The organism is Amycolatopsis halotolerans (assembly GCF_042647905.1).
Classification (GTDB): domain Bacteria; phylum Actinomycetota; class Actinomycetes; order Mycobacteriales; family Pseudonocardiaceae; genus Amycolatopsis; species Amycolatopsis halotolerans.
This window is the reverse complement of the sequence record NZ_JBHRWI010000022.1, coordinates 286504-344174: the sequence shown is the minus strand read 5'-3', so window position 1 is coordinate 344174 and position 57671 is coordinate 286504. Positions and strand designations below refer to the sequence as shown.

The 57671-nt window shown below is 67.2% G+C and carries 50 protein-coding genes, 1 tRNA gene and 3 pseudogenes (2 of these 54 only partly in view); 33 read left to right on the top strand and 21 right to left on the bottom strand.

The genetic code is table 11. The annotated features are described in order from the left end of the window. On the bottom strand, window positions 1-28 hold the beginning of the coding sequence (locus tag ACFORO_RS20115) for a phosphotransacetylase (RefSeq protein WP_377871669.1). It extends 962 nt beyond the left edge of the window; 28 of the gene's 990 nt are visible here — the first part of the coding sequence; the start codon lies at window positions 26-28; its stop codon lies beyond the left edge, outside the window. Between the two features lie 204 nt (window positions 29-232). On the opposite strand from ACFORO_RS20115, the gene ald reads away from it, so the two are divergent. The 5 genes from ald to ACFORO_RS20090 all read left to right on the top strand — a co-directional run bounded on the left by ald (window position 233) and on the right by ACFORO_RS20090 (window position 6449). Beyond that, window positions 233-1348, top strand: a complete 1116-nt coding sequence (ald, locus tag ACFORO_RS20110; protein ID WP_354742086.1) for an alanine dehydrogenase — start codon at window positions 233-235, stop codon at window positions 1346-1348. A gap of 93 nt (window positions 1349-1441) precedes the next feature. Further along, window positions 1442-2905 (top strand): MocR-like pyridoxine biosynthesis transcription factor PdxR, encoded by a 1464-nt coding sequence (gene pdxR, locus ACFORO_RS20105; protein WP_377871671.1) that lies wholly within the window; start codon window positions 1442-1444, stop codon window positions 2903-2905. A 210-nt stretch (window positions 2906-3115) separates the two neighbouring features. Next, a complete protein-coding gene (locus tag ACFORO_RS20100) occupies window positions 3116-4780 on the top strand; it encodes an amidohydrolase (RefSeq protein WP_377871672.1) in 1665 nt (554 codons plus the stop codon). Next, window positions 4777-5010: a DUF3311 domain-containing protein gene (locus ACFORO_RS20095; RefSeq protein ID WP_377871673.1), complete on the top strand. Its 234-nt coding sequence runs from the start codon at window positions 4777-4779 to the stop codon at window positions 5008-5010. Before ACFORO_RS20100 ends, ACFORO_RS20095 begins: the two co-directional genes overlap by 4 nt. Beyond that, a complete protein-coding gene (locus tag ACFORO_RS20090) occupies window positions 5010-6449 on the top strand; it encodes a sodium:solute symporter family protein (protein WP_377871674.1) in 1440 nt (479 codons plus the stop codon). The genes ACFORO_RS20095 and ACFORO_RS20090 overlap by 1 nt, the downstream gene beginning before the upstream one ends. On the opposite strand, the gene ACFORO_RS20085 is transcribed toward ACFORO_RS20090, so the two are convergent. From ACFORO_RS20085 to ACFORO_RS20075, 3 genes are read right to left on the bottom strand one after another with little or no spacing between them, the layout of a single operon-like run. After that, window positions 6446-8125 carry a cobaltochelatase CobT-related protein gene (locus tag ACFORO_RS20085; RefSeq protein WP_377871675.1) on the bottom strand — a complete coding sequence of 560 codons (1680 nt, stop codon included), beginning with the start codon at window positions 8123-8125 and terminating at the stop codon, window positions 6446-6448. The genes ACFORO_RS20090 and ACFORO_RS20085 overlap by 4 nt on opposite strands. Next, window positions 8122-9066 carry an AAA family ATPase gene (locus ACFORO_RS20080; RefSeq protein WP_377871676.1) on the bottom strand — a complete coding sequence of 315 codons (945 nt, stop codon included), beginning with the start codon at window positions 9064-9066 and terminating at the stop codon, window positions 8122-8124. Before ACFORO_RS20080 ends, ACFORO_RS20085 begins: the two co-directional genes overlap by 4 nt. A 13-nt stretch (window positions 9067-9079) precedes the next feature. After that, window positions 9080-9925 (bottom strand): IclR family transcriptional regulator, encoded by an 846-nt coding sequence (locus ACFORO_RS20075; RefSeq protein ID WP_344273801.1) that lies wholly within the window; start codon window positions 9923-9925, stop codon window positions 9080-9082. A gap of 145 nt (window positions 9926-10070) precedes the next feature. Here ACFORO_RS20075 and xsc point away from each other — a divergent pair, with 145 nt between their 5' ends. The 7 genes from xsc to ACFORO_RS20040 all read left to right on the top strand — a co-directional run bounded on the left by xsc (window position 10071) and on the right by ACFORO_RS20040 (window position 20797). Then, window positions 10071-11879, top strand: a complete 1809-nt coding sequence (gene xsc / locus ACFORO_RS20070; RefSeq protein ID WP_377871678.1) for a sulfoacetaldehyde acetyltransferase — start codon at window positions 10071-10073, stop codon at window positions 11877-11879. Window positions 11880-12051: 172 nt separating this feature from the next. After that, the gene (locus tag ACFORO_RS20065; protein WP_354742105.1) at window positions 12052-13416 is read left to right on the top strand and encodes an aspartate aminotransferase family protein; all 1365 of its coding nucleotides are present in this window, start codon (window positions 12052-12054) and stop codon (window positions 13414-13416) included. A gap of 295 nt (window positions 13417-13711) precedes the next feature. Beyond that, window positions 13712-15076, top strand: a complete 1365-nt coding sequence (locus tag ACFORO_RS20060) for an amino acid permease (RefSeq protein WP_377871767.1) — start codon at window positions 13712-13714, stop codon at window positions 15074-15076. Window positions 15077-15432: 356 nt separating this feature from the next. Beyond that, window positions 15433-16179 carry a sulfite exporter TauE/SafE family protein gene (locus ACFORO_RS20055; RefSeq protein ID WP_377871679.1) on the top strand — a complete coding sequence of 249 codons (747 nt, stop codon included), beginning with the start codon at window positions 15433-15435 and terminating at the stop codon, window positions 16177-16179. 205 nt (window positions 16180-16384) lie between these two features. Next, window positions 16385-17104 carry a sulfite exporter TauE/SafE family protein gene (locus ACFORO_RS20050; RefSeq protein WP_377871680.1) on the top strand — a complete coding sequence of 240 codons (720 nt, stop codon included), beginning with the start codon at window positions 16385-16387 and terminating at the stop codon, window positions 17102-17104. Window positions 17105-17775: 671 nt separating this feature from the next. Further along, window positions 17776-18192: a hypothetical protein gene (locus tag ACFORO_RS20045; RefSeq protein ID WP_377871681.1), complete on the top strand. Its 417-nt coding sequence runs from the start codon at window positions 17776-17778 to the stop codon at window positions 18190-18192. 10 nt (window positions 18193-18202) lie between these two features. Continuing rightward, entirely contained in the window at window positions 18203-20797 is a 2595-nt protein-coding gene (locus tag ACFORO_RS20040) for a tetratricopeptide repeat protein (protein ID WP_377871683.1), read from the top strand. A gap of 232 nt (window positions 20798-21029) precedes the next feature. Here ACFORO_RS20040 and ACFORO_RS20035 read toward each other — a convergent pair whose 3' ends face one another. Beyond that, a complete protein-coding gene (locus ACFORO_RS20035) occupies window positions 21030-21389 on the bottom strand; it encodes a signal peptidase I (RefSeq protein WP_377871684.1) in 360 nt (119 codons plus the stop codon). A gap of 437 nt (window positions 21390-21826) precedes the next feature. On the opposite strand from ACFORO_RS20035, the gene ACFORO_RS20030 reads away from it, so the two are divergent. The 3 genes from ACFORO_RS20030 (at window position 21827) to ACFORO_RS20020 (ending at window position 24579) form a co-directional block, all read left to right on the top strand. After that, window positions 21827-22042 (top strand): hypothetical protein, encoded by a 216-nt coding sequence (locus ACFORO_RS20030; RefSeq protein WP_377871685.1) that lies wholly within the window; start codon window positions 21827-21829, stop codon window positions 22040-22042. Between the two features lie 785 nt (window positions 22043-22827). Next, complete coding sequence (locus ACFORO_RS20025; RefSeq protein WP_377871686.1) at window positions 22828-23988, top strand: hypothetical protein; 1161 nt, start codon at window positions 22828-22830, stop codon at window positions 23986-23988. Window positions 23989-24030: 42 nt separating this feature from the next. Next, complete coding sequence (locus ACFORO_RS20020) at window positions 24031-24579, top strand: NUDIX hydrolase (RefSeq protein WP_377871687.1); 549 nt, start codon at window positions 24031-24033, stop codon at window positions 24577-24579. Here ACFORO_RS20020 and ACFORO_RS20015 read toward each other — a convergent pair. Both ACFORO_RS20015 and ACFORO_RS20010 read right to left on the bottom strand, forming a co-directional pair. After that, entirely contained in the window at window positions 24565-25701 is a 1137-nt protein-coding gene (locus ACFORO_RS20015; RefSeq protein ID WP_377871688.1) for a tetratricopeptide repeat protein, read from the bottom strand. The two genes, ACFORO_RS20020 and ACFORO_RS20015, sit on opposite strands and share 15 nt — an antisense overlap. A 174-nt stretch (window positions 25702-25875) precedes the next feature. Then, window positions 25876-26250, bottom strand: a complete 375-nt coding sequence (locus ACFORO_RS20010) for a helix-turn-helix domain-containing protein (protein WP_377871689.1) — start codon at window positions 26248-26250, stop codon at window positions 25876-25878. Between the two features lie 166 nt (window positions 26251-26416). Between ACFORO_RS20010 and ACFORO_RS20005 the strand changes: the two genes are divergently transcribed. The 7 genes and pseudogenes from ACFORO_RS20005 to ACFORO_RS19975 all read left to right on the top strand — a co-directional run bounded on the left by ACFORO_RS20005 (window position 26417) and on the right by ACFORO_RS19975 (window position 32062). Beyond that, window positions 26417-26611, top strand: coding sequence for a helix-turn-helix domain-containing protein (locus tag ACFORO_RS20005; protein ID WP_377871690.1), 195 nt, complete (start codon window positions 26417-26419; stop codon window positions 26609-26611). Further along, the gene (locus ACFORO_RS20000; RefSeq protein WP_377871692.1) at window positions 26608-26940 is read left to right on the top strand and encodes a WhiB family transcriptional regulator; all 333 of its coding nucleotides are present in this window, start codon (window positions 26608-26610) and stop codon (window positions 26938-26940) included. Before ACFORO_RS20005 ends, ACFORO_RS20000 begins: the two co-directional genes overlap by 4 nt. Further along, window positions 26937-27266, top strand: a complete 330-nt coding sequence (locus tag ACFORO_RS19995) for a hypothetical protein (protein WP_377871694.1) — start codon at window positions 26937-26939, stop codon at window positions 27264-27266. Before ACFORO_RS20000 ends, ACFORO_RS19995 begins: the two co-directional genes overlap by 4 nt. After that, on the top strand, window positions 27263-28012 hold the full coding sequence (locus tag ACFORO_RS19990; protein WP_377871695.1) for a hypothetical protein: 750 nt from the start codon (window positions 27263-27265) through the stop codon (window positions 28010-28012). Before ACFORO_RS19995 ends, ACFORO_RS19990 begins: the two co-directional genes overlap by 4 nt. Further along, window positions 28002-30166: pseudogene (locus tag ACFORO_RS19985) on the top strand (cell division protein FtsK). The gene ACFORO_RS19990 and the pseudogene ACFORO_RS19985 overlap by 11 nt, the downstream one beginning before the upstream one ends. Further along, entirely contained in the window at window positions 30163-30324 is a 162-nt protein-coding gene (locus tag ACFORO_RS19980) for a hypothetical protein (RefSeq protein WP_377871696.1), read from the top strand. Before ACFORO_RS19985 ends, ACFORO_RS19980 begins: the two are co-directional and overlap by 4 nt. Further along, window positions 30314-32062 carry a recombinase family protein gene (locus ACFORO_RS19975; protein WP_377871697.1) on the top strand — a complete coding sequence of 583 codons (1749 nt, stop codon included), beginning with the start codon at window positions 30314-30316 and terminating at the stop codon, window positions 32060-32062. The genes ACFORO_RS19980 and ACFORO_RS19975 overlap by 11 nt, the downstream gene beginning before the upstream one ends. Here the strand turns inward: ACFORO_RS19975 and ACFORO_RS19970 are convergent. The 5 genes from ACFORO_RS19970 to ACFORO_RS19950 all read right to left on the bottom strand — a co-directional run bounded on the left by ACFORO_RS19970 (window position 32044) and on the right by ACFORO_RS19950 (window position 34947). Beyond that, window positions 32044-32127, bottom strand: a tRNA-Leu gene (locus ACFORO_RS19970). The genes ACFORO_RS19975 and ACFORO_RS19970 overlap by 19 nt on opposite strands. A 431-nt stretch (window positions 32128-32558) precedes the next feature. Continuing rightward, window positions 32559-32837, bottom strand: coding sequence for a hypothetical protein (locus ACFORO_RS19965; RefSeq protein WP_377871698.1), 279 nt, complete (start codon window positions 32835-32837; stop codon window positions 32559-32561). Between the two features lie 34 nt (window positions 32838-32871). Continuing rightward, entirely contained in the window at window positions 32872-33267 is a 396-nt protein-coding gene (locus ACFORO_RS19960) for a hypothetical protein (protein ID WP_377871699.1), read from the bottom strand. After that, complete coding sequence (locus tag ACFORO_RS19955; RefSeq protein WP_377871700.1) at window positions 33264-34346, bottom strand: hypothetical protein; 1083 nt, start codon at window positions 34344-34346, stop codon at window positions 33264-33266. Before ACFORO_RS19955 ends, ACFORO_RS19960 begins: the two co-directional genes overlap by 4 nt. 220 nt (window positions 34347-34566) lie before the next feature. Continuing rightward, entirely contained in the window at window positions 34567-34947 is a 381-nt protein-coding gene (locus ACFORO_RS19950; RefSeq protein ID WP_377871701.1) for a hypothetical protein, read from the bottom strand. Between the two features lie 192 nt (window positions 34948-35139). On the opposite strand from ACFORO_RS19950, the pseudogene ACFORO_RS19945 reads away from it, so the two are divergent. Then, window positions 35140-35403 (top strand): annotated as a pseudogene (locus ACFORO_RS19945) (hypothetical protein). Window positions 35404-35665: 262 nt separating this feature from the next. Further along, window positions 35666-36805 carry a DICT sensory domain-containing protein gene (locus ACFORO_RS19940; protein ID WP_377871702.1) on the top strand — a complete coding sequence of 380 codons (1140 nt, stop codon included), beginning with the start codon at window positions 35666-35668 and terminating at the stop codon, window positions 36803-36805. A gap of 1719 nt (window positions 36806-38524) precedes the next feature. On the opposite strand, the gene ACFORO_RS19935 is transcribed toward ACFORO_RS19940, so the two are convergent. After that, window positions 38525-39331 carry an SDR family NAD(P)-dependent oxidoreductase gene (locus ACFORO_RS19935; RefSeq protein ID WP_377871703.1) on the bottom strand — a complete coding sequence of 269 codons (807 nt, stop codon included), beginning with the start codon at window positions 39329-39331 and terminating at the stop codon, window positions 38525-38527. A 65-nt stretch (window positions 39332-39396) separates the two neighbouring features. Next, the gene (locus ACFORO_RS19930; RefSeq protein ID WP_377871704.1) at window positions 39397-39540 is read right to left on the bottom strand and encodes a hypothetical protein; all 144 of its coding nucleotides are present in this window, start codon (window positions 39538-39540) and stop codon (window positions 39397-39399) included. A gap of 137 nt (window positions 39541-39677) precedes the next feature. Here ACFORO_RS19930 and ACFORO_RS19925 point away from each other — a divergent pair. Further along, a pseudogene (locus ACFORO_RS19925) lies at window positions 39678-40298 on the top strand (TetR/AcrR family transcriptional regulator); the annotation flags it as partial. 53 nt (window positions 40299-40351) lie between these two features. On the opposite strand, the gene ACFORO_RS19920 reads toward ACFORO_RS19925, so the two are convergent. Beyond that, window positions 40352-41191 carry a helix-turn-helix domain-containing protein gene (locus ACFORO_RS19920; protein WP_377871705.1) on the bottom strand — a complete coding sequence of 280 codons (840 nt, stop codon included), beginning with the start codon at window positions 41189-41191 and terminating at the stop codon, window positions 40352-40354. A 173-nt stretch (window positions 41192-41364) separates the two neighbouring features. Between ACFORO_RS19920 and ACFORO_RS19915 the strand changes: the two genes are divergently transcribed. The 3 genes from ACFORO_RS19915 to ACFORO_RS19905 all read left to right on the top strand — a co-directional run bounded on the left by ACFORO_RS19915 (window position 41365) and on the right by ACFORO_RS19905 (window position 43010). Continuing rightward, window positions 41365-41847, top strand: a complete 483-nt coding sequence (locus ACFORO_RS19915; RefSeq protein WP_377871706.1) for a nuclear transport factor 2 family protein — start codon at window positions 41365-41367, stop codon at window positions 41845-41847. Next, window positions 41844-42245, top strand: coding sequence for a nuclear transport factor 2 family protein (locus tag ACFORO_RS19910; RefSeq protein ID WP_377871707.1), 402 nt, complete (start codon window positions 41844-41846; stop codon window positions 42243-42245). The genes ACFORO_RS19915 and ACFORO_RS19910 overlap by 4 nt, the downstream gene beginning before the upstream one ends. A 150-nt stretch (window positions 42246-42395) precedes the next feature. Beyond that, complete coding sequence (locus tag ACFORO_RS19905; RefSeq protein WP_377871709.1) at window positions 42396-43010, top strand: NAD(P)-dependent oxidoreductase; 615 nt, start codon at window positions 42396-42398, stop codon at window positions 43008-43010. 324 nt (window positions 43011-43334) lie between these two features. On the opposite strand, the gene ACFORO_RS19900 is transcribed toward ACFORO_RS19905, so the two are convergent. After that, on the bottom strand, window positions 43335-43628 hold the full coding sequence (locus tag ACFORO_RS19900) for a hypothetical protein (RefSeq protein WP_377871710.1): 294 nt from the start codon (window positions 43626-43628) through the stop codon (window positions 43335-43337). Window positions 43629-43977: 349 nt separating this feature from the next. Continuing rightward, a complete protein-coding gene (locus ACFORO_RS19895) occupies window positions 43978-45642 on the bottom strand; it encodes a DUF6461 domain-containing protein (protein WP_377871711.1) in 1665 nt (554 codons plus the stop codon). Between the two features lie 966 nt (window positions 45643-46608). Here ACFORO_RS19895 and ACFORO_RS19890 point away from each other — a divergent pair. Then, window positions 46609-47016: a hypothetical protein gene (locus tag ACFORO_RS19890; protein WP_377871712.1), complete on the top strand. Its 408-nt coding sequence runs from the start codon at window positions 46609-46611 to the stop codon at window positions 47014-47016. 152 nt (window positions 47017-47168) lie between these two features. Here ACFORO_RS19890 and ACFORO_RS19885 read toward each other — a convergent pair whose 3' ends face one another. The 4 genes from ACFORO_RS19885 to ACFORO_RS19870 all read right to left on the bottom strand — a co-directional run bounded on the left by ACFORO_RS19885 (window position 47169) and on the right by ACFORO_RS19870 (window position 49408). Beyond that, a complete protein-coding gene (locus tag ACFORO_RS19885) occupies window positions 47169-47648 on the bottom strand; it encodes a hypothetical protein (protein ID WP_377871713.1) in 480 nt (159 codons plus the stop codon). After that, complete coding sequence (locus ACFORO_RS19880) at window positions 47641-48369, bottom strand: hypothetical protein (protein WP_377871714.1); 729 nt, start codon at window positions 48367-48369, stop codon at window positions 47641-47643. Before ACFORO_RS19880 ends, ACFORO_RS19885 begins: the two co-directional genes overlap by 8 nt. An 87-nt stretch (window positions 48370-48456) precedes the next feature. Further along, window positions 48457-48876 carry an MmcQ/YjbR family DNA-binding protein gene (locus tag ACFORO_RS19875; RefSeq protein WP_377871715.1) on the bottom strand — a complete coding sequence of 140 codons (420 nt, stop codon included), beginning with the start codon at window positions 48874-48876 and terminating at the stop codon, window positions 48457-48459. 361 nt (window positions 48877-49237) lie between these two features. Beyond that, window positions 49238-49408, bottom strand: coding sequence for a hypothetical protein (locus ACFORO_RS19870; RefSeq protein ID WP_377871716.1), 171 nt, complete (start codon window positions 49406-49408; stop codon window positions 49238-49240). A 295-nt stretch (window positions 49409-49703) separates the two neighbouring features. Between ACFORO_RS19870 and ACFORO_RS19865 the strand changes: the two genes are divergently transcribed. The 4 genes from ACFORO_RS19865 to ACFORO_RS19850 form a co-directional block, all read left to right on the top strand. Continuing rightward, window positions 49704-50945, top strand: coding sequence for an MFS transporter (locus ACFORO_RS19865; RefSeq protein WP_377871717.1), 1242 nt, complete (start codon window positions 49704-49706; stop codon window positions 50943-50945). An 830-nt stretch (window positions 50946-51775) separates the two neighbouring features. Beyond that, window positions 51776-52207, top strand: a complete 432-nt coding sequence (locus tag ACFORO_RS19860; RefSeq protein WP_377871718.1) for a nitroreductase family deazaflavin-dependent oxidoreductase — start codon at window positions 51776-51778, stop codon at window positions 52205-52207. Between the two features lie 331 nt (window positions 52208-52538). Then, on the top strand, window positions 52539-52997 hold the full coding sequence (locus tag ACFORO_RS19855; protein WP_377871719.1) for a DUF2690 domain-containing protein: 459 nt from the start codon (window positions 52539-52541) through the stop codon (window positions 52995-52997). A gap of 613 nt (window positions 52998-53610) precedes the next feature. Next, window positions 53611-57671, top strand: partial view of a golvesin C-terminal-like domain-containing protein gene (locus ACFORO_RS19850; RefSeq protein ID WP_377871720.1) — the 5' portion only. The gene runs 367 nt beyond the window's last position; only the first 4061 of its 4428 coding nucleotides appear in the window; the start codon lies at window positions 53611-53613; its stop codon lies off the right edge, out of view.

The window sequence follows — 57671 nt, the reverse complement described above, 5'->3', positions numbered from 1 at the left end:
AGGTTTCGGCCAGAGGGGCCATGGTCATCTCGCAAACTCCCTCGCGGACGGCAGTGCTCCCCGAGCAGGATCGCGGCCCCTGGCCCCAAGCGACAGAGCCAGAACAGTGCCCGTTGACAGGTCCAGAAGGCCCCGTGACTGGACCCGTCGACCGAGCGGTTTCTGGCACTTTCGCGGTGGCCAGCCGTCCCGCACTCTCGGTCGGACCACACACAGCAGATGGGAGCAGGCGATGAAGATCGGTGTGCCTCGCGAGGTCAAGAACCACGAATACCGGGTGGCGGCGACGCCTGCCGGAGTACACGAGTTCACCTCGGCGGGCCACGAGGTCTTCGTGGAGCGCGGCGCGGGCGAGGGCTCGTCCATCCGCGACGAGGACTACACGGCCGCCGGCGCGAAGCTGCTCGACCACGCGGACGACGTGTGGGGCACCGCGGACATGGTGCTGAAGGTCAAGGAGCCGGTCGCCGAGGAGTACCACCGGCTGCGTTCCGACCAGCTGCTCTTCACCTACCTGCACCTCGCCGCGAGCGAGCCCTGCACGAAGGCCCTGCTCGACGCGGGCACGACCTCGGTGGCCTACGAAACGGTCCAGCTGCCCAACGGCTCCCTTCCGCTGCTCTTCCCGATGAGCGAGGTAGCCGGACGGCTGGCCCCGCAGGTCGGCGCGCAGACGCTGATGCGCGTCAACGGCGGGCGCGGCGTGCTGATCGGCGGCGTCTCCGGAGTGCCGCCGGCCCGCGTGGTCGTGCTGGGCGCGGGCGTCGCCGGGATGAACGCGGTCGCCGTCGCGGCCGGGACCTGGGGCGACGTCGTGCTGTTCGACAAGAACGTCGACAAGCTCCGCGCCGCCGACCGGATGTACCAGGGCCGCATCCGCACCGCCGCCGCGAACTCGTACGCGATCGAGCAGGCGGTGCTCGAGGCCGACCTGGTGATCGGCGCGGTGCTCGTCCCGGGCGCGAAGGCCCCGAGCCTGGTGTCCAACGAGACGGTCTCCCGGATGAAGCCGGGCAGCGTGCTGGTGGACATCTCGATCGACCAGGGCGGCTGCTTCGAGGACTCGCGCCCGACGACCCACGCCGACCCGACCTTCCGGGTCCACGAGTCGGTCTTCTACTGCGTGGCCAACATGCCGGGCGCGGTCCCGCACACCTCCACGCACGCGCTCACCAACGTCACGCTCCCCTACGCGCTGGAGATCGCGAACAAGGGCCTCCGCACCGCAGTGCGGGACACGCCGGAACTCCGCGGCGGCGTGAACACGGTGGCCGGGGCGCTGACCTACGAGCCGGTCGCGCTCGCGCACGGCCTGCCCGTCACCGACGTCGCCGACGCGCTGGCCTGAGCCCGGTCGGCGTGGCGCGGGGTGGGAAAACCGGCCACTGCGAGTTACGTTTCAGCCCGCCCCGCTCCACGCCGGCCACTTGGGAGAGCGCACTTGCCACGCACGTTGATCGAGATCGACCGCTCGTCGGACGAACCGCTGTACCGCCAGGTCCGGCGGGCGATCGAGCACGGGATCGCCATCGGCACGTTCGACCCGGCCCGCCGGCTGCCGAGCTCGCGGGAACTGGCCGTCGAACTGGGCGTTTCCCGCAACACGATCAACCTCGCCTACCAGGAGCTGGTCGCCGAGGGGTACGTGGAAAGCCGCGAGCGCAGCGGACTGTTCGTCAACGGCGAGATGCGCCCGCACTGCGCGGTGGAGGAACGGGACACCGAATCGCGCATCGACTGGGCGGCGCGGGTGCGCCGGTTCCCGGACGCTGACATACCGCACATCGAGAAACGCACCGACTGGGCGAGTTATCCGTACCCGTTCCTCGCTGGACAGGTCGACATCACCGCATTCCCGGCCCGATCCTGGACGCGCTGCCTACGCGACGCCCTCTACCGGCCGCACGTCTTCCACAGCCTGCAGGACAGCGTCGGCTCCGACGACCCGATGCTCGTCGAGATGGTGTGCCGCCAGCTGCTGACCACCCGAGGCATCGAGGCCGACCCCGACGAAGTCCTGATCACCGTCGGCTCGCAGCAGGGCCTCGACCTCCTCGGCCGGGTCCTGCTGGGACCGGATCAGGTCGTAGCCATCGAAAACCCGGGCTACCTCGACGCACGGCACATCTTCCTCCGCACCGGCGCCCGCGTGACCGGAATCGACGTCGACGCCCGCGGCCTCCAACCGCCGGAGTCCCTCGACGGCGTCGACCTTCTCTACCTCACCCCCAGCCACCAGCACCCGACCAACGCGACCCTCAGCATCGGCCGCCGGCGCCAGCTCCTCGCCCAGGCCGCCGCGTCCGGCACGGTCGTCGTCGAAGACGACTACGACAGCGAATTCCGCTACCAGGGCAGCCCCACCCCGGCGTTGAAGGCGCTCGACAACACCGGCGACGCCGTCTACCTCGGCACCTTCTCCAAATTCCTCTCCCCCGGGCTCCGCCTCGGTTACCTGGTCGGCCCCCGCGAGCTGGTGCGCGCACTGCGCGAGGCCCGCCGGTACGTCCTGCGCCACCCGCCCGGCCAGCTGCAACGGGCACTGGCGCTGCTGATAGAAAGCGGCGAGTACCACCGTTCCCTGCGCCGCTACCGCACGAAACTGATGCGCAAATGGACCGCCACCTGTGCCGCGGTCACCGAGTACCTGCCGTGGGCGCAAGGCCCGTACCCGCCCGGCGGCGTCAGCCTCTGGATGACCGGACCGTCCGAACTGGACTGCCGCCTCCTCGTGGAACGCGCGGAAGAACTGGGCATCCTCATCGAACCCGGCGACATCTTCTTCCTCGGCGACGACCCGCCGCGCAACCACTTCCGCATCGGCTTCTCCGCCACCCCGCCGGCGGCGATCGACCCCGGGATCCGGCTGCTCGGCGACCTCTGCCGGGAGCTGCTCGACAGCTGACCCGCCCCGGCCGCCGGACGGTACGTGAGGGCCACCCTGGGGGAATCAGATTCCCTCAGGGTTCCCCTCACGTACCGTCGACGTGCCACGAGACAACCCCGGCAGGCGCGCTGACTGGCACCATGCGCGGGTCGCTTTCTGGACCTGTTCGCGGGCCGGCTCCCCCGGCACTGTCGTGGGGGCAGGACACGTGGACAAGGAGGTCCCATCGTGGGCGAACCCGCTGTATCCGCTCGTCCGGCTCCCGACCTGGTGGTGCTCGGGGGCACGGTGCTGACCCTGGACCGGGGCGGGACGCGGGCGTCCGCGCTCGCCGCCCGCGACGGCCGGATCACCGAAATCGGCGACGACCGCTCGATCGCCGCCCTCGCCGGTCCCGGAACGACAGTGCTCGACCTGGCCGGGCGCACCGTCGTCCCGGGTTTCGTGGAGTCGCACAACCATCCGTCGTTCTTCGGCATGACACTGGCCGCCCCGGTCGACGCCGGAAGCCCGCCCAACGACCGGATCAGCGACATCGCCGGCCGCGTCCGGCAGGCGGCGCGCGACTTCGGCCCCGGCGAATGGATCAAGGGTTTCCGTTACGACGACACGCTCCTAGCCGACAACCGGCATCCCACCCGGCACGACCTGGACCCGGCTTCGCCGCGCAACCCGGTCCTGCTCACCCACGTGACCGGCCACTTCAGCGTGGCGAATTCCGCCGCCCTGAACGCCGTCGGCATCACCGCGGCCACTCCCGACCCGCCTGGCGGGGTCATCGCCCGCGACGAACGCGGCGAACCGACCGGACTCCTCATCGAGACCGCGGCGTTTCTCGTCAACTCAGCGATGCCCTCGCAAGGCCTCGACGAACTGGCCGAAGCACTTCAGCTGGCCGACGCCGAGTACCTGCGGAACGGCGTCACTTCGGTGCACGACACCGGGGTCGGCCTGATCGGCGGCGGGCAAGAATTCGCCGCGTACCGGATGCTGACCCGCGCCGGAAAGCTGCACACCCGCATCCACGGCTACCTCTTCCACACCATCCTGCCCGGCCTCGCCGAAGGCACTCCCGAACCGCCGGACAAGTCCCATCCTGACGGATTCACCATGAACGGCGTCAAGATCGTCGCGGACGGTTCGATCCAGGGCCGCACCGGCTGCCTGGCCGAGGGCTACACCTGCGCCCCCGACGAGCACGGCATGATGCTGCTCGAACCGGACGACCTGTCCCGCCGCATCGCCGCGCTCGACGCCGCGGGCTGGCAGGTCGCCGTGCACGGCAACGGCGACGCGGCGATCGACGCCATCATCGACGGTTACGCCCGCCTCGGCGCGCCTGAAGGCACCGGCCGTCGGCATCGGATCGAACACTGCCAAACCGCCCGCGAAGACCAGCTCGACCGGATGGCCGAAAACGGCATCGCCGCGTCCTTCTTCATCAAGCACGTCTACTACTGGGGCGACCGGCATCGGGACGTTTTCCTCGGCCCGGAACGCGCCCGCCGGATCAGCCCGCTCGCGTCGGCCCGCTCGCGCGGAATCCACTTCGGACTCCACTCCGACACCCCGGTCACGCCGGTGCCGCCGCTGGAAGGCATCTGGTGCGCCGTCGCCCGGCAGACCAGCAGCGGCCAGCTGCTAGGCCCGGAACAGGCGATCGACGTCGAGGCCGCCCTGCGCGGCTACACGATCGACGCCGCCTATCTGGCTGGCGAGGAAGAGCTCAAGGGCAGCCTCGAAATCGGCAAGCTCGCCGATCTCATCGTGCTGTCCGAGGATCCGACCACAGTGGACCCGAGCCGGATCCGGGACCTGACCGTCGACGCCACGGTGATCGGCGGCCAGCTGGTCTGGCAACGCGATCCGATCCCGACGGGGGATGCCCGATGATCCGCAGCTGGCCGAGCCTGTGCATCGGGCTCGGTTTCCCCGCGGTAGCGATCCTCGGCGGAATCCCGCTGGTGGCGGGCTCGCCCGCGACGGTCGCCGGGTTCCCGCTGGTGTTCTTCTGGATGTTCCTCTGCTTCCCGCTGACCACCCTGTGCCTGTGGATCAGCTGGCGGTTCTTCGACCGTCGGCACTACCCGGCCGACAAGCCCGCGGCGAAGGAGGACCAGTAATGCTGATTCTCATTGTCGCCGTCGTCATGGGACTGTCGATCCTGCTCGCGCTCTGGGCGGGCCGCTCCTCGCGCGGCGGCGGGATCTCCGAATTCCTGGTCGGCGGCCGCTCGTTCCCGCCGTGGCTGCTGTACTTCCTGGCCGTCGGCGAGGTGTACAGCATCGGCACGATGATCGGCTTCCCGAGCGGGATCTACGCCCACGGCGCGAGCTACGGAATCTGGTTCCTCGGCTACATCCTGCTCGCTTATTCGCTGGGCTATTTCCTCGCCCCGCTGGTCTGGCGCGCGGCGCGCAAGCACGACGCGATGACCGTCCCGGACGTCTTCGGCCGCCACTACGGCAGCCGGACCCTGGAGCTGATCACCTGCGTCACGATGCTGATCGCGCTCGTTCCGTGGGGCCAGTACCAGTTCATCGGCCTGCAGGTGGTGCTGAGCAACCTCGGGCTGAAACTCACGCCCGTGCAGTGCGTCCTGCTGGCCGGGATCATCGCGTTCGCCTACATCGCCGTGTCCGGCATCCGCTCCCCCGCGTTCGTGTCGATCCTCAAGGACGCGTTCATGCTGCTCGGCGTCGTGCTCGTCGGGCTCGCCGCGGTGCTGGCCGCGGGCGGGACGTCCGGGGTGACCGGACCGGAGGCGCTGGCCAGGGCGCAAACCACGATGGGCGGCCAGGACCTGTGGTTCGCGATGACCACGATCCTGTTCCAGAGCGTGGTTTTCTACCTCGGTTTCGGCGGCGCGTACGTGTTCCCGGCGCGTTCGGAACGGGCGGTGAAGAGTTCGACGGTGTGGATGCCGCTGTACATGCTGATCTATCCGTTCCTCGTCTTCGCCGCCTACTACGGGCTGAAACAGCACCCGGGCCTGAAGAATCCGAACACCGTCTTCATGGTGACGGCAAAAGGTCTTCTGCCGGAACCGGTTCTGGGCCTCGTGGCCGCCGGTGCCGCCTTGTCCGGCGTGCTGGTGCTGTCCGCGACAGCATTGGCGATCGGCGGCATGGTCAGCCGCAACCTGGCCCCGAACGTCCGCCCCGCCGCACAACGGCGTTGGACGGTCGTGGCGGTGGCGGTGTTCCTGGTGCTCGCAGCAGTGCTCACGCTGACCGCCTCGACGCTCATGCTCACCGTGCTGAACCTGACCTACAACCTGCTCGCCCAGGTCGTGCCGGGCTGGCTGGCGATCCTGTTCGCCCGTCGGGTCCGCACCGCCGCCATCGCGACCGGCATGGTGGTCGGCGTGGTCACCGCGGTCGTCCTCTACGCGACCGGCGTCACGCTAGGCGGCCTCAACACCGGATTGGTGTCGATGGGCGTCAACATGGTGATCGTGTTCGGCTGGAGCCTGCTCGCCCCGGGCAAGCGCCGCTCTCCGATCGCCTTGGAGCGCAACGAACCGGCCGCGGTCTCGCCGGTCGCGCAACCGGCGGGCTAGCGACGCGCCATCAGATCGAGGATCTCGCGGAAAGCACGGAACCCCGTGCCTTCCGCGGCGTCCAGCGCCACGCTGCGGCGGTAGTACGCACTGAGATCCAGCCCGACCCCGATGCCGTACACCTCCGTCTCGCTCCGCTCCAGCCCATCGGCCACCCGCACGAGATGGCGATCGAGGTAACGCTCCTCGTTGGCCAGCACGGTCGCGCCGTCCATCGGACTTCCGTCCGACAGCACGAAAACCAGCCGCCGCCGCGCCTCGCACGCCCGCGCCCGTTCAGCCGCCCACGTCAACGCCTCGCCGTCGATACCCTCGCGGAACAGGTCGGCTTTGAGCAACGCCGCGACGTCCCGCCGAGCGCGCCGCCACGGCGTCGCAGCGTCCTTGAACACCAGATGCCGACGCTCGTTGAGCCGCCCGGGCTGTTTCGGCCGTCCGGCGCGCATCCAGTCCCGCCGCGCTCGTCCGCCGTGCCAGGCGCCCGTGGTGAAGCCGAGAATCTCGCAACTGGAACCGGCGAGATCGAGCGCGCGAGCGAAGAGATCAACCAGCACCGCAACGGTTTCCCGGTGCGCCTTCATCGAACCTGAGCAGTCGATCAGGAACGTCACCAGCACGTCCGCGACCGGTTCCGTCCGCTCGACCCGGAACACGCGATGGTCCGCGGGCGTCGCGATCAACCGCGCGAGGGCACGGCCGTCGATCTGGCCTTCCTCCTGCGCGCCGTCCCACCCGGACCGCTCCGGCTCAGCGAGCACCGCGGTGAGCTCCCGCGCGAGCCGAGCCACGTTGACGCCCTGCTTCGCAACCCGAGCGTCGAGCCGTTCGCGCAGCTCCCGCAGCAATTCCGGACGCACCAACGGTCCCGCCCGATCCTCGCGGTCGTACGCGGTGGTGAAAACCCGATACTGCCCGGCCGCCACCGGTCCTTTGTGGTCGCCGAGGCCCGCGATACCGCCTTCCTCGCTGCCGGTTTCGTCGTCGAAATCCAGCAGCAGCGCGTACGCCGCGGCTTCCGCTTCGTCCTCGTCCTCTTCGGACTTCTCCGGCTCCAGCAACGCGGCGACCGCTTCAGCCAGCGCCCGCGCGTGTTCGGCGAACGCGGCCTGATCAGCGCGATGCCGCCGAAGCCCAGCCAACTGCACACCAAGCATCGGCGCGATGGCCGCCCGAGTCGCCTCGATCAGATCCTCAGTCTCTTCCACGACCGGCTCGCCAGTGATCCGAGCCCGCGCGACCTGCGCGACGGTGTAAATCAGCACGCCGCGCGCCGTCTCGGTCAGTCCACTGTGGTGCGCCGACAGCGACCAGCGTTCGTGCCGCCGCCGCACATTCGCTGTGACACCGGGAAAACCGGCCGGAACCAAGGACTCAACCCGGAACTGCTCCAGCAACTCGAACAGCAGCCGCTCGACGCCGCCGTCGGGCCGCAACCGCTTGTGCAGCGCCCGATCGGACCGGCTCAGGTGCAACGCCATCCCGTCCGCCGCGCCGCGAAAGGACCGCAGATCTTCGTCGTCGGCCAGCAAATGCGGCGCGGGCATCGGCACCGGACGGGTCCCGCGATGCAGGCGCCCGCCCCGGAAATGCGCGTCCGGCGACCCGCTGACCGCCCGGATCGCCGCCGCGGACAGCTCCTCGACCTGCTGGCGCCGCCGCGTCTCGGGCGTGCTCACGCCGCGGCCAGCTCCTGGTCGAAGCACCGCTGGAAGTACTCGGCGACGACCGGGCGTTCGGCCTCGTCGCATTTGTTCAGGAACGTCAACCGAAACGCCAGCGCCGGGTCGGTGAAGATCTCGCAGTTCTCCGCCCACGTGATGACCGTGCGCGGCGACATCAGCGCCGACAGATCACCGGCCCGGAACCCTTCGCGGGTCAGCCCGGCGACCGCCACCATCGCCTCGATCACCTGCGCGGACAAGCCCGGCACGCGCGCCCGCACAATCGCGGTTTCCTCTTCGGGGGCCAGATAATCCAGCGCCGCGACGATGTTCCACCGGTCGATTTGCGCGTGGTTGAGCCGCTGCACGCCGTGGTAAAGCCCGTTGAGATTGCCCAGCCCCACGGTGTTGGCCGTGGCGAAAAGCCGGAAACCCGAATGCGGGCGCAGCACGGTGTTGCTGTCGATCAGGGTGAATTTGCCGTCCCGTTCGAGCAGCCGCTGGATGACGAACATGACGTCCGGCCGTCCCGCGTCGTACTCGTCGAGGATCAGCGCCGTCGGCCGCCGCAGCGACCACGGCAGGATTCCCTCGCGGAATTCGGTGACCTGCTTGCCTTCGCGCAGCACCACCGCGTCCTTGCCGACGAGGTCGAGGCGGCTGATATGGCCGTCGAGATTCACCCGCAGACAAGGCCAATTCAGCCGCGCGGCGACCTGTTCGACGTGCGTGGACTTGCCGGTGCCGTGCAATCCCTGCACGAGCACGCGCCGGTTGTGCGCGAACCCGGCCAGCAACGCGAGCGTCACGTCCGGGTTGAAGCGGTACGCCGGATCGATCTCGGGCACGTGCTCGTCGGGTTCGGCAAAGCACGGGACTGTCATGGACGAATCAAGACCGAACGCCTCGCGCACGGCGATCCGGGCGTCGGGACCGTTGCCGCTCAACGGGTTCATCGGGGGACCTCCGTCAGGACGGGATGCTGTCGGCGTCGTCGGCCGACCCCTCGGCCTCGACCTCCTTGATCGCTTCGGCGGCCCGCTGCAACGCGGGAAGCGCCTGCAAGGCCTTGTCGGCGGTGAGCCGCATGACCGGGGCCTGCACCGCCACCGCCAGGTTGGACCGGCCGGTGCGGCTGGGCACCAGCACCGCCACGCACACGAGCCCGGGCAGGAATTCCTCGTCGTCCAGCGCGAAACCGTCGCGCCGGATGCGGGCGAACTCCTCCTCCAGCGCGTCGAGATCGGTGACGGTCTTGGCGGTGTACTGCTTGAGCGGAGCGTGCGCCAGGAGCTTGCGCCGCTGCGCCGGGCTCATCTGGGACAGGATGATCTTGCCGCTGGCCGAGCAGTGGATCGGCACGCGCGAACCGGGCCGCAGGTAGAACCGCAATGGCTCAGGAGTTTCGACGCGGTCGAGGTAGACGATCTCGCTGCCGGACAGCGCGGTGATGTTGCAGCTCTCCCCCAGCTCGTCGACCAGGTGGTTGAGCACCGCGCGGCGCGCGCCGTGATGCGTGGCGTTGAGCAGCAGGTTCTCCGCGAGGCGGCGCAGCCGGTCGCCGGTGCCGTAATGCCGCCCGTCGGCCTGGCGCACGAGCAGTCCCGCGCCTTCCAGCTGCTGCAGCATCCGGTGCAGCGTCGGCTTCGGCAGGCCGGTCTCCTCGACCAGGCCCTGCAGCGTCACCAGCTGGTCCTTCGCCGCGATCAGCTCGAGCAGCGCGAACAGCCGCATGGTCGGGGTGTCTCCGTCGAGGCCCGCGCCGTCCGGCTCGCGCACGAGTTCCACGGCGCTGGTCTTCCGCAACTCACTCACGTTCCGAAAACTAGCACATCCTGTCTCGTTTTCCATCAACTGCCGGTTGACCTCCCGCGCATGGCGTCCTATCGTCCATCGCGTTCAGCTTTCACGAACCTCACGTACCGAAAACCAAGACTTTCAGCGTCGAAGGAGTTCAACCATGGCGGAGAGGAAGACGGGCGACGGCCGCACCGTCGTCAGCGGGCCGGCGAAGATGACCCCGTCGGAGGCCTTCGTCGAGACGATGGTGGCCAACGGCGTCACCGACATCTTCGGCATCATGGGCTCGGCGTTCATGGACGCGATGGACATCTTCGCGCCGGCCGGCATCCGGCTCGTCCCGGTCGTGCACGAGCAGGGCGCCGCGCACATGGCCGACGGCTACGCCCGGGTGAGCGGACGCCACGGCGTGGTCATCGGGCAGAACGGCCCCGGCATCAGCAACTGCGTCACCGCGATCGCGGCGGCGTTCTGGGCGCACAGCCCGGTCGTGATGATCACGCCCGAGGCGGGCACGATGGGCTCCGGCCTCGGCGGCTTCCAGGAGGCCAACCAGCTGCCGATGTTCCAGGAATTCACCAAGTACCAGGCGCACGTCAACAACCCGAAGCGGATGGCCGAGTACACCGCGCGGGCCTTCGACCGGGCGCACGCGGAACTCGGCCCGACCCAGCTGAACATCCCGCGCGACTACTTCTACGGCGAGATCGAGACCGAGATCCCGGAACCGCAGCGGCTCGACCGCGGCCCCGGCGGCGAGAGGACCCTCGCCCAGGCCGCCGAACTGCTGGCCACCGCGGAGTTCCCGGTCATCATCTCCGGCGGCGGCGTCGTCATGTCCGACGGCGTCGAGGAGTGCCAGGCGCTCGCCGAACGCCTCGGCGCGCCGGTCGTCAACAGCTACCAGCACAACGACAGCTTCCCGGCCAGCCACCCGCAGTGGTGCGGCCCGCTCGGCTACCAGGGCTCCAAGGCCGCGATGAAGCTGATCTCACAGGCGGACGTGGTGATCGCGCTCGGCACCCGGCTCGGCCCGTTCGGCACCCTGCCGCAGCACGGCATGGACTACTGGCCCAAGGACGCGAAGATCATCCAGATCGACGCCGACCACAAGATGCTCGGCCTGGTCAAGAAGATCACCGTCGGCATCTGCGGCGACGCGAAGGCCGCCGCCGCCGCGCTGACCGAGCGCCTCGTCGACCGCACCCTCGCCAGCGACGCCACCCGCGACGAACGCGCCGGGCGCATCAAGGCCGAGAAGGACGCGTGGGAGGAAGAACTCACCGAGTGGACCCACGAGAAGGACCCGTACTCCCTCGACATGATCGCCGAGCAGGAGGGCGAGGAGGGCAACTGGCTGCACCCGCGCCAGGTCCTGCGCGAACTGGAGAAGGCCATGCCCGCGCGGGTGATGGTGTCCACCGACATCGGCAACATCAACTCGGTCGCGCACAGCTATCTGCGCTTCGAGGAGCCGCGGTCGTTCTTCGCGCCGATGTCCTTCGGCAACTGCGGTTACGCCCTGCCGACCATCATCGGCGCGAAGGCAGCCGCGATGGACCGCCCGGCGATCGCGTACGCCGGTGACGGCGCGTGGGGCATGAGCATGGGCGAGGTCATGACCGCGGTGCGGCACGACATCCCGGTCACCGCCGTCGTGTTCCACAACCGCCAGTGGGGCGCGGAGAAGAAGAACCAGGTCGACTTCTACGACCGCCGTTTCGTGGCAGGCGAACTGGAAAGCGAGAGCTTCGCCGGGATCGCGCAGGCGATGGGCGCGGACGGCATCGTCGTGGACAAGCTCGAGGACGTCGGCCCGGCGCTGCAGAAGGCCGTGGACGCGCAGATGAACGAGGGCCGCACGACGGTCATCGAGGTCATGTGCACCCGCGAGCTGGGCGACCCGTTCCGCCGCGACGCCCTGTCGAAGCCGGTGCGGTTCCTGGAGAAGTACCAGGACTACGTGTAATCCCCCGCTTCGCGAACAGCTGAACCGGCCGGGCCTTCGCGCCCGGCCGGTTTTTCGCGTCCGGACACCGGATCTGGCACTAGTGATCGGCCTCTTTCTGGCTCTGGGCGTGGACCAGAAAGATTGCGATCGTCGACACATTCCCGTTCTCGCACACACAGGAGGTCGCCAGGTGAACGTCACGGAGCTGCGGGCCACTGCCCGCCGACACCTCGGGCCGCACTTCACGCGCAAGGACACCTGGCAAAGCGAATTCCCGGTGTTCGTCCGCGGCGAGGGCAGCTATCTCATCGACACCGAGGGCCGCCGCCACCTCGACGGTCTCGCCGGGCTGTTCTGCGTCAACATGGGCCACGGCCGCGCGGACATCGCCAAGGCCGCGGCCGAGCAGGTCGGCACCCTCGCCTACGCCAGCAACTGGGGCTCGGCGCACCCGCCGTCGATCGAGGCCGCCCGGATCATCGCCGACCTCGCCCCCGGCGACCTCGGCACCACGTTCTTCGTGAACTCCGGTTCGGAGGCGGTCGAGACCGCGCTGAAGTTCGTCCGGCAGTACCACCGCAGCCAGGGCGCCCCGGAGCGGACGAAGATCATCAGCCGCGAAATGGCTTACCACGGAACGACAATGGGCGCGCTGTCGGTCACCGGCCTGCCCAAGATCAAGGAGCCGTTCGGCCCGCTGCTGCCGGGCATCCGGCACGTCCCGAACACCCTCGGCCTCACCGGCGACTGCGGCCCGGCCGACCAGCTGGACTGCGTCCGCGCCATCGAGGCGGTCATCCTCGAGGAAGGCCCCGAGACGGTCGCCGCGGTCTTCGCCGAGCCGGTCCAGAACGGCCGGGGCGCGCTGGTCCCGCCGGAGGGCTACTGGCCGGCGCTGCGGGCGCTGTGCGACAAGTACGGCATCCTGCTGGTGTCGGACGAGGTCATCTGCTCGTTCGGCCGCCTCGGCCACTTCTTCGGCCACGGCCTGACCGGCGTCGTACCGGACCTGATCACCTTCGCCAAGGGCTCCACCTCGGGCTACGCCCCGCTCGGCGGCGTGATCGTGCGCGAGCAGCTGGTCACCGAGCTGTACGACTCCCCGAAGGGCGGCGTCTTCACCCACGGCGCGACCTGGGGCGGCCACCCGGTGTCGACGGCCATCGCGGTCGCCAACATCAGCGCGATGCGCGACGAGAAGGTGCCCGAGCACGTGTTGGAGGAGGGCCCGAAGCTGCACGCGGCGTTGGAGTCGCTGAAGGACGCGCACCGGTGCGTCAAGGACGTCCGGGGCACCGGTTTCTTCTACGCGATCGAGCTGATGGCCGACCGCGACGGCGGCCGCGAGCTGACCAACGAGGAGTCGTTGACGGTTCTGCGGGAGGTCCTGCCGGAGTCGTTCCGCCGCACCGGGGTCATCCTCCGCGGCGACGACCGGGGCGCGACCATGCTCATGATCTCGCCGCCGCTGGTGGCCGACACGGACGTGCTGGACGAGCTCCTGCACGGCGTCGACGGCATGCTCACCGACGTGGAGAAGGCGATCCAGCCCTGACGGATAGCCGGGACGGGCGCTGGGTACCTCTTTGTTCCAAAGGTGCCCGGCGCCCGTCCTGCTGTCCGGAATCGGGTCGTTCTGGTACCGGAGCATCGCTAGCATCTGGCTCTCGCGGAGGGACCTGTTCCTTCCTACGGTGACGGGAACCACACAGCAGCTCTCAGCGACATCGCGGCGGCAGTCGGCGCGGGGACATCGAGGTCCCCCGGCGCCGCCGGAAGGAGGAGACGTGGGTTCTGCACCGGAAACAGCCGCCCAGAGCGGTCTCAAACCGGGCCTCAAGCAACGCCACATGAATCTGATCGCACTGGGCGGCGTGATCGGCGCCGGCCTGTTCGTCGGAAGCGGCGTGGTCATCCAGTCGGCCGGGCCCGCGGCGGTGGTCTCGTTCTTCATCGCCGGCCTGATCACCGTGCTCATCATGCGGATGCTGGCCGAAATGACCGTCGCGCGGCCCGCGCTCGGCTCGTTCTACGTGTACGCCAGGGAGGCGATGGGCAACCGGGCGGGCTTCACCGTCGGCTGGATGTACTGGTACTTCTTCGTGATCGTGGTCGCCGTCGAAGCGGTGGCGGGCGGCCGGATCCTGCAGCTGTGGCTGCCGAGCGTGCCCCTGTGGGTGCTCAGTCTGGGATTGCTCCTGCTGCTGACTCTCACGAACCTGGTCTCCGCGCGGTCCTACGGCGAATTCGAGTACTGGTTCTCCTCCATCAAGGTCATCGCGATCCTGGTGTTCCTGGTGGTCGGCGCCCTGTACCTGTTCGGCGTCTGGCCCGGTTCCCACGGAGGCGTCAGCAATTTGGTCTCCCACGGCGGCTTCGCCCCCATGGGCATCGGCGCGGTGCTAGCCGCAGTAGTCCCCTGCGTCGGCTTCTACACCGGCGCGGAGATCGTCACCATCGCCGCCGCCGAATCCGCCGAACCGCGCCGCGCGATCGCGAAAGCCATGCGCTCCATCGTGTTCCGCGTCGTACTGTTCTACGTCGGCTCGGTCTTCGTGGTGGTCGCGGTGAAGGCCTGGAACGCCCCCGACACCGCCGTCAGCCCCTACGCCGCGGTCCTGGACGTCCTGGGCATCCCCGCCGTCGCGACGATCATGAACGCCATCGTCCTGACAGCGGTGCTCTCCTGCCTGAACTCGGCCCTGTACACGTCGTCGCGGATGCTGTTCGCCCTGACCCGCAACGGCGACGCCCCGAAGATGTTCACGAAACTGTCCCGCAGCGGCGTCCCCCGCCGAGCCATCATCGCCGGGACGGTTATCGGGTACGTCTCCGTTATCGCGGCCTACACCTCGCCGAACCTGATCTTCCAGTTCCTGGTGAACTCCTACGGCGCGGTCGCGCTGTTCGTGTACCTGGCCATCGCCCTGGCCCAGGTCCGGCTGCGGAAACGCCTGCAGAACACCGATCCGGGCGCACTCTCGCTGAAAATGTGGCTCTTCCCGTGGCTGAGCTACGCGACAATCGCCCTGATGGCGGCGGTCATTCTGGCCATGGCGTTCCTCCCGTCGACCCGCTCGCAGTTCTGGCTGAGCGCGGTGACCCTGGTGCTGATCCTGATCGCGTACCAGGTCCGGAAACGCCGTCCGGCCGGTCCCGCGGCGACCGCGGAGAAGGACGCTTCGCGGGGCGAGGCCGGGGTCGCTTCGCCCTGATCCGGTCTGTCCAGCCGGGCGTCCGGTCTGCCGGTTCCCGAGCAGATCCTTCGCCCGGCTGGACCGCACCCGGGTTCCCGCGACCACGCGGGAATCCGGCCCGCGCACGAGTCGTTCGCGGCCACTCGTCACCCCCGTGCTCGGCACGCGACTGGCCCGCACCCAGGTTCCCCAGACCGCCGACGAGCCGGTCACTCCTCGCCGAGGTCAGCCCAGCCCGTCCAGCTGGCACCTAGCGATGCCACGATTCTGGACCTACCGCCGCGACCAGACGTCCCGCAAGGTAAACCGATCCGCCCGCGTCGTGGAGGTCAGATGCCGCACCCGCCCAGGGTCCCCGCTCCCCCAGCGCACCGATGACCTTCTGGCAGCTGCCCCCGGCAGCGATGGCCTTCGCCGTCGCCGCCCTGCTGGCCGGCGGCCTGATCCGCGGCTACTCCGGCTTCGGCGCGTCTTTGGTCTGGGTGAGCTGCCTGTGCCTGGTGCTCCCGCCGCCCGCGGTGGTCCCGAGCACGCTCCTGCTGGAAGTAGCCTCCAGCGTGACCCTGCTGCCGAAGTCCTGGCCCGACGCCCACCGCCCGTCCGTCCGCTGGCTCCTGACCGGTGCGCTCCTCGGACTGCCGACCGGCATCTGGTTCCTGGCAGCGCTGCCCGAACGCGCGACAAGACTGACCGTCGGACTGGTAGTCGGACTCTCCGCGCTGGCCCTGGCTTTCAGCCACCAAACCCGGCGCATGCCCGGCCGCGCCGCCTGCGCAGGCATGGGAACCGCCTTCGGAGTCCTGAACGGCGCCTGCGGAATGGGCGGCCCGCCAGTAGTCCTGATGTACCTGGCGTCCCCGCTGCCGATGGCAGTGAACCGCGCAAGCCTGGTCGTCTTCTTCCTGGCCGCCGACTCGATGACCGTCGCCACCGCCGCCACCGGCGGCCTGCTCACGGGCGACGTCCTCCTGCAAACCGCCCTCTTCCTCCCCATCGCTCTGGCCGGAGTCGCCGCCGGAACCTGGCTGTACGGCCACGCCCGCGGCGACGCCCGCCGGATCGTGCTCGGCATCCTCGCCGTACTGTCCCTGGCTTTGGTCGGACAAGCGGTGGTCACGTGACCCTCACCAACCAGACCGCATCTCCCGATCCTCACCACGCTGCCGCAACCCCGCCTGCGCGTCTCCTTCCCCCACCAGGCACCGTCCCGCGCCTCGCCACGACGCCCCCTCCCCGACAGCGCGGGATTCCCTCCTCCACTTACCAAGCAACGTCACCACCTGCCGACCCCCGCGCACCTCTCCCCTCCACCCGCCAGGCAACCCCATGATCCTCGGCGCACTGGCCATCGCCTTCGCAGGCTTCATCGGCGGCCTGACGGGATTCGGCGCGTCCCTGGTCGGCACTCCCCTGCTGCTGCTCATCGGATTCCCGCTGCCGCAAGTGGTCGTGATCAACCTGATCGCCACCATGATCACCAGGCTCGCAGTGCTCCACCGCGAACGAGCCCACATCGCCTGGCGCCGCGTAGCAGTTCTAGGCGCCGCAAGCCTCCCCGGTGCCGCCGCCGGCGCACTCACGCTGCACCTGCTGCCGCCCCACGCCCTCCGCATCCTGGCAGGCACCGTGGTCGTACTCTCCGGCCTGCGCCTGCTGCTCCGCCCGACTGCCGAACCCCACCCCGCAACCACCACGAAGCAAGCCCTCGCCGGTCTACTAGGCGGCTACCTCTCCACCACCACTTCCTTGAACGGCGCACCACCAGCCGTCCTGCTGGCCTCGGCAAAAGTCCCCCCAAGAACCTTCGTCGGCGACCTCGCAGGCTATTTCGTGGTGACCAACTGCCTGTCCCTGCTGCTCCTGGTCACCGCAGGCCAGTTCGACACCACCAACCTGGGCTCCCGACTGCCGATCCTGGTCGCAGCCGCCCTAGCCGGAAACATCCTCGGCGGCCGCCTCATCGGCCGCGTCCCGCGCACAGTGTTCGACCGAGCGATCGTCGGCCTGATCGTGGCGTCCGGCGTGGTGACGATGATCAGCGCCTGACCCAGGCTGCGCCCCTCAGCCTTGGACCGCTTAACGCCACACCCCGACTGGCCCGCGCGTGGCGGTCAGCGTCCGCCTGTACTTGAGCCGAGTACTCAGCACTAAGTGAGATCGATGTTCGCCGAGCGTGCCAGCGGCTCACTGGCAGATCCCGAGCCACCGCCGACCAGCGCGAGCCCGGCCCGGTCGCAGGGGTTGCACGAGGAGACCAGCCTGGAACTACTCTATAACGCAAAAAACGGATGGTCTCTACGACCATCCGCCCGCCCCGTAGGGCTAACCTGTGTCCGAGGGGCGAGTTGCTCACTAGCTACACGTCTGCTCCTGCCTGCATGATCGCTCAGCAGGGCATATCGCCATGAATATAACAAATCGGCAACACTTGCCAGGGTCGTCGGCGCTCAGTCTTAAGGTTGCCCGGCAGCGGCAATGATCGACTGCCCTGATCTGGCGACTCGCGACAGGCTTCCGACCTGTTAGAAATAGGTTTCCGAGCCACAGGCACCCCGAGATACACGATGCGATAGAGCGACGCCCTGAGGACACGTTTTGATCACATCCGTAACATATGCATGAATCCAAGCGAAGTAGAAGTATGGCCAACCAGAAAGATCCACTCGTGAATCGACTTTGAAAACTTCAAGAAACAAACCGGGGACCTAGGGAGAAATATGGATGCTGAAATTGTAGCGCTAATCAACTCTGGAGTAACTTCACTGCTTGGGTTGATGGTAAAGGACGCATGGGAACGGTCCAAGAAGTCAGCCGCGTCACTTTTCAGTACTGACAAAAAGGTTATTTCAGCCATTGAATCAGAACTTGACGAAACAAGTGATCGCCTTAAATTTGCTCTAAGTTCAGGTGATACGGAAGCTGAAGCAGAAGTAGCCGCGGAGTGGCGGAGTCGCCTCCGGCGAGCCGTTTGTAGCGATGACTCTCTGCTCGTTGCACTGCGCGCTTTCGTGGAAGAGAATAAGAACTCTGAGGAAGGCTGCAATCGTCACTATGGGAAGGTGGCAATGAAAGCGAAGGCTCGCGACAGTAGTCGCGTCTATCAGCAAGGCAGCGGAACCCAGTACAACCACTAGGGTAATCAAAATGAGTTCCGAGTATTACCCGTCATTCTCCCTCGAAGGCAAAGCTGACCATTCGGGCCGCATGAGTCAGCAAGGGCAAGGGTATCAGTTCAATATCGACCAAGTTTTCATAGCTTCTGGACAAAACCAAGTCTCCACTTGGGCTGCTCAGTATGAAAGTTGGCCACTTGTTCGGGAATTGGATCCGCTTGAATTTGGAGTGCATCGAGCACCAATTAACCAAGGAAACGCTGTTCCTCCGTACGTAACACGCGACGTCGATTCCGAAGTGAAAATAAAGCTTCAACAAGTCTGTAAAAGTGGCGGGCTGGTGTTGCTAATCGGAGACTCCACGGCCGGAAAGACTAGAATAGTCTACGAGACTCTACAGGAAATAGCGCCGACCAAGCGGCTCTTCAGGCCGTTTGACAAGTCGGACCTTAGGGCATCAATTGTAACAATCATCAGCAATCGTAAAGAGTCTTTGGTATGGTTAGACGATCTCGAACAGTACTTAGGTCCAACAGGCTTAACATCGCCACTTGTTGCTTACCTTAAACGTGCGGGAGTGGCAATAGCGGCAACGATTCGAGGCGAGCAGTACCAACGATTTATTCAACTTGCTCCCGACCATGTGCATGACAATTTAGAGCAAAGGTCTGACTTTCAGCGGATACTTGACCTCGGCCAGTCGGCTATTGTCCGACGGCGGTGGAGCGAAGCAGAGCTCCAGCGGGCGGCAAAATCCAAAGATGTCCGCGTAATTGAGGCAGTTCAGCACTCCGAATTATTCGGTATAGCTGAGTATCTGGCAGCTGGGCCTCGCCTTTTGGATGAGTGGTCTGTTGCATGGGGTGCCGAGATGAACCCTCGCGGTGCGAGCTTGATCGCCACTGCTGTGGATTTTGCTAGGGCTGGCATCAGTGCCCCCATTCCCCGCGCTCTGCTTGTAGAGCTACATGAACTTTACCTAGAAGAGGCGGGTGGGGCGCTCCTGCGACCGGAGGGGCTTGAGCAAGCCTTCTCATGGGCCACCAGGAGAAGATCGGGTGTTGCAAGCCCGCTGATACCTCAAAATAACGGTCAAAGCTATCGAGCTTTCGACTATTTGGTGGACGCGCGGATGCGAAACGACCAAGAGAAGCCTATACCCGAACTGCTGTGGACAAGGGCAATTGGCCTTGCCGAAACAAATAACGGCCTTATCGGGGTGGCGTCAGCTGCCAGACGACACGAACTAATCAACGTCGAGAAGATGTCATGGGAGCGACTTTCTCAATCTGGCGATCCGCTGGGCGCGATGCGACTTGGCACACTGCACGAGAACTTGGGAGAGCACGACTTAGCTTTTAAATGGTATGAAAAGGCTGTAGAGCTAGGTAATCCGGATGGATTCACGCGTATCGGACTAATTCACGAAGGTCAACATGATTCTTCGATTGCTGAGAATTTTTACCGTAAAGCGGCGGAAGCTGGTAATGCTCACGGGATGAACCATCTTGCATTGCTGCTGCGAAAACAAGGAGATATCGATCAGTCAGAGCGCTGGTACCGAATGGCTGTTGAAGCAAAAAGAGGGGAGAAGTCTCCCCTTGATGTGTCCATGAATTTGGCATCCTTGCTCGCTGAGACCAACAGGCTTGAAGAAGCTGAGTCAATCTATCGAAAGGCTGTTGATAGCGGCGAAGATGAGGCATTGAATGGCCTCGGGTACCTTTTAGAGCGGTCGGGGAGGCGAAGCGAAGCGCTCGATCTTTGGCGTCAAGCCGTAGACAAGGGGGTTGCAAATGCGGCTGCAAACCTTGCGCTAGATGCCGAAGAGAGAAACAAGCTACGCGAAGCTCGAGAATGGTGGCAGAAGGCCATTGAGCTGGGGTCGGAATCTGCGGTACTTCGCTTAGCGATTAACTTAGATAAATCAGGAGGCTCGCGGCGAAAAGAGGCCAAGAAGTTCTTCGATGAGGCGATAAATCTTGAGGTAGATGGTTCTGCGTACAGTTACGCTGTCTTCTATTCTCGGCAGGGTTTGTACGAGGATGCCGTGACGTGGGCGCGCAAATCTGTTGAACTGCGAGAAGAGAAATCGCAGGGATTACTGGCCTCAATACTCGATAAGATACCGGGCTCTGAAGACGAAGCGGCGCTATGGTGGCGACAAGTCGCGGAGGGTGGAGACACGGAATCTCAGGTCCGACTAGGCGAACTCTTGGCTGAAGCTAATGAATTCGAGGAAGCCGTTAGGTGGCTCACGCCGGCAGCTGAAGGTGGAGATGTCATTGCGGCGTGCACATTAGGCTGGGTCTACTCCTGTCTGCGGGACCGCCCCAAGGCGGAGGCGAATTATCGGGCAGCCGCTGACGCCGGTCATGCTCATGCCGCTTGCAATCATGGTAGTCTTCTTATGGCATTTGGCGAGACAGAGGCAGCTTTGGAGCGCTTCAGGGAAGCGTATTTTTCCGGACATGCTCACGTCTCAGAGGATATTGAGAAAATCTATAGGTCAACTGGTCGTGGGCGCGAAGCTGCAGAGTGGCTTCGCCGCTCAAAAACTGGACTCCCGAACCCCAAGGGAAAGAATATTAAAAAGGGAAAAAATAAAAGGCGAAAGAGGCGTTAGAACGCGCCGGACATACAACAACGACCAGCCTGAGTGGTTGAAAGCCCGCTGAAGATCAACACAGTCACAACGACGCTCACGGTGGTAGCTCGGCGGTCGGTGCTCTAGCTTGCGGGTAAGTCGCTGGCCTTCTTTGAGCTGCCTTATCATCGGAACGCCCGCCCGCAGCCTGGTTGGCAAGGCTGCGGACTTGCACGCTGCGCCCCGGCGCAGTAGCCGCAGCGACTGACAGTCAGAACGAAGGCCACCGTACGGTCATGATGGTCGAGTCCGCTAAGGCTTCCCACGAGTGGTCTGTGCCAGGCCCCCACATCACATAGTCGCCTTGCCGGTCCAGGTTGCAGCTTCCGTCTGTGAGGTCGATGCGGAACTTGCCGGAGATCAGTAGCACGAGCGTGGTCCGCTGGTCGCCCGACGTCCATTCTGTCCGTCGGTCGCCGATGGGGTGGCGAGCCCACTTCACTTCGACATCTCCGGTGGCGCGTACGCCTGCCGAGGGGTCGATGAAATGGCCTACAAGCCAGCCGCGAGCGCTGGCTGAGTCCTCGTCGGCATTCCCGGATACCCATCCGCCCGGAGTTCGACCGACCATTGGTTTGCTGGCCTCCTGCCATACGTGAGTCGTGCGCCGGCGCGACTGCGTTGTGCCAGATGACTACTCGATCAGTCTGAATGCTGCCGGGGTGGGGCGATGCCAAGGCGCACGGCATCAACGGGGAGAAGAATGGTTCGCTCGGCCTCTGACGCCATCTGCTGCCTAGCATCGGAAGAACGCGAGTTGTCACGTGATGTCGCGGCGCGGCGTCACGCCGTCTCATTTAGCGTGACAGCCGCAAAGGCATTCGACCTGCGAAAACGCTGCTCGTGACAGCGGTGACGGGCGGGGCAGCCCCCGTCACGAGTGGGCCTCATCGGCTCGCCGACCCGACTTTCGGCACATGGCTCCCTTAGCGTGGCGTCGGCTTACGCACGACGAGCGCTCTGGACTAGTCGCGTGGCGACTGCCGTCACGCGACCTAACGCGGCGACATGATCAGCAAGTCGGTCGCGGCCGAGACGGGTAAGGCGAAGGCTGTTGTGACTTCCATTCGCGCTCGCCTCCAAGTAGCCGACCGCTTGCAGACGCTCGACATGGAGTCTGAACAGGTGTTCATCGAGCTGAAGTGTCTGACGTACGGCCACCGCCTGACGCCAGTGGCCATCTGCGAGCAGGCACGCGAGAAGCAGCCTGGCCGGCATCAGTAGCAGCGGGTCAAGCTCTTGCTGAACCGCCGGTATCGCGATCGGCGGCAGGGACGTCACGAGTCCGCCGACAGTAGTTTGCCCTTTGGCCGCGGTCCGAGCCTCAGACAGATCACCCGTAGCAACCAAGAAACCAGCTCACGTTGGTCCATGCTGGCCGCGTTAACGCGGCAGGAAGCTAAGACCGATACGGCTGTCATCGCTCATCCCGCAGCGCGTGGTGACCGGCGAGGACGGGTGCGGTCGGGGCGCGACCCGCCCCCGCCGGCGTTCGGGGGCAGTTGTCAGCAGAGGACCCACGATCTGGGCCGAGGGCCGAAGCAACTGCGTTCAGGATCCGGCGGTACGCCAGACGCAAGTGCGAGGCTTTGCGGTGCCGCGACGGGCTGAGCCGCTGTTCGAAGGTCGACAACGTCGACAGGGCTAACAGGTACGCGTTACAGCTCTCGCAGGTACGACCAGGCGCGACAAGCATCGAGGTGGTGAGCACGACGTGCCCGCAGATTCCTTCGTACTGACCGCGCACATCGCGCCAGCCGCGGGCGAACTCTTCGTCGGTAACTGCGTGGTCGTGGTTGTCGACCTGGCTCCGGTGCCAGCTCACGTACAGCCTGGCACCCTTCCCATGCCGCTTTGCGTCGCTCACGAGTCCTCCGCCACCTGTCTGCTGACAAGCCTGTTCGGGCTGTAACATCTGAAATCAGCTTGCCTTGCGCGCTGATGTAGGCGACAGGTCACGCGGACGACATAGCGAGGACATTTGTTGGCACCCCGTCGGGAGGGCGCAGATGGCAGCAGAGGCCGACGACCCGCCGCGCACGGTTCTGGAGTTGAGGCTTCGGGAACGAAGCCAGACGCTCGCCGAGTTCGTAGTGGAGGCCGAGCGGTTCGCGCGGACGTTCGGCGAGGCCGGCACCCTCAGCGTGCGGCACCTTCAGCGGTTGATTTCGGGACGTAAGCCCAACGGGTCGCCGGTTGGGCGTCCGCGGCCGGCTACTGCACGGCTCCTGGAGCGGATGCTCGGTCTTCCGATTGACGATCTGCTCGCGTCGCCCGGTGCCGCACGCGGTCGGGTCGAATCCGACGACGAGCTAAGGCAGCGGCTCAGCGCTGCGCGGCGGGTGAACGGCGACGTCCTGGTGCTGCTCCGGGATCAGTTGACGTCCATGCGCCGCCTTGATCGGCAGTTGGGTGCCGCGACGGCGCACGAGGAGGTCGTCACGAAGATTCGGCAGGTCTCAGGCCTGCGGTCGCACAGTCTTGCTCCGGGCATTCGCAACCAGCTCGGGGCTCTGCTTGCTGAACTGGGGACGCTCGCGGGGTGGCAGAAGCTGGACATGGGTTCCGTCGGCGAGTCATGGCAGTTTTACGAGGACGCCAAGGCTGCGGCTCGCGAATCCGATGACGTGGCATTCCAAGTGCACTGCTCGGCTGAACAGGCGTTCGTGCTGATCGATGTCGGGGAGACGTCATCGGCGGTTGAGTTGTTGCGAGCCGCCGAGCGTACAGCCGAGCGCGGCACCGGACGCCTTCTTCGGTCGTGGCTCGCTGCCGCGCACGGGGAGGCACTCGCTGCGGATGGGCAACGGTCGGCGAGTCTGCGCGCGTTCGATCGGGCCGCAGCGCTGCTACCGGCCGAAGCGTCCGCAGTGGACGGGCCGTACGTCGTGCTCGATCCGGTTCATCTGGCGCGCTGGCGTGGGCATGCGCTCGCGCGGATTGGCGAGTCGGATGCTGTCGAAGTGCTATCCACGGCGCTGAGCAGTCTCGATCCGACCTTCACGCGTGCGGAGACGGCGTTGCGCGTGGATCTGGCGACGGCGTTTCTTGCGCTGGGCGAGCGCGAGGAAGGCCGCGTTCACGCTGAGCGGGCGCGTGCGTTGGCGGCGGAAATCGGTTCTGCGCGTCAGCAACGGCGGATCACGCTGCTCGTCGGGCCGGCGAACTGAAGGGCGGTACGGAGAGAACCAACCAGCCCGTAGGCTCGCGGCGTGGCTGACGAGTATGGGTCGTGGAAGACGTTCGGCGAGCGGCTGGTCTACGACAACCGGTGGGTCAAGGTCGGGCTGACCGACGTCGAAGCTCCGAACGGCGAGCGCTGGGAGTACCACGTGGTGCACCTGGCCCGGATCGCTATCGCGCTGATCGTGAACGACCAGGACGAAGCGTTGATGTTGTGGCGCTACCGTTTCGCCACCGAGCAGTGGGGCTACGAACTGCTGGGCGGGATGGTCGACGACGGAGACGACTCCGCCGGGACGGCCGCGCGCGAAGCCGCCGAGGAGTCCGGCTGGCGGCCGGTCGGCGAGCCGGAGCATCTGGTGAGCTTCGAGCCGCTGCCGGGGCAGGTCACGGCACCGGTCGACGTCTACTTGTGGCGTCAGGCCGAGCATGTCGGCGAGCCGACCGAGACTGAAGAGGTCGGCCGGGTGGAGTGGGTGCCGTTGTCGCAGGTCAACGAGCTTGCGCAGCGTCAGCAGTTGCTTGGCTCCGGCACGCTGGTGTCGTTGCTCTACTACCTCAACTCACGCAAGGCGTGAGTCGCCGGGCAGCACGAGCCGTTCGAGCCGGCGACGCATGCGCACCGAACCGACCTGGGAGATGATCCGTCGGGCCTGTTGCGCGTAGGTTTTGGCGGCTTCTCGGTCTCCGGCAGCGCTGTGGGCAAGGGCGAGGTCGACGTACACATTGGCACCGGCCCGGACGAAGGATGTCGTTCTGGCGTCGTCGACTACCCGTTCGAGATGCTCAATTGCTTCTGGCGCTCCTAGGTGCACGAGGGCGTTGCCGCGCCAGCGGTCGAGGTGGGTGCCGCCGAGGAAGACGAACGGTAGTTCCGGGTGGACGACTTCGTTGGGCAAGTGCGCATCGGCTTCGTCGAATGAGCGGAGAGCCTCGTCCCGGTGGCCTGCGATCGCGTGGCCTTCTCCTTCGGCTGCAGCGAGCCAAGCACGGAGCAGGTCTGGGGCGTGCTCGCCGATCGAGCGGGCTTCCGCGAAGAGCAAGAGGGCGTCCTCGGCGTTGCCCGCGTCGACGAGCACATACGCCTGCTCCGCGGTCGCGTGTGCGAGCAGCGCGGTCGAGCCGGATTCCATCGCGGCGTATTTCGCGCGCTCGTAGTGCGTCCATGCCTGGTCAAGGGCACCGATGTCGAGCGAGTTCCAGCCGGCGAGGGTTGACGCCTCGACTAGCACGCTGGCCAGCGGAGCGCGGTCGCGACGCAAGATCGTGTGTCTGAGCAGCCCCTCTACCTCGGTGATCTGACCGCGGAGTCGTTCGAGTCGCGCGGCTGATCCGAATCGCCGGTCGGCGTGGCGGACGCTGATGACCTCCTGGCGGAACAGGTCGATGGTCTGGTCGTCGACCCGGCGGGCGATGATCAGTCGCTCGGCTAGTTCGCCACCGGAAGATCCGGCGAAGTCGCCGGAGGGGAACCCGAGGTCGTCGTCGGTGCGGCCGTAGATCTCGCGCAGTACCGCGCGCATCGGCGGTTCGGGCATCACGTGCCCGTTCTCCCACCGGGAGATGTCGGTCTTCCGGCTTGGGACCGAACGCTCTGGTAATCCGTGCGCGGCTGCGCGGGCGTTGATTGCTCGTGCGAGCTTTTCCTGACTCCACCCGAGCGCGTTGCGGGCTGCCTGCAACGCGCTTTTTGCGGTCAAGACGAAATCCCGTGATGGCTACGTTGACCTGCGGTGATAACACGGGATAACAGGGGACGTGTCATCCGCAGCCAGCTCCCGGCGGCCGACGAACTGTCGTTTATTGGTGGCATGACAAATGACAGGGAAAACCGGCGGACGGTCCGTTGGACCGGCCACGCAAAAGAATTCTTGCTAGTCGGGCGAAGTTCCATTGCGGCGGAGCAGGTCGGTGAGATCGGCCAGCTGCTCGGTCACCTGCGTGAGTCGCTGTTCGATGACGGCGAGGCGTGCCGACACAGCGTCTTCCATGTCCTCGCGAGGCTGGCCCAGTGTCGGCGGGATGCGGCCGTGCAGCACAGCAAGCAAGTGCTGTGGGTGCAACCCGAGCGCGACTGCCAGAGCTTCGAGTGTCCGGTCGCTTCGCTTGCGCTCGACCGTGTGGTTCTGGATTTCCCGGACGATCGCCTGGGAGACCTGAGAGCGCTCAGCAAGCTCGCGTTGTTTCCATCCGAGCTCGTGCACGCGCTCGTTGATGGTCTTCGCGACCGCTGCCCAGTCTTCCGACACCCATTCCTCCGTGGTCCGCCTCAGCGCCGACATTAGCGCTTGACGGATTCCGCGACGCCCTGATTCCTCGCCGCGTCGCGCATTCGGACTACTTCCTGCCTTTGTGCGACTAAATCAGCTCTCTATTAACGCTTAAATCAGCGTTCAGACTTTTAAGGACTACCCAATGCAGAAGAAATTGCCTGACGCCGGTGGCCTGGCGTTCTACTCGCCGGCCGATGCCGCCTGGATTCTCGGCGTTGACCTCGACTCGATCCATCGCGCTATCCGGGTTGGCGAGCTGCGCGCGGTGCGGCGTCGCTCCCGGCTGGTCATTCCCGCTGCCGAGCTGCGCCGAGTCGTTGGCGGAGGTGCGCGATGAATTCTTTCAACCTCGCGAAGATCGCGGCTCGCCTCGACCGGTATGCGGCCGTGCCTGATGACGTGTTGACGAACCTGGTGACTCGGGACGGCCTGTGCTTCTGGGCGTTCGAGCGGGCTGACATGCCGGAGCTGTCTGGAGACGATCCACCGGATCGTGCGCTGGCAGCCTGGTTGTGCGGCGGGTGCCCGGTGATCGACGAATGCCTTGAGCTCGACCTGAGGGTCGGCGGGATAGACACGCTTGGCGTGTGGGGCGCGCTGCCGGACACCGATCGACGTGCTTTGCATCCGGTGTGGCTGCGTCGGCGAGGAGGTGAGGCGCGATGACGCTCACTCTCACGTCGGCGCAGGTTCTGGCTGGAGTCGGTGTTTTGTTTGCTTTGTTCGTCGTGTGGCGGATCGGTGCGCGCAAGGCGCGTCGCGCAGCCGAGACAGCGCGGGCCGGCGCTCGGATGGTGTCGCTCGCCGGGAGGGTGCTGTTCACTGGAGCGTCGTTCGTGGGCGTGCAGTGGCTGGTGATCACACATCCGGGTAACCCGACGCTGCTGCTCGTGGTGCTCGGAGCGCCGGATCTGATCGCGGCCTACGTCTTGACCCGCGCTCTGACGGTGACGTCGTTCGACACCACGCGCCGAGGCGGTGATCATCGATGACCGAGCGGAAACGAGGGGACATTCCTCGTGCTCAGAGGCTTGCCCAAGATGCCGCCGAAGCGGCTGACGTCCGGCGCTGGCGTACTCATCCGGACGTGGTGGCTCTCCAGGTCGAGCGAGTCCGGAGTCAGGTTGACCGGCTGTGCTGGGCAGGCATCATCCTTGGCTTGGCGTTCACCGCGGCTAACGTGCAGTGGTTCGCTGCTGCGGGATCTGCGTTCGGGTCGCTGCCATGGCTGACGGCTTGGTTTCTTGACCCGACGGTGTGTCTGGTGCTGCTCGGGATTCTGCGGGCGGAGCAGGTGACCGCGCGGTACCAGGTCCGTACGGGGCGATGGGTGCGCGCGGCGAAGTGGCTCACGTTGGGTGCCACGTACGTCATGAACACTTGGTCATCCTGGGCAGCCGGATCGCCGGCTGGCGTGGTTCTGCATTCCGTACCGCCGATGGTGGTGTTCGTCGCGGCTGAGGCTGTCACCGACCTGCGCGACAAGCTCACGGATGCAGTACAGGCAGCTCTTGTGAAAGCCACGGACGTTCATGAACCGGTGACACCTGACCGTGAACGTCCCGCCCGGCGGATGTTCGCTGACTACCTTGCCGACGCTCGGCACGCTTGGACGCCGGCGGTGAAGGTGACGCCGGCGTGGGTGCGGGAGGTCACTGGGTGTTCGCGGGGGTTGTCGTCCCGGCTCGCTGCGGAGCTTTCGGCCGAGACTCGCGAGGCGGCGAGCCATGGCCGATGAGCCGACGCACGAGGCAGGCACCACCCTCACCCGGACGCCCGCAGGCGAGGTCGAGCACGTCGGTCCGGTGCTGGACGGCGAGTTGATCGATGACACCTTGCCGCAGCCGCGCCCCAGGACGCTTCGGCGGAGGTTCGCCCTGTGGTGGAGGCATTCGCCGCGAGTTCCGATGTGGCTCAAGAGCAAGCCGCAAGCTGTCCAGGCTGTCAAGGACGCCGTGGTCTGGGTGGTCAAGTCGCCGGTTCGGTACGTCGGTGCGGTTGTCCGCGGCGTCGTTGTCGGTGCACGGGCGTGGCGCGGCTGGGTCAAGGTGCGCGACTACCGGAACGCGGCCGAAGAGTCGGAGAAGCTGGCTGACAAGTTCACGGAGATCCGCGCACTGACGTTGTTCCGGTGGAAGGTCACCGGCGCGGTGGTTGTCGCCGCGACTCTCGTGGTTGCTGTTGTCGATCTCTTGTATGGCGGCGATCCACTGTGGATCGGGGCCGCGGTCGCGTCGTTGGCGCTGGCGATTCTGGGGCGACGTAAGGATGGCAGTCCGGGAAGGAAACCGGCGCTCGCCGGGCCGCGGACGCTCACGTGGACGATGGACCCGCAGGTTCTCGTTGATGCGTATCGGGATGCGAAGCTGATCGGAAAGGACGAGACGCTTCGGTTGGTGGAGCGGGCGACACGGGTTGGCGACGGATGGGCTGTCACTGTCGACCTGCCGGCCACGCGCAAAGCCGCGGACGTTGTGAAGAACCGGGATGCGCTGGCGTCGGCCCTGGCGGTCGACGAAGTTCAGCTCATCGTGGAGCGCGTGCGCGGCAATGGTGGGCACGCGGGACGGATCTCGATGTGGGTCGCGGATGAGGACCCGTACGCGCGGCCGCCGCTCCGGACACCACTGCTGGGCGTGGCGGAGTGGGACGGCTGGCGACCGGTTCCGTTCGGCCGCGACGCGCGAGACCGGCGGATTGATCTCCCGCTCGTGTGGACGTCACTCTTGATCGGCGCGATTCCGCGGCAGGGCAAGACCTTCGCAGCGCGGTTGGCTGCGACTGGGCTCGTGTTGGATCCCTGGGTGCGGCTTTACGTGGCAGATTTCAAGGCTGGCAAAGATTGGGTCGCCGCCGGGCGGGTTGCGCACCGCTTCATGGCTGGCGATGAGCCGGAGCACGTCTTGGCTCTCATCGACTGGCTGGTCGAGCTTGTCGCGGAGGTTCAAGGCCGGTTCCGACGGATGCGGGATCTCGACGACCTGGTCTGTCCGGAGTCGAAGGTGACGCCGGAGATGTCCCGGGACAAGCTCCTGGACATGCCGGTCACGGCGATCTTCATCGATGAGGTGCAAGTGCCGCTTGAAGACCGCACACCCGTTGACGTGCAAGGGAAGAAGCTCGCTGCGGGTGAGTATGTCGGCGAGTTGCTTACCTGGTTGGCGAAGAAGGGGCCGGCGGCGGGCATCGTGCTCGTTTAGCCACTCAGCGGCCGGACTCGAAGACCATTCCCTCTGGTCTGCGCGCGGTGCTCGGATCGCGGTTCGCGCTCCGCGTGATGGACTGGCGCGACTCGAACATCGTGCTCGGCGAGCAGATGAACACCCGCGGGTTCGATTCGTCGCGGCTGCTCGCTTCGCACAAGGGCGTAGGTGTCCTCCGCCCGGACGGCGACACAGCTGCCGGAGCCGACGTGTTGGCGATGACCGTTCGCACCTACTACATGCCTAACGAGGATTGGCAGGTCATCTGTCAGCAGGGGCGGGCTTTGCGCGAGGCCGCAGGGACGCTGACCGGGCACGCGGCCGGCCGGGACGCCATGCCGAGCCTGGACCATGCGGCCGTCGCGCATGCCCTCGGTGCGGGTACCGGGGTGTCCGCAGATGAACTGCCGGAACCGCTCGATGCGCTGGTCGACTACCTGGGCGATGACCTCTGTCCCGGCGGCCGGAAGTTTGTTCCGACCGCGGAGCTGCTGGAGGCGTTGGATGCTGACGGCAGGACGTTTTCGCAGCAGATGGCCGATGCGGGATGTCGGCCGACCCGCGACCGAGTGACCGGCGAAGACGGCCAAACGCGGCAGGTGCGCGGCTACCTGACCGCTGATATCCGCCGAGCTGTCGAGCGCATACGTGAGGGTGCCGGACCTGCTGACGCGGATGGCCAGTCATGAACGCGCGCATCGACGATCGGCCGTGCCGGGTTATCCTGCCAGCTGAATTGCCAGAGTTGACGCCTGGAGCCGCACGCGCGTTACTGGCCGTATTGATCGAACTGACCGAGGTGCCGGTGCTCGACGAACCGGCGAGGGAGGCGACCGATGACAGCTGAAATCAGCGACCCATGGTCGAAATTAGACGAGGTTCTCGGCCTTGAGGTGGCTGAGCCCGTGGACGACGGGATCGGTGCCTTGGCGGTCTACGGGCGGTGTTCGACGGAGGACAACCAGGACCCGGAGACGTCGAAGGGCTGGCAGTTCGGGAACGCGCGCAAGTTCGTCGAGCCGCTGGGCGGGCGGATCGTCGAGGAGTTCTTCGATGTTGGGCAGTCTCGGTCGGTGCCGTGGGAGCGGAGGACGTCCGCTTCGCGCCTGCTCGCCGAGCTTAAGAATCCCCGCCGGGAGTGGAATGCCCTGGTCGTGGGTGAAGGCACGCGGTGCTGGTTCGGGAATCAGTTCTCGCTGATCGCGCCGCGGTTCGCGGCGTACGGGGTCGATCTGTGGGTGCCTGAGCTGGGCGGAAAGTTCGATCCGCGGAATCCGTCGCACAAGATGTTGATGAGTGTGCTCGGCGGGATGAGCGAGTCTGAGCGGCAGCATGTTCAAGCTCGGGTGCGTGCGGCGATGGATGCGCAGGTCGTCAACGAGGGGCGGCATCAGGGCGGTCGTGCGCCGTATGGGTACGACGTGATCGACGGCGGACCGCATCCGAATCCGCGGAAGGCGGCGGAGGGGTTCCGTCTGAGGTTGCTCACGCTCGACGAGCCGGCGGCCGATGTCGTCCGCCGCATCTTCGCTGAGTACCTGGACGGGAACGGCGACCGCGCGATCGCGAACATGCTGAATCTGGAAGGGATTCCTTGTCCGTCGGCGAAGCGGCCGGATCAGAATGGGCATCGGCTCGCCGATGGGTGGCAGGGCAGCACTATCCGGGCGATTCTGGACAATCCGCGATACACCGGTTATGCCGTCTTCGGCCGGTGGGCTAAGCACGAAACGCTGCTGGACCCGGATGACGTGGCAGCGGGCCACGTGGTGCGTTTCCGGCGCGCGACGCCGGATCGGATCGTCCGTTCGCGGAAGCCTGCTCATCCGGAGATCGTGTCGGTGGAGACCTTCACTCAGGCGCAGTTGCTGCGGCGGTCGAAGTCGAGCGGCGGGCTCGCTACGTCGCGGAGGTCGGAGCGCGGTGCTCGCAGCACTGCCCGGCTCTACTTGCTGCGCGGTCTTGTTCGTTGCGGTGTCTGCGGTCGGAAGATGCAGGGTGCGACGATCCGGAAGGGTGCTTACTACCGGTGTACGGCGCGGACCATGGCACCAGGTTCGGCGATGTTGGCCGACCATCCCAAGACGGTGAATCTGCGTGAGAGCACGGTGGTCGAGGCGATCAATGGATGGATCGGCCAGCTGTTCGACCCTCATCGCGTGGACGAGACAGTTGCCGCGCTGCTCGGCTCGGCAGGTGGAGGGGCGGGGAACGCCCGTGAAGCCGCGCGGCGTCGGCTGGCTGCTGCCGAGGCTCGTCTTCGTCGGTTCCAGGACGCCATCGGAGCGGGGGTCGATCCGTCGGCTGTCGTCGATGCGGTGAACCAGGCTCAGGCGGAGCGGTCCGCGGCGAAGGTCGAGTTGGAGAGGGCGCCATCGGGCCGGAGGATCACGGACGCGGAGATCTACGCGATGATCGATTCGCTGGGCGACGTCGGAGCTGCGCTGGTGGACGCGAAGCCCGCAGGCCTGGCCCGGCTCTACGGGAAGCTGAACCTGGAACTACGCTACGAACCAAAAGGGCTGGCTGTCTATGTGACAGCCAGCCCCGGTGTAGATAGCGAGTGTGTCCGAGGGGGGACTTGAACCCCCACGTCCGTTAAGGACACTAGCACCTCAAGCTAGCGCGTCTGCCATTCCGCCACTCGGACTTGCTGATGAAGAGAGTATACGACAGTCGGACCCCCATTCTCAGGGGGGTCCGAAACACTAGCAAGACCTCACATGGTACTCTCATATGTTAATGACATTTGGATCCAACCTTACATATTCGCAAGTCCTCGAGATTTTTGATGACCCGGTCGATCCGGGGCACGGTCCTCTACTCGGTCGACCCGGGAACCAGGAGACTCTTCGCCGAATTGGGCGTTCAGAAGCTGTGAAGGCTGCGGGCGACACGGCGTTACTGCGGCCCCGTCCGTGCAAGCTGGACCGAGTGACCTCGGACGGCGCCGTTCTGGTCAGCACGGTTCAGGGCTGCGATCGAGCAAGCGGCGGCCGTTTGGCCTTGCCCTGTTTGTCTGGTTCTCGGGCCGGATTCGAGCGCTGCGGTAGCGCACACCCGACCCATCGGGACGCCTGCTCAGGATCGCTGGGTGAGATGCGCGGCGAGCCCTGCGAGGCATCCGGCTGCGACGACAAGGACCAGGACCGCCGCGCTCAGGGCCGCGACCGTGCCGCGGGTCGTCGCGAGCCTGAGCCGCAGAGCAAGAAGCAGGCTCAGCACCGCGCAGCCGATCGGCACCGCCCACAACCAATGCGGTCGCACAATCAGACCCAGCACGGCGAGCGCCGCCAAGGCCAGGCTGATCAGGAGAGCGCTGAAACACGCTTGCCGGAGGAGCGCGCTCTGCCAGTACACCGGATCTGGCCCCTCATCCAGAGCTCGACGGCTGTTACTCATCAAGCCAGTCCCGTTCGGAAAAGTCTTCGATGTACTCATCGTCTTCGAACTGACGGCGCGAAGTTCGAGGCTTCCGTGATTCGTCGACTTGCTCGTCTGCCAGATCGCGGAGCGCGTTCTCGCCTTTGGCTGCCTCAGCGTCCTTCTCAGACTCCGGCAAGCCGCTGTACCAGGCGGCGAAGTCGTCGACTGGTTTCTCCAGAGCGCTGGCGTAGAGCTGGGACTCGACGACCCGTCTCGGAGTCACATTCCCGGCCAGCAGTTCTCGAGCAAGTTCCGCCATCACCGGGTTTCGGGTGTTCGCGGCCAATTTGACCAGCAACGCATGCCGTGCACGGTCCTGGACCGGGTCGGCGGAAAACTGCGGGCGATCTTCGGTCATCTTCACGCGCCGGGATGATCGTAGCCGGCGGGCAATGGGTGTGCCTGAAATGCTCCGCTGGAGCCAACGACATCGAGGATGCCGCCGTGCATGACTCGCACGGTGTTCTCAATATTCATCAGGAGGTTGCTTATCTGTTTCCAGTCGTCGACGATGCTCTTGCACTCCAGAGCCGCCAACGCCCAAAACGCCGCCGCGCCGACCACAGTCTCGGACAGCACAGCCCCGGCGGCGACCTCGATGGCAGCCCAGAAGGCGTTGTCGAAGATGCTTTGAATCAGGTCATTGACCGACTCCGAGAACTCCCAAACTCCTTGCGCTGCCTCGCGGTACTTGTCTCGCAGAGCTGCCAGCCCTCCGCTGTATCCGTTGACCACGTCGCCGAGCTCGGTGAAGTAATGGAATGCTTCGTTGGCCGCGTTGCCGGTCCAGGACGTCAGCAGTGCGTCGATATTCGCTTTGAGATCCTGTCCCAGGTCGGAACAGAAGAACGACAACGAGTTCAACGCGTCCGACGCTTTGGCGAATTGCTCCCAGTCGCCGGCCACCCAGTTGGAGAACTCTTGAACCGGGTTGACCCCGATCGTGCCTTCAAGGGCCTTCTGGATCCAGTACCCCGGGCTGATGAGATTGCCCAGATCGTTGAGGATCTGGACGGGGTTGGTGAACCCGTCGGCCTTGGGCTCCGCGAGCCGGGTGGCCGGAAACGCGGTCTGCTGGACGGCCTCCGGCCCCTGGCCGGCGGGGATCCCCGGCAGCGACGGCATCGGCGGCGGACCGCCGGGATCGGGATAGGTCTGGTCCAGCCGACCGGCCGAACCGTGGTCGGTGCGGTCGTACATCTTCCAAGCGCGATCCAGTTCGGCTCCGCTTGCTTCGCACACCTTCTCCAGACTCCGCAACGCTGTGAGGATCTCCGTTTTGGCCTGCTCGTGACTGCCGACCAGCCCAGCGATCAGGCCTGGTTGCTCGCCAATCCGCAGGTTCTTGTCCGCGAATCTCTCCGCGGCCGTCGCATCCTGCTGATGGTTCTTGACGATCCCCGCATACACGCCGAGCTGGAACGTGTCGACAGTGAAACCCACTGAGCACTCTCATTCGCGTAGTCGTCGCGAAGTTCAGCGTAACGCACTGTCGAGGTCGACAGGTTTGATCGACCACCCGACACACCGCGGCAACTCCCCAGAGCTCCTGAATCAAGACGACCCACTCGTCACGCACGGCGGACTCGGAGCAGCCGCCAGGACCTGCAATGAGATCGCACTTACTTGTAAGCAGGCGCGTCACCGGCCGGTTGATTTCGTCTCATATGGGCAATTCGAGCTGTGTGGATAGTGTGCAACTCGCCCCTCGGACACACACATTATTCACCCGTGGAGAGGCCGTCAGATCGACGGCCTCTTTTTCGTGGTCAAACCGCAGGTCAAGAGCAAGCTCCCGGTAAAGCTGGGCTAGCTTGCCCGGCTCCGAGTCGGTCAGCGCAGCGCCGATGTCCCCGAGCGAGTCGGTCATCGCGTAGACCTCAGCCTCACTCAGCCCGGCGGGCTCTCCCACGTTCGCCAGCTCGGCCTGCGCCACCGCTCTATCCGCCTGCGCCTGGTTGACACACTCCACAACTGCGGCGGGCTCGATCCCAGCCGCGATGGCGTCCTGGAACCTCCGAATCTTCGCCTCGGCCTCCTCCAACCGCCGCCGAGCCGCGCCGTCGCTCCCTGACTCGGCCGCCGAGCTCGTGGCGAATCTGCTCCACGCGGGCGGCGGGCGGCAGCATGTCGCCGAGCAGCGTGATCACCCGATCGCCCGGCATCAAGTGCAGTGCCAGAAAGGTCGCGGTGGCCGCTCCCCAGATCATGAACAGGGTGAACCCCGTCCGCCGATGTGCTGACGACGCGGGAAGCGTTCGAGGACGCCGCGCGCCTCGGCCTGATCCTGCTCGACCTGAACCTGCCCCGCAAAGACGGCCGGGAAGCGCGCAGCAAGACCGAGGCCTCGCCGCAGCTACGACCTGCATGCGAACGCCTAGTGACCAAACCCGTCGATTTCTACCGCTTCGTCGAAGCTATTCGGCAAATCGACAACTTCTTCGTCACAGTGGTCAACTTCCGCACTGAGTGCCGGGCGCAGATCGGCCGGACACCCTGAGCATGGTCGCACCCGGCCGGCGCCGCACCAACGTCCACAATAGACAATCAAGTGTCTATTGTGGACTCTGCCAGGAGAGTACTCGGCGAAGCCGACTCTCTCGCGACAATTCGGGCATCAGGCATGCAGTTCTCCGCGAAAGCCCGTCATCCGAGACGCTTCGCCTGGCGGCCCCGGCGGATCACACGTTCGTGGTCTAGCCGGGTTCCCACCGCCGCCCCTAGGGTTTTGGTCTCATCCCCCGGTGAGAGCGGTCCCCTTCATGTCTGGTTCCGAAGCGCACGACGTTCCTTCGCGCGCGGGTTTGCTGTCCAAACGGACGCTGGTGATCGCGTCGCACGCGGTCGAGCAGGCCGCGCTGGCCGAGCAGGTCGGCGAGCAGGTCGTGGTTTTCGCGCTGTTCCAACGGCTTCCGTACTTCGAACGCGAACGGGAGGTCTACGCCAAGATCGCGGGCCGGGCGGCGGTGACGGTCGTCGGGATGGTGGATTCCGGGCGTCCGGACCTGCCGCACGGGGTGATTCCGGTGCTCCTGCACCCCGAGGAGAGCCTCGCGCGCGAATGGTCGGTCGCGGTGCTTTCGCCGACCTTCGGGGCCTCGGTGATCGCGGAGGATCTCGACGAGATCGATCCGCACGCGCAGTCGATCGAGGGAGCGCGCCGGTTCCGCGGCCGGTGGGGCTGGCGGCGCGACGAGGCCTACGCCGAGATCGTCCGCCTGCGCGACGCGTTCGGAGACCGCCTACCGCCGACCGCGCGGCGCAAAGTCGCCGATCTGCTCGACCAGGTGGTGGAACCGGCGAACTCCGCGGTGGAAAGCCGGACCGAGGCGACCGTGCGGCACCTGTGCGCCCGGCTCGAGAAACGCCGGCCCGCCGCGCGCGAACCGGCGGTCGACCCGAGCACGGGCCTGGCCAGCCTGTCCGCGCTCGACGGATGGCTCGGCGAGGCCACCGACACGGTGTCGTTCGGCCTCCTCTTGCTCGCCGTCGACGACCTGACCTGGGTGGAACGCCGCTATGGCAGCCGCGTCCGCATGCACACCGAGCAGAACATCGCGGACCTGATCCGCGAAGACCTGCGGCCGCTGGACCGAGCGGTCCGGCTCAGCGAGAACGAGTTCCTCACCATCCTCCCGGCCGCCGCCGAGGAGGACCTGGCCGCGCGCAGCCGCCTCTTCGCACAACGGCTCGGCGCGCTGTACACCACCTATCCCTTCGTGGACCTGCACCCCAAATCGACGACCATGCTGACCCGGAGCCGTCCCCTGCCGCTGGGCGCACTGCGCGCCCAGCTCAGCCGCGTCACCCCGGCGCCGCCGTGGCCGCCCAGCACCGGGTCGCTGCCGCTGCCCGCCAAGCCGCTCGCGGGCAGCCGGACGAGTTCGGCCTGGTTCACCTGAGCCAGTCCCGCACGGCGATCTCCCGGCAGCGAAGCCGAGGCCAGGAACGGGATCACCGCGGCCGGGGACACCGTGCTCACCGGAGGCCGTGAATGCGTCCCGCTCGTGGCACGGACGGCGGGGGGCCTCGCCCAGCGCACTTGGCCCGCCGTGGTGTACCGCCCGACCGGCACGGGCACCATCCAGCAGGCACTCGGCTGCGGGGTCACCGTCTACGGCACCGCGGGCGCCGTCAACGGGGCATGGACCTGCTCAATGGAGACCCGCGGCGGCAAGCACCTCTTCACCGGCAACATGAGCGGCGACTGGGTCAACCCCTCACCGCGTTCGCGAAGGTCCTCGAAGGCAAGTTCTGCCCCGCTGGAGCCCAGTGGCCCCAGACTGGACAACCCGTCGGCAGATCCCGCACCGGGGTCGGCCGACAGCAGAAGCGCGACAGATTGTCGCGCTGCGATTGGCAAGGTCGCGGTCGTGGTCGCGGCGGGAACGGCCGGTGCCGGGAATCTCGAACTTGCTGCCGGCGACGGCGATCATTCCGCAATCGGGCCAGATCTCGAGTGAGGCGGACAGCATCGAGCCGACGGCGGACTGTCCTCTGCGCGGCGCCCAAACATCGCGGTGAGCGCCAGATGCGGCGGCGTGAGGCGAAACTCAACTTTCCGTCCTGGTGCGGTGCACGGCCTCGGCGATCCGCAGGAGGACCGCGAAAACCCGCTGTCGTCGCGCGCCGCCCCGGCACGGAAACCCGCCCTTGCGTTCCCATGCCCGGCAAGGACGATCATCCCCGCACGCACAGGCTCGCAATGCGACGGCCCCGCACGCACCGCCACGCGCAGGCTCGGCAAACCTGCAGTCGTCCACGCCCGGCTACCGGCCGGGCAAACAGACCGCCCCGCCTTCCTGCGAACCCTCACCACAGCCGTAGACCGGACCCGACGCCACAAAAACAGGCACGACGAGTTCCCGATGCGCGGCAGTCGGCACCGGACCGCGCGATCAGCCCGGCTTTCCGGAGAAACCGTAGATATCAGCCATGAGAGCAGGTCAGCCCGCCGAGAATCGACTTCGACGAGAGAGCGTCCGCTGGCTGGTGCCGTTGTGCGAAGCGTTCTCAGTCGATGGCTGCGGACGGGCGCGAGGGTTTCTGATCTGGAAGGCTCGGATGACGGGCTCGAACGCGGCTGGGCCAGAGACGTGTTGATCAGCGTCGACTGTCTGATGCGGTTGGTCGGGGCTTGCGCCAGAGGCACACTGTGGACCAGAGGTTGGAGGTCGACGAGGAGGTGTCGTTCGCAGGCGACGACGGCACGCTGCTGTTCTTTCCGCAGGCGGCGCCGGGGTCCTTGCCTCAAGCCGGACTGCGGCAGCCGCTCGCCCCTGACCGGCGACGGCTACACGATCACCGTGCTGGAGGAGGGCCGGACGCCGCGCTTCGGCCGTGGAGGCTCGGTGCTGCCGTTGCGGGCGATCACCGACCGCAACGGCACCACATCGAGTTCGTCCGCGACGATGTCTTGGCGCTGAAGGAGATCCGCACAGCGGCGGCTACCGCATCCGGGTCCGGTCCGCCGACGGGCTGATCACCGCGCTGTACCTGCGCGGGGACGATGCCCTACCTGCCACTGATGCGGTAAGGCTTCCGGCACGGCCAACTCGCCGAGTTCTCCCTGCCTTCGACGCAGCTGCATCCCTTGACGTGCACGCGGTAAGGGGCTGGCGTCAGGTGTCCGTGCCGACGCGTTCGAAGGCCAGCGTGGGCAGGTCGACCGCGTGCGCACCGCCGTCGGCGACCAGTACCGCGCCGGTGATATACGACGATTCCGGCGAGCCGAGGAACCGGACGACGGAGGCGATCTCGTCCGGTTCGGCCGGGCGTCGGAGCGGAACCTCGGCGGTCGCCCGGCGGTAGCCCTCGTCGCGCCCGCCGGCGAACCCCGCCGCCTCGGCGAACCGCTCCATCGCGCCGTCGGCCATCGGGGTGCGGACCCAGCCGGGGCAGACCGCGTTCGCGCGGACACCGCGGGGCCCGCAGTCCCGGGCGATCGACCGGGCGAGGCCGATCAGCGCGTGTTTCGCGACGGTGTACCCCGCGACGTCGGGCCCCGCGAACAGACCGGCCAACGAGGACACGATCACCACCTGTCCCCCGGCTTCCTCCAGCGCGGGAAGCGCGGCCCGGCAGAACACGAACGCGCTCGTGAGGTTCGAGCGCAGCGCCAGGTCCCACTCCTCGTCGTCGGTGTCGGCCACCGACGACAGCCCGTGCCCGCCGGCGTTCGCGACCACGACGTCCAGTCGTCCGAACCGGCCGAGGATCTCCGCGACCGCGTTCTCCGCGTCCGAGGCCACGCTGGCATCGCACGCGATGACGTGCGCGCCGGTTTCCTCCGCCACCGTCTCCAGCGGTTCGCGCCGCCGTCCGAGGACCACCACGTTCGCGCCCTCGGCCGCGTAGCGGCGGGCCACCGCCGCGCCAATGCCGGTACCGCCGCCGGTCACCGCGACGACCCTGCTCTCTGTACTCACCCGGAGTCCTTTCCCTTGTTCTGAGCTGACTGCGTCCGTGCCGGAGCCACGTCGAGGAATCGCGGTCATGCGGACAGGCCCAGCCATTCCCCGGCAGCCAGCACGTGTGCGCGGCGTCCGGCGCGGGCCCGGAACTCGCGTTCCGGGCCGGTGACCTCGACGCGGCCGGCGATCTTGCCCGCTGCATCGCGTCCTAGCGCATCGGGCACCGTGTACCGGACGTCGAGGATCTCCGCCGCCGCGGCAGCCTGCCTCGGGTCCCGTACGACGGCAGGAACGCCGCGTCGAACGGGCTGAACCGGCGCGCGATGAGCCGCCCGCAGCCGCGGAACATCGTGTCGCCGCCGTGGAAAACCCGCCGCCCGTCGGCCTGCACCGCCCAGTTCGGCCGCCAATCGCCCAACCCGTCGACGACGGGGAGGCGTCCACGACCTCGGCTGTCTGCCGTCGCACCCTCATCCCGCACTTCTTGGTCCCGGTGGACGCCGCCAACTTTAGCGTACGGGCGTTCACTAAACAATGGCGAACGGCCGTGCGCTATTCCCGTCGCAGGTCGCCACGGCGGTCAGCGGTCGAAGCGCCGGAGACCAGGGGCCGAGTCCTCGGCCCGCTCGCCGAGGAGCCGGGGGTGAGCAAGTCCGGAGTGCACAAGCACTCCGGACCCAAGGAGACGCTGCAGATCTCCACAGTGGACAAAGCGTTCGCGGACTTCTGGCACCGGGTAGCCGAGCCCGCACGGGCCGAGCCGCCAGGTCTGCGGCGGCTGCGCGCGGCGTGCGACAACTCCGTGGACTACCTGGAAACGCCCTTGCTGCCCGGCGGCTGTCTGATGACCGCGGCGCTCACCGAATACGACGGCCGTTCTGGCCGGGTCCGCGACGCGGTGGCCGAGGCGTGGTCACGCTGGCGGGAACAATTGCGGGCAGGCCTGGCCGCGGCAGTGGCTGCCTGGCGGATCCGCCTGGCAGTCGAGCCGGCCGCCAGGCCTTGGGCCGTCTGGCCATTGCCGACCACCGCTTGCTACTGGCCGGAGTGCGCGCTGCGGGTGTCCGGCGGAAACTCGGTCAGCGAAGGGGCGTCGGCCGAGCCCGGGTCTGCCGTGAACACCACCGCCCTCAGGTCGCCGTCGGGAATGTGGACGGTGTCGCAGTCCAGTGCGATCTGCCCCAGCTCCTCATGCTGCAGCAGCATCCGGCTGTCGTGCTGCCCGGCGGTGGGCGTGCTCGCCCAGAGCTCGGCGAACACGGTGCTGGCGCGCTGGAGGTCGGCGGTCAAAGACGCCAGGTCTTCGTCCGCGGGGTAGCGGGCCGAGGCCGCGTGCAGCTCGGCCACCAGCAGGCGCCGGAAGCGCGCGTCGTCGCCCGGCGACCGCAGCACCTGGCCGCCCTGGCCGACGAACACCCGCCAGGGGATGTTGCCCTCGCGCGGGTGGAGCGAGGGCGCGCCGCAGGCCAGCGCTTCCCAAGCCCGGTTCCAGCCGACGACCGTCCACGTGGCGTCGAGCACGCACACCGGCGTGCTCTCTACCCGGTCCACGAGCCTGCGCGCGCCGTCACTGAGCTGCCGTGGCACCCGCCCTTCTACCGGCGCGTAACCGGCCAGCGTGCACAGGTGCTCGTACTCCGCCCTGCTCACCCGGAGTGCCCGGGCCAAGGCGTTCAACACGCCGGGCGAGGGATGCCGACGACCCTGCTCCATGCGTTTCAGGTGATCCGTCGACACGCCGGCCAATTCGGCGAGCTCTTCCCGGCGCAGGCCGCCCGTGCGCCTGCGACCGTGACCGACGACGCCCACCTGTTCGGGTCGGGTGCGTTCGCGTCGCTCCCGCAACACCGTTCCCAAAGTGCTCGCGTCCGACATGACCGAAGGATATCAGCGGCATCCGGCAGGAGGGGACATCCTGGCCCCTGCTGCGGCGGCCGAAACCCGGAAGAATGCTCATCAGGAGGGCGGAGAAAGCGCACGCGAATCTGTGTTGACACGCGCCCCTTTCTCGGTGTTTCACCGATCGTTTTCTCGATGAAGGAATTTTCATGACTGATGTCAACCGCCTCGCCGACCGGGTCGCTGTCGCCGAGACCGTGGCCCGTTTCGCTTGGTCACAGGATCTCAAGGACTGGGAGGGTCTGCGTGCGATCCTCGCCGACACCGTCACGATGGACGTCTCCGAGCACCTGGGCGCGCCGTCGCGAGAATTGAGTGCCGATGATTTCGTGGCCACCAGCCGGGCGGTGCTGGAAGGGTTCCAGAGTACTCACCATTCGACCTCCAACGTCGTCGTCGAGCTTGAGGGCGACCACGCTGCCTACCGGAGTTTCGTGGTGGCCTACCACCACGTTCCCGCCGACGAGGTCGACTGGCTCGTCGTGCGCGCTTTCTGGCACATCGACCTGCGGCGGGTCGATAATGAATGGCGGCTGAGGCGCGTCCGCGTCGTGCGGAAAGCCCCATTCGCGGGCAACCCCGAGCTTTACGCGATCGCCAAGGCGTCCGCGGACAAGGCGGTCGAGAAGTGAGTTCATCGACCGACGAAGTGCGCGCCGTTCCGTTTCGAATGGCCGCGGCGATGTCCGATCGCGACGTCGAAAAGCTGGTGGCCAACTACACCGACGACTTCGACTGCGTGATGCCGGTGCATCCTGATCGCTCCTTCCGCGGCGCCGACCAGGTTCGCGCGAATTACACGAGGATCTTCGCCCGGTATTCACACGGCCTGGACGCCCGGGTCGTCGACTCCGTGGTGGACGGTGACCGGGTGTGGACGGAGTGGGAGATGATCGGCACGCGGGCCGACGGGGTCGTCGAGACCATCCGCGGCACTGTCATCATCCGGGTCGAGGACGGCCGCGCCGGAGCGGTCCGCTTCTACCTCGACCCGGTCGACGCCCCGGCACAGCCGAACATCCTCGGCTGAGATCCGGCTCGGCAGATCGCGCGCGTAAACCTGGTCGTGCGTCTCGCCGGAGGGAGGGCGCAGGGCCGGAAGCGGCGGACAAACCGGCTCCCGCGCGGCGGCGCGCGAACTGGAACCCTCATTCGCATTGACCCCTAGGAGCAGATTTTCATGCACCTCACCGTTCTCGCCGCGTCCGGCCCGACCGGACTCTCCCTCACCCGGCAGGCACTCGAACGCGGCCACATCGTCAGGGCCATCGCCCGCGATCCGGACCGGATCACCGTTCCGGACGCCCCGGGGCTGACCAAGATCGTCGCGGACGTATTCCACGCTGACGAGATCGACTCGGCGCTCGAAGGCAGTGAACTGGTGCTGTCCGGACTGGGTGTGCCCAAGGGGACGAAGCCGGGCGTGCTGACCGCGGGCGCCCGGTCGGCGGTGGCGTCAGGCGCCCGCGTCATTTGGCTGGGCGCTTACGGCACGGGCCCCTCGGCCGCGGCGGCAAGCGCGCTCAACCGGCTGGTCCTCAAAGGACTCGGAGCGGAGGTCGCCGACAAGGTCGAGTCGGACGCCGTGGTCACCGAAGCGGGCGGGACGGTTTTCCACGCCGGACCCCTGTCGAACAAACCGATCAGCCCGGACCGGCGCACCGTCGGGCTCGATGCGTCCCCCAAGAGCATCTTCCGCATCATGGTGAGCCGGGACACTGTTGCCGCCGCGATGCTCGACGAAGCGGAGAACCCGCGGTTCCCCGGCCGGATCGCTGTCCCGCTCATGCGCTGACATGAAGGCCCCTTGGGCGGCTCGCCGCGGGATTCGCAGACCCAAGGTGGCGGGGCGGTCACCCGGGGAGGCTGTCCCCGTCGGCGACGAGGTCGCCCCCCTCATCCAACTGCCGTTGCAGTACTAGGGCGTGTGTGACAGAGCGTGGATCCATGCTGTCGGATCGCGGGACGAGTACGCCTTGTCGCCGCGTACCGCATCCGGTCTCGTGCGCGATCACCTGACGTTACGGCGTGATCAGCGGCAGCCCGCTGCAGCCGATCCCGTGATCAGGCGGCTCGAACGTCGGATTCGCTCGCCCGGGATCCGGCCCGTGGCTTCGGATCAGGTCCGCTTGCGGCTCGCGATCTTGTCAGAGAGCTGCCGCACGTGGGCGGGGTCCGCGTCCCGGGCAAGGGAGACGTAGCGGTCCTTCACGGCCGGTCGGTAGCGCACGGGCAACGTCTGCCCTGGGGCGAGGCGGGCGAGCTCGGTGATCGTGAGGCCTGCGTCCGCGATACCGCGGAACGAGATCCCGTCGGCGGTCTCCACGTCGAACATCGGGACCACACGCGGATTGCTGTTGACCTCCCGCCAGTCGACGTCCAGATTGTCGAGCTTCTTCTTCCGACCGAACATCCTGGCCCCTCCCTCACACCAGTGCCGAAATCCCGGCCCGATGAAATCGCCGTCCGCGGTCGCGGACCGGCTCGGCCAGGGACCGAACAAACTGCGCCAACGTCGTCGCGCCGACTCGGATCCGCGCGGTGACAGCAAAGATCGGCCTGATGCCCTCTCCGGGCGACAGATGACGGTTGGCATCAAAACAGGCGAGAGTTAGGACACGGCACCGACTTCCCGCGTTCCGTCGAACGCTGACTAGCGGTTGCGACCGAGAACCTCCGCCCATGCCGGTGAGCGGACATCACACGGACAAGCGGAGCGGGACGCAGGCAGGTTCGGTGGCGTCGGCGGCGGGGTTCGGCGGTTACCCCCGCAGGACGTAGGCCTGGTCGGTCGCGTAGATCGCGGCCAGGTTGTCCGCGGTGATGCCGCGACCGGCGAAGCGGGCGATCGCTGTCAGGCCCTTCGCGTTGCGGTGCCGGAAGTCGTCGAAGTCCAGGTCCTCACAGTGCGGCGCGCCGGGGTCATGACCCGGATGGCCCGCGTACAACAACTGCCCGCGCTCGGCGAGGGCGAGTTGGAAGTTGGCGTTGACGTTCCAGTACAGGCTCGCGGCCTTTCCGTTGCGAGACAGCGCGGTCAGCCTGTCACGGTCGGAGCCTTGGAAGCCGTTCTCCTCGACGGCCAGCACCACGTCGTCCACCTCGAGCACGGCCAGCAGCGGCACATACCCTGGGTAGCTGAGCCGTTCCCACGCGGGCCGCTCGACGATCGACGTGATCGACACCGGTGCGGCTGGGTCGCCGCCGAGGGTGCTGACCACCTCCTCCGGCGTGAGACCGCGCACGACGGTGATCGTGGCGGCTTCGCCGAGTGAGCTTTTCTCGATCCACCGGTGCTCGGCGTCGGGTGCGATCACCAGAGGGGGTTCAGGTTCCCCACGCAGCCGATGACCGAGCCGGTCCGTCTTCTTGTGCACGACGTCGGGTGCGGCCGGCGCCTGCCACATGACCAGGTGATAAGAGTCCTCGGCATCGTCGCGGCCGGTCGCCTGCACGCGGACTCGATAGTCGCCCGGCCACGGCGGCGTTTCCCAACACCGGCGGCCGTACCCGGATGCGTTCCCGGACAAGACGGCACCGCCCTCCGACGCGGTCCAACTGATCTCGACGACCTCGTCCCAGCCGGTGAGGTCGAGTTCCTCGGGCGGTCCGGTCAGCACGTGCATCGATATCGGCACGTGGCCGTCGGCCACGCCCGTCCGGATCACCACGCAGTCTTCCACGGCGGCGACCAGGCCGTTGCCGGAGAAATCGGCGTTCGCGGGAACCGAACCTTCGGTGATCCAGAACCGGTGGTCCGTGACCGCGGCCGACGTCGAGGAAGACTGCGGCAGCAGGTATTCAGCGCGCCGCTTGGTCAGCACGGCCGCCGTGTAGCCAAGCGGCTTGGGCACCGTCGGCAACACGATCGCCGCAGCACCCAGCGCCACACCGACGATCGCGGGCGTCGCACCGGCCACCGCGGTGCCCAACGAGCGCAGCACCGCGGTCGACACGATCACGGCCAGAGCGAAATGCGCGGCACCGTGCTGCGCGGCGATCTCCGCTTCATCACCGGCCGCATCCGGCACAGCCGCCTTGTCCCGCAACGCTTCGAACAGCTCCACCACGCGGTCAGCCGCACCGGGGTGTACCTGTTCGACGATGGCCACAGCCTGCTTCGCGGCGCACTGCTCATCGCCCATCCACACTGTGACGTACCGCGTGACGGTCGACTGAGCCAGTCCGGACACAAGATCGTGCGGGATGTCCACGGCCAACCGGTCGACAGTCAGTTCCAGCGCACCCAGCAGCCGTTCAGAAAGCACGTCGCCGACCTCGTCCAGCGCCGCTTGGACCCTCGTCCCGTGCCGCGAATAACCCTTCGGCTCCCACCGGCCAAGGCGACCAGCGGGCTCTTTGGGCACGCGCGCGACAAAGTCCGGCAGCACAGCCGACACGACCGGCTCGAAATCCTCGATCCCCACCACACGATAATGCCAGCGCGTCGAACCCGTCCCCCTGCGCCGCCTACTGATTGCGACATCGGCAAGCCTCACGCAGCGACCACTCGCGGCCCGGCTGATGCGCCCCGGAACGTCCTCTCATGCCGCTGTTCGTGGCGTGGCAGCTAAGCCTGTCGCCGCGGTGCACGGGATCTTCAGCAGCGCGCTCGGCGGCCTCGGAGGCGGCACCGCCCAGAAGACCGTCGGCCTCAACCCCTACGACGACATCCTCGGCATAGCCTCGAAAGCCTGCGACGGAGTCGAGCACTGCGCACTCACCCACGACCCAGGACGACCAACCCCCAGATGCACGCCGAACCCCACGACAACCGCGCACACCGCAAGGCCGGCGAGGCGTCTCCCTGTATCTCTCCCCCACATCGGTGCCTCCGCAACCGGAACGTCCGAGGCGGCAGGACCGGCTTACTGCCGCCGCCCTCGACTTGCGTTTTCTCTTCCGGGCGCGGCCCGGAGCCGGTCGCCTCGCGCCGACCGGGAATCTGCGCTCTGCCAGGGCGGGCTCACCCAGCGAGGACGGCATCTTTCCCGGTGCCGAGGCCACCAAGGATCATGCACGCTCGCCGCGCTTCGAGGCCGCGCGCACGCGGGCCGGGCACATCGGCGACGAAACGCTTCAGCCGAAAGGCAGACTGCTGTCGATGTGCACCGCCTCGCCGGAGATCGAGGTGGCAATGCCGGACGCAAGGAACACCGCGAGCCCTGCAAACGGCCAGAACTTCGCAGTCGCTCATTCCGCCGCATCAGAACCGCGCACCGTTCGGCACCGAGCTTCGTTCAGCAGAGGTGGCCCGCCAGACAAGCTCGTCAGAAGGCCTGGCGCTCCCGTTCGAGTGGATCGGCGGCGCACCGCTCGCCGCGGGAGACACGGCGCGCAAGCATGGGAAACCGGATCGGCAAGGGGCGCGAACCGGGAGTCATGGAGGAATTGTGAAGACAACGAAGTATGCGGCTGTCGCCGCGACGGGGCTGGCGCTGATCGCGAGCGCCGTCGCCACGACACCGGCCGCCGCCGAGCCGAGCGGCCGCATCGTGCTCACGAACACCGAAAACGGTCGATCCGTGCATGCGAAAATCGGGGACACCATCGAGGTCCGGCTCACCGGCTACCGCGACAGCGGGGTCACCTACTCCTGGAGCATCCCCCAATCCGCCGAGCCGCAGGTCCTTCACCGGGTCGCGGGTGCGGCCAAACCGGACGGCGGCGCCTCGGCGGTCTTCCACGCCGAGCAGGAAGGCACCGTCACCCTCTCCGCCGCACGGGCATGCTATCCCGGCGCGGGCCACGGCTGCCCACACGTCGTCACGCCGTGGAAGGCCACCGCGACCGTCAAGTGACCAGGCGCGACGAAAGCCGGGGCCAGCCAACGGAACGCCACCATCGACCTTTCCCGACGGACCGCTCGACGCGTCATCCACAGAGACCTTCGACATGCCAGGGCAGGGTCCGTCCATCCGCAGCGTGTCGTAGTCGCGCAACGTCGCCAGGCTCACGGCGTGCTCCCGACTGGCTGCGCTTTGGCCAGCACCGCGGTGACTGTGTCGGGGGTTGCGCAGGCAAGGCACCCGGCCAGTCGTCGCGCGCATGCCGATGGCGGGTCTGCGTGCCGGGCGGTGATGCCCGCGCCGAACTGTGCTTCCTTCGGTCCTGACGTCGTCGGCCAGACCGTGACCCCGGTACGGACCAGCATCTCGTGCTGTCGTCCGGCGAAGCTGATTCCGTTGCGCCGGAACATGGTCAGGACTCGGCGGGAGACCTGCTGCGGCGGCATGCGCAGGTACTGCCGATGACCGCGGGCCCGCAGCCGGATGTCGAAGTTCTGGCCCTCGATGCGCCAGGACGGCTCCGCGTGCTCGTCGGGCCGCGCGAGCCGGTGGACGTCGGCGATCTCCAAAGAGTCGCGCAGCGGGCCGAGTTGCCCGGTAACGTTGCCCGACCCGTGAACGCGCCCTATCTGGCGCCTAGCCACCGAAGGCTCCGGACGTCCGGTAAATCGGTTGTGGCAACGGCGACTGGTCGTGACAGCGTGAACCGAACGCGGCTGTTCGCGAGTTGTGGCTCTGGCACCTCGGACGCAGGTAGGCGCTGACAGCGCCGCGGCCGCCGGTGCAGTCCTGGGCGGCGATTTTCTTCCACAACGGCGTGACATTCGTGGAACCGCTGGTCCATCGTTCGTGCAAGTAGGTTTTGAAGCCATCGAGCTTGGTTGGCCGGTTCTGCCACTGGCCGGTGAACAGTTCCTCCGGCGTGAGGGCGCGGGCGTAGCGGGCGGCGGGCTTTCCGCCCATGCCCCACTGCCGGGCGATCGCGCGTTGGCTGTGGCCGGCGGCAAGCAACTCGTGTACGGCAGTGTGCCTGGTGCGGCTGCGGTCGGCGAAGCGGTGCCCGGTAGACGTCAGCACGCCAGCCAGGCTGTTCACCGTGGTCTGGAACGACATCTGCACCGACAGGTACGTCGCCTGCGCCACCCGGTTGTTGGGCAGCTGCAGCGAACCCTCGCCGTTGAACCAGCTCGACGCGCTCGGCGACACCGTGGTGAACGCGCCGTTCTCCACGCGCAGATTCGCGCTGACCTCGTCGACCGCGGTCGACCGGCTCGAGCCCCGGTTCAGCCGCCAGTACGCATACGGCTGCGCGTCCGGTACCGTCGAGCGGTAGTGCGCTGCCGCCGGTGCAGCAAGAGAATTCAATGCCGGGCTGAAATTCTGGTCGGCGAAGACGTTGTGGCAGTGGGAGTCGCGTGGTTGCCGGACATGCGTCCGACGTGCTCTCGCGGATCAGCCGGTGGCCGGCGGGCTGATGACGCGGGCGGCGAGGAACTTCGGGGCCATCTCGCAGTAGCTGTCGGTGATGAGCTCGGCGATCTCGGTCCAGTCGGTGTGGTCACCGAGGACCGCGGCGAGGACGTTGTCCCCCCAGGGCGCGCGGAAGAACGGGAACCCGCCGGCAGTCAGGCCGAACAGGTCCTCGATGGGCACCCGAACCGTCAATACCGTAGGCGCCTCGCCGTCGACCGTGTGCGAGGCGTAGACCGCGGCCCGGTCCGCGTCCGGGGTGTAGACATGGGCGACCGTCCGGGTTCGGATCCGCCAGCGGACACCGATCCAGGACGGTTCCTCGTACGCCTCGGGAAGCTCCCGGCAGATCCGGCGCAGCCGGTCCAGGATCTCCGGTGGCACATCTCCAGGGCTCGGCATGACCCGACAATAGCGGGCGCTCGCCTGCGCGATTCCCCAAACCAGGGACGATCGAGCGCAGGCAGAAACAAAGGCCCACAGGAACCCGGCCCCGGCGAGCCGGTCGTTCTTCTCGACAAGTCGGGTGGCCGAGACGCTGCGCTCGGGTGACCGGTGCGGATCCGGCGCGAGCATCGAGCGCACGGACGTCGGCGAATCCCGCGCGGGCTGCGGTCTGCATCATCGACGGCCTGCTGCGCAACGACTCCGACATCCGACCGGAGGATCAGCCAGCGGCAGTGCCAGGGCGGCTACCGCCGCATCCGGTTCTGATCTCCCCGACCCACCGGTATCGAAGGTTTCCTCGGCAGGCCGCCGGGGCTTACGAGGCAGGCGGGTGCTCGGCTCGTCGGGCGCGGAGGGCGTCGGCGTCGGGGTGGTGCAGGTCGTCCAGGACGAGCAGGGCCTGACGCCAGCAGCGGTGTGCGGCGCGAGTGTCCCCCGCGGCCTGGTGTGTGTCGCCGAGCCGGATGAACTGGACCACCATCCTCATCGTCCCATTCCACTGGCTCGTTCACTGGGTACCCTTCCGTAAGCTGGCAGCCACCCGACTCACGCCGTCACGGGGAACGGGTGTGTTACGGGTCGGTCCTGTGCTCCGCTTCCCACAGGACAGAACGGACACCACATGCGCCCGACTCGCCGACTGGCCATGCCGTTGTAATGCTGACCGCACGCCGCGGATGATCGGTCGCTCTTGGTATCTGCGGCCGAGGTCGAGCACGCTGTGGGTGGATTTCGACGCCCCGAATGCCGGTCCCGCACGTACGCCACTGGGGAGATTCATAGTGACAGCGTCGTCCAGTACAGCGGAGAAAACCCTGCTTCCCCGCATCTTTCACGTCTGGCTGGGCGGTGCTCTGGTGTCGCAGCTCGGCGACGCCGCTTTGTACTTCGCATTGGGGTGGGCGGCCTCGGCTCACGGCGGTTTGGCTGCCGGATGGGTTCTGTCGGCGGTCGCGCTGCCGCGGACGATTCTGCTCCTGCTCGGCGGCGCCGTCGGCGATCGGCTCGGAGCCCGACAGGTCATGATCATCGGTGATGCCGTGATGCTGGTCGTCGCCGTGACACTGGCTGTCGTCTCGGGGGCAGCTGGAGCGCCGTTGGTCATTCTCGTGATAGCCGCTCTCATAGTCGGCACGAACGACGCCTTCTACCTGCCCTCGTCCGGATCGATGCCCCGCCGGCTCGTCGAGCCCGAACTGCTCCCGCGGGCAGTCGCGCTTCGCCAGAGCGGAACGCAGGTGATTAGTCTGGTCGGTGCTCCTGTCGGCGGTGCGTTGGTGGCATTCGCCGGGCTCTCCGCAGCGGCATGGGCCGACGCGATCACCTTCGCTGTGGTGCTGGTCGTGCTGGTTATGGTGCGTCCGCCGTTCACCCCGCCGTCGCCCGCGCAGCGCAAGCACATCCTGCGCGAGGTGTGGGAAGGGATCCAGGTCGCAGTCAGGACCCCTGGACTGGGACCCGTACTGTTGCTCGTCGCGGGCGCGGCAGGATTCGTGCTGCCTTTTGCCGCTCTGCTGATCCCGCTGCTGGCGCGCGAGCACGGATGGGGTTCGACCGGCGCGGGATTTGTGGTCGGAGCCCAGAGCACAGGCACGATCGTCGTAACCCTGATCATCAGTCGCCGCGGGATCTTCGCCCGCCCCGGCATTGTTGCCGCGCTCGCGCTGGCAGTGGTCGCCGTGGGCGAACTGGCGGTCGGCCTCGCGCCGGCGCTGCCCATGGCCATCACGGGCGCGACAGGCGTCGGCGCAGCGAGCGGCATGTTCGTCAGCCACCTCAGCCCGCTGCTCCTCAGCGCCGCTCCCGAGACGCATCTCGCTCGCGTCCAGGCAATCCTCTCGGTGATCCAGAGCGTGACCCTGTTGGCCACCAACAACATCATCGGCTCGGTTGCCCACGCGCTCGGACCTCGAGCCGGGACCCTCCTGTGCACAGCCGCGCTGCTCATCTGCGCCGCGGCCGGACTCTTCAGCCGCCCCATCCGCAGAATCTCTCGACCGGCCGGCCGAGCTGTGCATTCTTGATGGTTTACCTGGTCTGGGGGCTCGGGTGGTGGAGCGAGGTCTGACCGCAGCGCATCATTGTGTCTAGACGAGGGAATTCCGCCCGACACCTCCCCTCGAGCCGGGCGGGCCTTCTCCCGCTGCTGCATGTGTGCCGAAGGCCGGACCTGCCGGCGACACCGAGGAACGTCTCGTCGCCCGGACGGGCTTATCGCGAGAGCAACCAACTCTGCCGACACACTCCGCGACGCATGCAGCCGATCGCTCCTGGCGGTCGCGGCCCGGCGATCCTGTGCACGCATCCTGGATGCGCGTCACAGTCCAGTGTTGGTGAACGGCGCTGCCAAGCCTGCGTTCTGCGCACGTGTCAGCCGAATCGCCAGGGACGAATGTCAGACGGTCGTCTTCTGCCGCTTCTGATCCGTCGTTCCGGATTCCCTCTGCGTCCCCTCCTGCGGGCCTGACGCGCTCGGGCTGGGGCGGCTGTCGGAATCCTGTCAGCATCTCGGAAACCTGCTCGTTGACCCCCAGGGCGGCCGGGACATCCTCCACACCAGCAGCGTGAAATGGGGCTTTCAGGTGCGGCAGCAACGTCGGCACGATGCAGGTTCACATGTTGACGACTTCGCCCTTGGCCAAGCGTCCGGGTACCAGGGGATGTCCAGGTGGACCGCGTGAAGCCGGAGTTTTCCCTCCTGCGACGCGATTTTTTCTGCTGGCGGTGTCGGTGTTGGTATTGCTTGTGGTTCAGGTGTCGAAGCGGCAGTCGACAAGTTGCCCGCGGTTCCGGCCGTCTTTCCGTGCGGCGTGCGAGCCGGAATGAGTGCTGCGCAAAGAGCGTTGGGCGGGGCATGACGGACAAGACCGCAGAGCTGAGTCCCACTGACTGGGTACAGGACCAGACGAAGAGGATCCTCGAGACCGGGACCACCGAGGGCGTCGAGATGCGCGGGGCACCGGTGGTGCTGCTGACGTTGCGCGGCGCGAAGACGGGCAAGCTGCGCTACACGCCGGTGATGCGCGTCGAGCACGACGGCAGGTACGCGGTCGTGGGGTCCAAAGGCGGTGCCCCCGAGCATCCCGCCTGGTACTACAACATCAAGGCGCACCCCGAGTTCACGTTGCAGGACGGGACCGTCACGAAGACCTACGTGGCGCGCGAGGTCGACGGCGCCGAGCGGACCGAGTGGTGGGAACGGGCCGTCGCGGCGTACCCGCGCTACGCGGAGACCCAGGCGATGACCGACCGGCAGGTCCCGGTATTCGTGCTCGACCCGAAGTGACAGCCCCTGCGTGCCCTGGGCTCACACCCGCGGCACGCAGGTGTCATTCGGGCAACAACCTGAGGTTCCCCCAGGACCCGGTCACGATGAGCACCCCCCGGCTGACCTCGCACTAGGACAAATCTAGGACGACCAGCGGACCCGCGTCGACAGAGTTCCCGCAACAGGTTGAACCGAAGCCCCGAGGCGGGCCGGGCGTACACCCGCGAAGCCCCCAACACCGATGTTCGTACACCGGCATGGGCACCGAGCGAGTGCCGAGCACGGACAAGCTGACGGGCGAGTGGTGATCGTCGAAGCGGGGCGCAGTCCCCGCGAGGAGGGAGAATCAATGAGCGACGAAGGACAGCGACGCCCGATGGCTGGAACGGGCCGCAGGGTGGTGTCAGCGGCGCTGGCGGCGCTCGCCGTCGCCGGCGTGTACACGGCGGCCGGGCCGCTCGGGTCCGCGTCCGCGTCTCCGTCTGCGCGCTGCCACGGGTCGGGCTGCACCGGCAAGGACCCGGAGGCGCAGGGTTGTGCCGCGGACGCGCGCACCGACCAGACCATCCAGCTGGACGCCCAACTCTACGCCTACCTCCGATTCTCGCCCGCGTGCGACGCCGCGTGGGTGAAGACCGTGTCGTGGTCGCCGGAAAAGCCCATCCAGGGAACGGTTTACGGCGAGCGGTGGGGCCGGGGTGGCCAGGTGATCGTGGAGTGCACGCAGTCGACAGGATACTTGGCGGGTGGCACGCAGTGGTCACGGATGTGCGGCGGCGACCCGATGCACGAAATCACTGCCCGGTAGTAGTAGCCCCATCCCTGCTGTGGGCCCGAAACGGGATTTCCCACTATGCGGCGCTGGCAAATCCCTCCTGGTGCGGAACGGAAGCAGGAGGGATTGCCGACAGCGTGATGTCGGCAGCTCAAGCTCAGAGACCTGCGGGGTGATTGTGGTGGCGCGAGGCTTATCCGGAAGGGCGCCGCTGGTGGTCGTCTTCGCGGTGGTCGCCGCCGCGGTCCCAGCCGGATCAGGCAACCGCCGCGCCGCGTGCTGATCAACGAGCCGGGTGCACCGCCCCGGCGAGATCGCGGCGCGCCCCGGCGGCTGCGTGCTGGACCTGACGGACCTCACGCCCGGCGATCTGGACGTGCGGCGGCCCGAGAACGCCGAACCTGATGTTCCGCCAAGAACTTCGTCACGATGACCGCCCCGGGCCGACCTCGCGCCAGGACAGATGCAGGACGACCGGTGGGAGCGTGTCGACCGAGTTCCCGCAGCCGGTCGAACCGAGGCCCCGGCGTACATACGCGGGACCCCCAGCACCGATGTCCGCACACCGGCGCGGAAGCCGAGGGCCTGGCTGTCCTGCCGCTCGGCTCGTCGGCATCACCCTCATGACGGCGAAGGAGAGGACCGCATGCGATCCCTGCGTGGACGACGGCCCGCCGCAGCCGTCGGCGTGGCCCTGATAGGCCTCGTATGCGCGGTTTCCGGCGCACCGGACGCGAGCGCGAGTACCGCGTCGGCACCTACTGCCGTGCACGGCGTCCGGCGGGCCGCTGGAGGGGTCGCGGAGCCGGACGACAAGCTCGGCCCGAATTGGCGAACCTCCGACGACCGTGCCGTGACGACGGCCGCTGACCGCGACGGCTTGCATGTGCTGATCGCCGACAGCAAAGACGCCTACACGTGGCGGACCGCCGCCGTGGTGGCCGAGCCGGGCGTCCCCGCCGACACCTGGATCGGAAACCAGTGCCTCCTCGACCCTTCCCACGCGGCGGTGGTGTACGCCCCTCGCACCTTCGCCAATCATCAGGACCTCATGCTGGGCGGGGCATTCGCCGCCGTCGTCGACCTCGACACAGGCACCGTCGCCAAACTGCCCTTCACCGCGTCCCTCGCCTACTTCGACCCCTCCTGCAACCCGGCCACCCGCACCGCTGCCTTCACCGCGTTCCGCGACGGCAAGACGCGACTGATCACGGTTGACTCCACCGGCCGCACGGCGGCCGACACCACCGTGACCGGACAGGTGACTTCCGCGGTCCCCGTCGCCGACGGCGCCGTAGCCGCCCTGAACCACTACGTGGTCCACATCAGCCGGTCCGGCGCCACGCGGAATCTGGCCGCTGCCGACAGCGTGCCTTTCGACATCCGCCCCGCCGCCGACGGCACGATCGCCTTCCTCGACCGCACGCACACCACCGCGCACGCCAAAACCCTGCGCAGCGGCACGATCTCCACCCTCGCCACCGGCAGCCTCGCCGACCTGTCCTTGCGGCAGGCCGGGACCAGCAGCGTATTCCTGACCGGACATCCCACGGGTGCGGTGCACACCGAAGGCACCGGCGTCACACGCATCGACGCTGCCGCCGACACGGACGTGTCCACTAAAGGGCTCCTGGCCGTGGACCCGGTGCTGTCCCCCGCTGTCCGCGCCGGCCTGTCCCGCATCGCCGACGCCGGCCGCCACTTCAGCGGGGCCGAACCGGCCGCCGAACGCGCCCCTGCCGAGGACGACGGGCAACTGATGCTCACCGCCACGGCGACCGCCACCAGACAGAAGGTCACCGAAACCGTGGCCGCCCCCGCCGTGCCCACCGGCACGAACCAGTCCCCCGCCTTGACCGACGCCGGCGGCGCCTCCCAGCCGCACAGCGCCCGCACCGGCGCAGCGGACACCATCGACCACGACCCCGTCGACACCGACCGCTGGTGCTCGGTACCGCGCAACGACATCAACACTCAGGCCCTGCAGCCCACGCCCAATCAGGTCGAGTGGGCCGTCGACATGGCCGTACGCGGCGATTTGACCGCCAACTGGATCGCCCAGGGAGGCTGGCGCACCCAGATCGGGCTTGCCGCCGTCGACCCGCAGGCCTTGTTCCCGGTGCCGGCCCTGACCGGCGGCGGCCGTATCCCGGCCCAGGTCGAACTCGGCGTCCTCGCCCAGGAATCCAACCTCTGGCAGGCCGAATCCGGTGCGATCCCCGGCCAGATGGGCAGCCCGCTGGCATCGACGGCCGGCTTCTACGGCCACAGCGGGCCGGCGCCGAACGACTACTGGAAGATCGACTGGAGCAAGTCCGACTGCGGTTACGGCGTGGGCCAGATCACCGACGGCATGCGGATGGCCGGCCACGAAAAGCCGGGCGAGACCGCCTTGGCCCCCACCGTGCAACGGGCCGTCGCACTGGACTACACCGTCAACGTGGCCGCGTCGCTGCGGATCCTCGCGGACAAATGGAACGAGATCCACACCAGCGGCCAGACCGTCACGGTCAACAACGACGACCCCGCCAAACCGGAGAACTGGTTCGCCGCGGTGTGGAACTACAACCTCGGCTTCAACCGGCCCGGCGGCGCCCCGGGCATTCCGTGGGGCCTTGGCTGGTACAACAACCCCGCCAACCCCATCTATCCGCCCTCCCGCCAGGCGTTCATGGACACCACCCTCGACTCGAACGCCAACCACGACGCCGCGCACCCGCAGGACTGGCCCTACGAGGAGAAGGTGATGGGCTGGGCGGCCTGGTCCATCGACACCGGCCACTCGTACGGCACCTCCGGGCGTCAGGACTGGCCAGGCGACAGCGGTTTCTCCTCCGCCGGGTTCCAGCCCTCCTGGTGGCTCAGCGACAAGGACCGCAGCGCCGTCAAACCCCCGCTCGACACGTTCTGCACCGCCGACAACGCCTGCGACATCGCCAACCCGCCGCCGTGCGAGATCCAGCACACCGAGGGCTGCGACCAACTTCACTGGTGGCACAACGAGAAGACCGTCTGGAAACCCGGCTGCGCCGACACCTGCGGCCACGAGAGCATCAAGTACCAGACCCTGCGCGCCGAACCGGGCCGCGGCTACCGCCTCCAGTACGGCACACCCGACTGCACCGCGCCGCCCGCCGGGTCGCTCGTCGTGCACTCCGTCCCGGCCGGCACCAACAGCTGGAGCGACTGCGGCATCATCTCCTCCCAGGGCACCTTCCAGTTCACCTTCTCTCCCGACACCATGGGCCGGTACGACGCCAAGGGCGACCTCCACCAGATCGGAGGCGGCTACCAGGGCCACTTCTGGTACGCCCACGCCCGCGACAAGGCCAGTCTGGGCGGCGTCGGCGGGCGCATGACCGTGCTCGGCCAATGGAAGCTGAACACACCCTTGCCCCAGCCCCAAGGCGAGGTGTTCGTCCACGTCCCCGACACCGGAGCCCGGGCAGTCCAGGCCGTCTACCAGATCGACACCGCCTACGGCCCCGTCAAGAAGACGATCAACCAGCTCGCCAACGCATCCGGCAAGTGGGCCTCCCTCGGCGCCTACCGCTTCAACGCCGCCACGCCCGCGGTCAGCCTGTCCAACACCGTCACCACAGGCAACGCCGACGACGACATCGCCTGGGACGCGGTCGCCTTCGTCCCCGGAGACTACGGGCTCCCCGACGGCCCGGCGATCGACCTGACGCTTCCCGACGCCCGCCCCGCCAACCCCGATCCGGACCTGAAGCTCCAGGCGCCGGACACCCGGGTCACCCCGCCGCTGCCGCACGGCACCAACGTGGCACACGCCTCCGCCGCCCCGCCGTCGCCGCGCTGCGGACCGGTGCGCGGCGGCCGCCGGATCTGCGTCGACCTGGCCCCGCCCGCGGACACCGCCAACCCCCAGCCCGCGCCGCCGCCGAACGACAACGGCGACTGGTGCCACCCAGGCGACCCCGGGATGATGGACACCCGGCGCGTCCAGTGCTCGAACAAGATCCTTCTCATCGGCCTGATCGACGCGAAGACGAACGCGGTCATCGCAACGGCGGAGTACCGCTTCACCCGGGAACTGGTTCTGTCCGACGCGTCTGCCTTCGCGGAATACCTGACGGTCAAAGCGATCTCCGTTCCGCCCGCCATGGCCGAGATCAGCTTGTCCGTCCAGCACCTGTGCAGCTCCGGATGCACACCCGGCGCCGGCGCGACATGGACCAGCCCCCCGATCTGGATACCCGGCGACAGCCACACGGCCGAACTCACCACCGGGTACTCCTGGGACAACACAACGGCAAAAGCGGTCCACTCCTTCACCCCGGATTTCCGGCTCGAAGCCAACGTCGTTGCCGCCACCGGGAATCCGACCCTCCCGATACCCCCCGTCCAATGGAGCCAGTGGGGCCACGCTCCTCCGACGCCGCTCGACGAAGTCCGCTGCGACACCGTCGCCAACGCCACCGGCGGCTGCGTCTTCCCGAACTATGCCCCGACGTTCACCTTCAACGCGGGCAAGTACCCGCAGGCGGCCGCGCACGCCTGGCTGGTCCAGAGCCAGTTGAACAATCACCCGGGCAGCCATGACCTGGGCAAGCCGCTCTACTACCTGCCGGGCGGACGGGGCGGCGACACGGACGGAGAAGGCGGCAAAACCAACAGAGCCGTCATCTGTGGCGAGGCCGGATGGGCGGCGGCCAATGGGGACCGCGCTGTGCTGAGCGACGC

Coding starts and splice junctions, on each gene's coding strand:
- ACFORO_RS20090 (WP_377871674.1), top strand. CDS start 5,010: ATGCTGATTCTCATTGTCGCCGTCGTCATGGGACTGTCGATCCTGCTC.
- ACFORO_RS19940 (WP_377871702.1), top strand. CDS start 35,666: ATGTCTGGTTCCGAAGCGCACGACGTTCCTTCGCGCGCGGGTTTGCTG.
- ACFORO_RS19855 (WP_377871719.1), top strand. CDS start 52,539: ATGAGCGACGAAGGACAGCGACGCCCGATGGCTGGAACGGGCCGCAGG.
- ACFORO_RS20025 (WP_377871686.1), top strand. CDS start 22,828: ATGGCAGCAGAGGCCGACGACCCGCCGCGCACGGTTCTGGAGTTGAGG.
- ACFORO_RS20045 (WP_377871681.1), top strand. CDS start 17,776: ATGGATGCTGAAATTGTAGCGCTAATCAACTCTGGAGTAACTTCACTG.
- ACFORO_RS20050 (WP_377871680.1), top strand. CDS start 16,385: ATGATCCTCGGCGCACTGGCCATCGCCTTCGCAGGCTTCATCGGCGGC.
- ACFORO_RS20040 (WP_377871683.1), top strand. CDS start 18,203: ATGAGTTCCGAGTATTACCCGTCATTCTCCCTCGAAGGCAAAGCTGAC.
- ACFORO_RS20095 (WP_377871673.1), top strand. CDS start 4,777: ATGATCCGCAGCTGGCCGAGCCTGTGCATCGGGCTCGGTTTCCCCGCG.
- ACFORO_RS19980 (WP_377871696.1), top strand. CDS start 30,163: ATGAACGCGCGCATCGACGATCGGCCGTGCCGGGTTATCCTGCCAGCT.
- ACFORO_RS20055 (WP_377871679.1), top strand. CDS start 15,433: ATGACCTTCTGGCAGCTGCCCCCGGCAGCGATGGCCTTCGCCGTCGCC.
- ACFORO_RS20060 (WP_377871767.1), top strand. CDS start 13,712: ATGAATCTGATCGCACTGGGCGGCGTGATCGGCGCCGGCCTGTTCGTC.
- ACFORO_RS19905 (WP_377871709.1), top strand. CDS start 42,396: ATGCACCTCACCGTTCTCGCCGCGTCCGGCCCGACCGGACTCTCCCTC.
- ACFORO_RS19920 (WP_377871705.1), bottom strand. CDS start 41,191: ATGTCGGACGCGAGCACTTTGGGAACGGTGTTGCGGGAGCGACGCGAA.
- ACFORO_RS19870 (WP_377871716.1), bottom strand. CDS start 49,408: ATGAGGATGGTGGTCCAGTTCATCCGGCTCGGCGACACACACCAGGCC.
- ACFORO_RS19875 (WP_377871715.1), bottom strand. CDS start 48,876: ATGCCGAGCCCTGGAGATGTGCCACCGGAGATCCTGGACCGGCTGCGC.
- ACFORO_RS19915 (WP_377871706.1), top strand. CDS start 41,365: ATGACTGATGTCAACCGCCTCGCCGACCGGGTCGCTGTCGCCGAGACC.
- ACFORO_RS19900 (WP_377871710.1), bottom strand. CDS start 43,628: ATGTTCGGTCGGAAGAAGAAGCTCGACAATCTGGACGTCGACTGGCGG.
- ACFORO_RS19990 (WP_377871695.1), top strand. CDS start 27,263: ATGACCGAGCGGAAACGAGGGGACATTCCTCGTGCTCAGAGGCTTGCC.
- ald (WP_354742086.1), top strand. CDS start 233: ATGAAGATCGGTGTGCCTCGCGAGGTCAAGAACCACGAATACCGGGTG.
- ACFORO_RS20080 (WP_377871676.1), bottom strand. CDS start 9,066: ATGAACCCGTTGAGCGGCAACGGTCCCGACGCCCGGATCGCCGTGCGC.
- ACFORO_RS20005 (WP_377871690.1), top strand. CDS start 26,417: ATGCAGAAGAAATTGCCTGACGCCGGTGGCCTGGCGTTCTACTCGCCG.
- ACFORO_RS20030 (WP_377871685.1), top strand. CDS start 21,827: ATGATCAGCAAGTCGGTCGCGGCCGAGACGGGTAAGGCGAAGGCTGTT.
- ACFORO_RS19995 (WP_377871694.1), top strand. CDS start 26,937: ATGACGCTCACTCTCACGTCGGCGCAGGTTCTGGCTGGAGTCGGTGTT.
- ACFORO_RS20035 (WP_377871684.1), bottom strand. CDS start 21,389: ATGGTCGGTCGAACTCCGGGCGGATGGGTATCCGGGAATGCCGACGAG.
- ACFORO_RS19975 (WP_377871697.1), top strand. CDS start 30,314: ATGACAGCTGAAATCAGCGACCCATGGTCGAAATTAGACGAGGTTCTC.
- ACFORO_RS19860 (WP_377871718.1), top strand. CDS start 51,776: ATGACGGACAAGACCGCAGAGCTGAGTCCCACTGACTGGGTACAGGAC.
- ACFORO_RS20000 (WP_377871692.1), top strand. CDS start 26,608: ATGAATTCTTTCAACCTCGCGAAGATCGCGGCTCGCCTCGACCGGTAT.
- xsc (WP_377871678.1), top strand. CDS start 10,071: ATGGCGGAGAGGAAGACGGGCGACGGCCGCACCGTCGTCAGCGGGCCG.